Origin of the sequence: Chryseobacterium arachidis (genome assembly GCF_900129245.1) — a bacterium.
In the GTDB taxonomy this organism is placed as follows: Bacteria; Bacteroidota; Bacteroidia; order Flavobacteriales; family Weeksellaceae; genus Chryseobacterium; species Chryseobacterium arachidis.
This window is the reverse complement of record NZ_FQUT01000014.1, coordinates 1-57,671: the sequence shown is the minus strand read 5'-3', so window position 1 is coordinate 57,671 and position 57,671 is coordinate 1. Positions and strand designations below refer to the sequence as shown.

At 34.9% G+C, this 57,671-nt stretch carries 53 protein-coding genes and 2 pseudogenes (1 of these 55 running past the window's edge); 27 read left to right on the top strand and 28 right to left on the bottom strand.

The genetic code is table 11. The annotated features are described in order from the left end of the window. The 4 genes from BUA89_RS18865 to BUA89_RS18850 all read left to right on the top strand — a co-directional run. Positions 1-282: the 3' portion of a DUF4840 domain-containing protein gene (locus BUA89_RS18865; protein WP_072962242.1), read on the top strand. Its footprint begins 294 nt before the window's first position; the window shows 282 of its 576 coding nt (coding positions 295-576); the start codon falls outside the window, past its left edge; the stop codon is at positions 280-282. A 99-nt stretch (positions 283-381) separates the two neighbouring features. Beyond that, positions 382-948, top strand: a complete 567-nt coding sequence (locus BUA89_RS18860; RefSeq protein WP_072962238.1) for an RNA polymerase sigma factor — start codon at positions 382-384, stop codon at positions 946-948. Then, positions 941-2,353, top strand: coding sequence for an outer membrane beta-barrel protein (locus BUA89_RS18855; protein WP_072962234.1), 1,413 nt, complete (start codon positions 941-943; stop codon positions 2,351-2,353). The genes BUA89_RS18860 and BUA89_RS18855 overlap by 8 nt, the downstream gene beginning before the upstream one ends. A gap of 32 nt (positions 2,354-2,385) precedes the next feature. Next, positions 2,386-3,354: a T9SS type A sorting domain-containing protein gene (locus BUA89_RS18850; protein ID WP_072962231.1), complete on the top strand. Its 969-nt coding sequence runs from the start codon at positions 2,386-2,388 to the stop codon at positions 3,352-3,354. A gap of 437 nt (positions 3,355-3,791) precedes the next feature. On the opposite strand, the gene BUA89_RS18845 is transcribed toward BUA89_RS18850, so the two are convergent. Then, entirely contained in the window at positions 3,792-4,721 is a 930-nt protein-coding gene (locus BUA89_RS18845; protein ID WP_072962228.1) for a DUF3078 domain-containing protein, read from the bottom strand. A gap of 267 nt (positions 4,722-4,988) precedes the next feature. On the opposite strand from BUA89_RS18845, the gene BUA89_RS18840 reads away from it, so the two are divergent. The 4 genes from BUA89_RS18840 to BUA89_RS18825 all read left to right on the top strand — a co-directional run bounded on the left by BUA89_RS18840 (position 4,989) and on the right by BUA89_RS18825 (position 9,198). Continuing rightward, positions 4,989-5,759 carry a rhomboid family intramembrane serine protease gene (locus tag BUA89_RS18840; protein WP_072962225.1) on the top strand — a complete coding sequence of 257 codons (771 nt, stop codon included), beginning with the start codon at positions 4,989-4,991 and terminating at the stop codon, positions 5,757-5,759. A 67-nt stretch (positions 5,760-5,826) separates the two neighbouring features. Then, on the top strand, positions 5,827-6,936 hold the full coding sequence (dprA, locus tag BUA89_RS18835; RefSeq protein WP_072962222.1) for a DNA-processing protein DprA: 1,110 nt from the start codon (positions 5,827-5,829) through the stop codon (positions 6,934-6,936). Between the two features lie 190 nt (positions 6,937-7,126). After that, on the top strand, positions 7,127-8,485 hold the full coding sequence (gdhA, locus tag BUA89_RS18830) for an NADP-specific glutamate dehydrogenase (protein WP_072962218.1): 1,359 nt from the start codon (positions 7,127-7,129) through the stop codon (positions 8,483-8,485). 347 nt (positions 8,486-8,832) lie between these two features. Further along, on the top strand, positions 8,833-9,198 hold the full coding sequence (locus BUA89_RS18825) for an iron chaperone (RefSeq protein ID WP_178362476.1): 366 nt from the start codon (positions 8,833-8,835) through the stop codon (positions 9,196-9,198). Positions 9,199-9,228: 30 nt separating this feature from the next. Here the strand turns inward: BUA89_RS18825 and BUA89_RS18820 are convergent, their stop codons facing one another. The 4 genes from BUA89_RS18820 to BUA89_RS18805 form a co-directional block, all read right to left on the bottom strand. Next, a complete protein-coding gene (locus tag BUA89_RS18820; RefSeq protein ID WP_072962210.1) occupies positions 9,229-9,471 on the bottom strand; it encodes a hypothetical protein in 243 nt (80 codons plus the stop codon). Between the two features lie 177 nt (positions 9,472-9,648). After that, a complete protein-coding gene (locus tag BUA89_RS18815; protein WP_072962206.1) occupies positions 9,649-9,978 on the bottom strand; it encodes a hypothetical protein in 330 nt (109 codons plus the stop codon). 116 nt (positions 9,979-10,094) lie between these two features. Beyond that, positions 10,095-10,583, bottom strand: a complete 489-nt coding sequence (locus BUA89_RS18810) for a YkgJ family cysteine cluster protein (protein WP_072962203.1) — start codon at positions 10,581-10,583, stop codon at positions 10,095-10,097. A 3-nt stretch (positions 10,584-10,586) separates the two neighbouring features. Beyond that, positions 10,587-11,555 (bottom strand): ion channel, encoded by a 969-nt coding sequence (locus tag BUA89_RS18805; RefSeq protein ID WP_072962200.1) that lies wholly within the window; start codon positions 11,553-11,555, stop codon positions 10,587-10,589. 952 nt (positions 11,556-12,507) lie between these two features. Here BUA89_RS18805 and BUA89_RS18800 point away from each other — a divergent pair. After that, a complete protein-coding gene (locus tag BUA89_RS18800; RefSeq protein WP_072962197.1) occupies positions 12,508-12,888 on the top strand; it encodes a group III truncated hemoglobin in 381 nt (126 codons plus the stop codon). A gap of 18 nt (positions 12,889-12,906) precedes the next feature. Here the strand turns inward: BUA89_RS18800 and BUA89_RS18795 are convergent, their stop codons facing one another. The 9 genes from BUA89_RS18795 to hflX form a co-directional block, all read right to left on the bottom strand. Beyond that, on the bottom strand, positions 12,907-13,977 hold the full coding sequence (locus BUA89_RS18795) for a calcium:cation antiporter (protein WP_072962194.1): 1,071 nt from the start codon (positions 13,975-13,977) through the stop codon (positions 12,907-12,909). A gap of 65 nt (positions 13,978-14,042) precedes the next feature. After that, positions 14,043-14,381, bottom strand: a complete 339-nt coding sequence (locus BUA89_RS18790; protein WP_178362475.1) for a DUF6122 family protein — start codon at positions 14,379-14,381, stop codon at positions 14,043-14,045. 25 nt (positions 14,382-14,406) lie between these two features. Then, positions 14,407-15,624: a hypothetical protein gene (locus BUA89_RS18785; RefSeq protein WP_072962191.1), complete on the bottom strand. Its 1,218-nt coding sequence runs from the start codon at positions 15,622-15,624 to the stop codon at positions 14,407-14,409. Between the two features lies 1 nt (position 15,625). Further along, on the bottom strand, positions 15,626-17,650 hold the full coding sequence (locus BUA89_RS18780) for a hypothetical protein (protein WP_072962188.1): 2,025 nt from the start codon (positions 17,648-17,650) through the stop codon (positions 15,626-15,628). Positions 17,651-17,662: 12 nt separating this feature from the next. Further along, positions 17,663-18,331, bottom strand: a complete 669-nt coding sequence (locus BUA89_RS18775; RefSeq protein WP_072962185.1) for a hypothetical protein — start codon at positions 18,329-18,331, stop codon at positions 17,663-17,665. Positions 18,332-18,343: 12 nt separating this feature from the next. Beyond that, positions 18,344-19,063: a DNA alkylation repair protein gene (locus BUA89_RS18770; RefSeq protein WP_072962182.1), complete on the bottom strand. Its 720-nt coding sequence runs from the start codon at positions 19,061-19,063 to the stop codon at positions 18,344-18,346. A gap of 15 nt (positions 19,064-19,078) precedes the next feature. Continuing rightward, positions 19,079-20,365, bottom strand: a complete 1,287-nt coding sequence (locus BUA89_RS18765) for a cation:proton antiporter (RefSeq protein ID WP_072962178.1) — start codon at positions 20,363-20,365, stop codon at positions 19,079-19,081. A 27-nt stretch (positions 20,366-20,392) separates the two neighbouring features. Next, positions 20,393-21,022 carry a DUF4919 domain-containing protein gene (locus tag BUA89_RS18760; RefSeq protein ID WP_072962174.1) on the bottom strand — a complete coding sequence of 210 codons (630 nt, stop codon included), beginning with the start codon at positions 21,020-21,022 and terminating at the stop codon, positions 20,393-20,395. Beyond that, a complete protein-coding gene (hflX, locus tag BUA89_RS18755; protein ID WP_072962171.1) occupies positions 21,022-22,251 on the bottom strand; it encodes a GTPase HflX in 1,230 nt (409 codons plus the stop codon). Before hflX ends, BUA89_RS18760 begins: the two co-directional genes overlap by 1 nt. 228 nt (positions 22,252-22,479) lie before the next feature. Here hflX and BUA89_RS18750 point away from each other — a divergent pair, with 228 nt between their 5' ends. Further along, complete coding sequence (locus tag BUA89_RS18750) at positions 22,480-23,166, top strand: LytR/AlgR family response regulator transcription factor (RefSeq protein WP_228420629.1); 687 nt, start codon at positions 22,480-22,482, stop codon at positions 23,164-23,166. Here BUA89_RS18750 and BUA89_RS18745 read toward each other — a convergent pair. Next, positions 23,146-25,152 (bottom strand): tetratricopeptide repeat-containing sensor histidine kinase, encoded by a 2,007-nt coding sequence (locus BUA89_RS18745; RefSeq protein WP_083531740.1) that lies wholly within the window; start codon positions 25,150-25,152, stop codon positions 23,146-23,148. The two genes, BUA89_RS18750 and BUA89_RS18745, sit on opposite strands and share 21 nt — an antisense overlap. A gap of 169 nt (positions 25,153-25,321) precedes the next feature. Between BUA89_RS18745 and BUA89_RS18740 the strand changes: the two genes are divergently transcribed. Genes BUA89_RS18740 through BUA89_RS18730 form a run of 3 tightly spaced genes read left to right on the top strand, consistent with a single transcriptional unit; the run spans position 25,322 to position 28,791 of the window. After that, the gene (locus tag BUA89_RS18740; RefSeq protein ID WP_072962161.1) at positions 25,322-25,807 is read left to right on the top strand and encodes a T9SS type A sorting domain-containing protein; all 486 of its coding nucleotides are present in this window, start codon (positions 25,322-25,324) and stop codon (positions 25,805-25,807) included. 5 nt (positions 25,808-25,812) lie between these two features. Then, the gene (locus BUA89_RS18735; protein WP_072962157.1) at positions 25,813-28,368 is read left to right on the top strand and encodes a beta strand repeat-containing protein; all 2,556 of its coding nucleotides are present in this window, start codon (positions 25,813-25,815) and stop codon (positions 28,366-28,368) included. Positions 28,369-28,374: 6 nt separating this feature from the next. Next, positions 28,375-28,791, top strand: coding sequence for a hypothetical protein (locus BUA89_RS18730; protein ID WP_072962154.1), 417 nt, complete (start codon positions 28,375-28,377; stop codon positions 28,789-28,791). A gap of 75 nt (positions 28,792-28,866) precedes the next feature. Here the strand turns inward: BUA89_RS18730 and BUA89_RS18725 are convergent, their stop codons facing one another. Beyond that, positions 28,867-29,301, bottom strand: a complete 435-nt coding sequence (locus BUA89_RS18725; RefSeq protein ID WP_072962150.1) for an META domain-containing protein — start codon at positions 29,299-29,301, stop codon at positions 28,867-28,869. 87 nt (positions 29,302-29,388) lie between these two features. Here BUA89_RS18725 and BUA89_RS18720 point away from each other — a divergent pair, with 87 nt between their 5' ends. From BUA89_RS18720 to BUA89_RS18710, 3 genes are all read left to right on the top strand, one after another. Continuing rightward, positions 29,389-31,590: a S46 family peptidase gene (locus BUA89_RS18720; protein WP_072962147.1), complete on the top strand. Its 2,202-nt coding sequence runs from the start codon at positions 29,389-29,391 to the stop codon at positions 31,588-31,590. Between the two features lie 102 nt (positions 31,591-31,692). Then, on the top strand, positions 31,693-32,364 hold the full coding sequence (locus BUA89_RS18715) for a hypothetical protein (protein WP_143152400.1): 672 nt from the start codon (positions 31,693-31,695) through the stop codon (positions 32,362-32,364). 9 nt (positions 32,365-32,373) lie between these two features. Then, positions 32,374-32,850 carry a YdeI/OmpD-associated family protein gene (locus BUA89_RS18710; protein WP_072962141.1) on the top strand — a complete coding sequence of 159 codons (477 nt, stop codon included), beginning with the start codon at positions 32,374-32,376 and terminating at the stop codon, positions 32,848-32,850. Positions 32,851-32,854: 4 nt separating this feature from the next. Here the strand turns inward: BUA89_RS18710 and BUA89_RS18705 are convergent, their stop codons facing one another. The 3 genes and pseudogenes from BUA89_RS18705 to BUA89_RS18695 form a co-directional block, all read right to left on the bottom strand. Further along, a complete protein-coding gene (locus tag BUA89_RS18705; protein WP_072962138.1) occupies positions 32,855-33,193 on the bottom strand; it encodes a hypothetical protein in 339 nt (112 codons plus the stop codon). A 123-nt stretch (positions 33,194-33,316) separates the two neighbouring features. Beyond that, positions 33,317-36,421, bottom strand: coding sequence for a non-ribosomal peptide synthetase family protein (locus BUA89_RS18700; protein ID WP_083531739.1), 3,105 nt, complete (start codon positions 36,419-36,421; stop codon positions 33,317-33,319). Positions 36,422-36,847: 426 nt separating this feature from the next. Next, positions 36,848-37,525, bottom strand: a pseudogene (locus BUA89_RS18695) (ATP-binding protein); the annotation flags it as partial. 112 nt (positions 37,526-37,637) lie between these two features. Between BUA89_RS18695 and BUA89_RS18690 the strand changes: the two are divergent. The 4 genes from BUA89_RS18690 to BUA89_RS18675 are packed head-to-tail and all read left to right on the top strand — an operon-like array spanning position 37,638 to position 41,937. Beyond that, positions 37,638-38,270 carry a PDDEXK family nuclease gene (locus BUA89_RS18690; RefSeq protein ID WP_178362474.1) on the top strand — a complete coding sequence of 211 codons (633 nt, stop codon included), beginning with the start codon at positions 37,638-37,640 and terminating at the stop codon, positions 38,268-38,270. 1 nt (position 38,271) lies between these two features. Then, a complete protein-coding gene (locus BUA89_RS18685; protein WP_072962132.1) occupies positions 38,272-40,098 on the top strand; it encodes a Mu transposase C-terminal domain-containing protein in 1,827 nt (608 codons plus the stop codon). Then, positions 40,070-40,957 carry a TniB family NTP-binding protein gene (locus tag BUA89_RS18680; protein ID WP_143152398.1) on the top strand — a complete coding sequence of 296 codons (888 nt, stop codon included), beginning with the start codon at positions 40,070-40,072 and terminating at the stop codon, positions 40,955-40,957. The genes BUA89_RS18685 and BUA89_RS18680 overlap by 29 nt, the downstream gene beginning before the upstream one ends. Beyond that, positions 40,957-41,937 (top strand): TniQ family protein, encoded by a 981-nt coding sequence (locus BUA89_RS18675; RefSeq protein WP_072962125.1) that lies wholly within the window; start codon positions 40,957-40,959, stop codon positions 41,935-41,937. The genes BUA89_RS18680 and BUA89_RS18675 overlap by 1 nt, the downstream gene beginning before the upstream one ends. Here the strand turns inward: BUA89_RS18675 and BUA89_RS18670 are convergent. Continuing rightward, on the bottom strand, positions 41,915-43,633 hold the full coding sequence (locus tag BUA89_RS18670; protein WP_072962121.1) for a hypothetical protein: 1,719 nt from the start codon (positions 43,631-43,633) through the stop codon (positions 41,915-41,917). The two genes, BUA89_RS18675 and BUA89_RS18670, sit on opposite strands and share 23 nt — an antisense overlap. Positions 43,634-43,835: 202 nt before the next feature. Between BUA89_RS18670 and BUA89_RS18665 the strand changes: the two genes are divergently transcribed. The 5 genes from BUA89_RS18665 to BUA89_RS18645 all read left to right on the top strand — a co-directional run bounded on the left by BUA89_RS18665 (position 43,836) and on the right by BUA89_RS18645 (position 48,058). Continuing rightward, complete coding sequence (locus BUA89_RS18665; protein ID WP_072962118.1) at positions 43,836-44,399, top strand: recombinase family protein; 564 nt, start codon at positions 43,836-43,838, stop codon at positions 44,397-44,399. A 73-nt stretch (positions 44,400-44,472) separates the two neighbouring features. Next, positions 44,473-44,601, top strand: coding sequence for a transposase (locus BUA89_RS23530; RefSeq protein WP_143152397.1), 129 nt, complete (start codon positions 44,473-44,475; stop codon positions 44,599-44,601). Positions 44,602-45,746: 1,145 nt separating this feature from the next. Beyond that, positions 45,747-46,499 carry a hypothetical protein gene (locus tag BUA89_RS18655; RefSeq protein WP_072962115.1) on the top strand — a complete coding sequence of 251 codons (753 nt, stop codon included), beginning with the start codon at positions 45,747-45,749 and terminating at the stop codon, positions 46,497-46,499. A 4-nt stretch (positions 46,500-46,503) separates the two neighbouring features. After that, positions 46,504-47,262, top strand: a complete 759-nt coding sequence (locus tag BUA89_RS18650) for a hypothetical protein (RefSeq protein ID WP_143152396.1) — start codon at positions 46,504-46,506, stop codon at positions 47,260-47,262. 1 nt (position 47,263) lies between these two features. Then, a complete protein-coding gene (locus BUA89_RS18645; protein ID WP_072962108.1) occupies positions 47,264-48,058 on the top strand; it encodes a hypothetical protein in 795 nt (264 codons plus the stop codon). 107 nt (positions 48,059-48,165) lie between these two features. Here the strand turns inward: BUA89_RS18645 and BUA89_RS23525 are convergent, their stop codons facing one another. The 7 genes and pseudogenes from BUA89_RS23525 to BUA89_RS18610 form a co-directional block, all read right to left on the bottom strand. Beyond that, on the bottom strand, positions 48,166-48,315 hold the full coding sequence (locus BUA89_RS23525; RefSeq protein WP_394363796.1) for a helix-turn-helix transcriptional regulator: 150 nt from the start codon (positions 48,313-48,315) through the stop codon (positions 48,166-48,168). A gap of 466 nt (positions 48,316-48,781) precedes the next feature. Beyond that, positions 48,782-49,645: pseudogene (locus BUA89_RS18635) on the bottom strand (YifB family Mg chelatase-like AAA ATPase); the annotation flags it as partial. 222 nt (positions 49,646-49,867) lie between these two features. After that, complete coding sequence (gene sufD, locus BUA89_RS18630) at positions 49,868-51,175, bottom strand: Fe-S cluster assembly protein SufD (protein WP_072962431.1); 1,308 nt, start codon at positions 51,173-51,175, stop codon at positions 49,868-49,870. A gap of 103 nt (positions 51,176-51,278) precedes the next feature. Then, positions 51,279-52,025: a Fe-S cluster assembly ATPase SufC gene (gene sufC / locus BUA89_RS18625; protein ID WP_072962101.1), complete on the bottom strand. Its 747-nt coding sequence runs from the start codon at positions 52,023-52,025 to the stop codon at positions 51,279-51,281. Between the two features lie 116 nt (positions 52,026-52,141). Next, positions 52,142-52,522, bottom strand: a complete 381-nt coding sequence (locus BUA89_RS18620) for a GxxExxY protein (RefSeq protein ID WP_072962097.1) — start codon at positions 52,520-52,522, stop codon at positions 52,142-52,144. Positions 52,523-52,672: 150 nt separating this feature from the next. Then, entirely contained in the window at positions 52,673-54,121 is a 1,449-nt protein-coding gene (gene sufB / locus BUA89_RS18615) for a Fe-S cluster assembly protein SufB (protein ID WP_072962093.1), read from the bottom strand. An 85-nt stretch (positions 54,122-54,206) separates the two neighbouring features. Then, on the bottom strand, positions 54,207-54,536 hold the full coding sequence (locus BUA89_RS18610; RefSeq protein WP_072962090.1) for a HesB/IscA family protein: 330 nt from the start codon (positions 54,534-54,536) through the stop codon (positions 54,207-54,209). A 308-nt stretch (positions 54,537-54,844) separates the two neighbouring features. On the opposite strand from BUA89_RS18610, the gene BUA89_RS18605 reads away from it, so the two are divergent. Beyond that, positions 54,845-55,684: a GLPGLI family protein gene (locus BUA89_RS18605; protein WP_072962086.1), complete on the top strand. Its 840-nt coding sequence runs from the start codon at positions 54,845-54,847 to the stop codon at positions 55,682-55,684. Between the two features lie 89 nt (positions 55,685-55,773). Here the strand turns inward: BUA89_RS18605 and BUA89_RS18600 are convergent, their stop codons facing one another. After that, positions 55,774-57,348: a right-handed parallel beta-helix repeat-containing protein gene (locus tag BUA89_RS18600; RefSeq protein ID WP_072962082.1), complete on the bottom strand. Its 1,575-nt coding sequence runs from the start codon at positions 57,346-57,348 to the stop codon at positions 55,774-55,776. Between the two features lie 183 nt (positions 57,349-57,531). Here BUA89_RS18600 and BUA89_RS23575 point away from each other — a divergent pair. Next, positions 57,532-57,671: IS1/IS1595 family N-terminal zinc-binding domain-containing protein (locus BUA89_RS23575; protein WP_455423254.1), on the top strand; the 140-nt coding region annotated here is incomplete at its 3' end.

Below are 57,671 nucleotides of genomic sequence, written 5' to 3'. Positions count from 1 at the left end.
GGAAAAGTTGAATATAAATTGAATTTCAAATCTAAAATAAACGCAGAGCAGAACGTAGTAGAATTGACTTTTGAACCTAAAGTTTTGGCATTTCAGATTCCTGTAGACGGAGTGATGAAAAATACAGTGGTAAAGTTGGCAGCTAAGCAAAAAGGTTTTTTTGTAGGATACGACTGGTCGATGAGATTTGGGTTGGAAGCAGAAAAAATAACCATTGATGGAGTGGATGTGACTCCTTTTCAGACCATTAAATATGATATACCGATCAGTCTTAAGAATTAAAGTAATGGTTATTTGTCAGATAGGATAAGCCTCTTACGGGAGGCTGCCTATCTTTGCATGTACCGGCAAGTGGCAGTAGGACAATCTTGCGAGCAGTGAATGAAAATAGATAAGGAACAGATTTTGGCAGACCGCCTCCTGAAAAAGGAGGAAGCGGCTTGGAAAGAGCTTTTTGAGGCTTATTCAGGCAGTCTTACTTATGTATGCTCACGATATATTATCAATGGTGACGACGTTCATGATGTTCTGCAGAACAGTTTTATCCAGATGTTTCGTTCCGTTGATTCGTTTGAATTCAGAGGAAATGGTTCTTTAAGGGCATGGATGACGAGAATTGTGGTGAATGAATCTTTAAAACATATTAAAAAGAATTCTGACTTTAAAACAACAGCAGAAGATCTGGAAATTGCAGATACAGAAACGGATGAAGAACCTGATTTTGAAGAAATTTCTCAAGCAGAGATCATGGAGATGATTCGTTCCCTGCCGGAAGGGTATAGGGCGGTTTTCAATCTCTATGTATTTGAAGAGAAAAGTCATAAAGAAATTGCGGAAATACTGGGGATTGCAGAAAACTCTTCGGCTTCACAGTTTCACAGAGCAAAATCAATGCTTGCCCGGAAAATAAAAGAATATAAAATGTCTAAAACAGCGCAATATGAGTAATGATTGGTTGAATGATCTGCGCAAAAAGATGGAAGATCACACAGAAGACGTTCCTGACGGATTGTGGAAAAATATCAGGGACGAGATTTTTACGGAGGAAGAAGACAAAAAAATAATTCCTATCGTAAATACGGATCTTAAAGCACAGTCTAAAAATTCTTCAAAGACGAATTATAAACCACTTCTTTACCGTATTGGAAGTGTTGCGGCAGCTATTGTCATATTTTTTATGCTGGGCAGGCTGATTGATTTTGATTTTAAAAAAGAATTCTCTGAAACAGAAAATTCGCAGCAGGGCAAAACAAAATCTGATGATTTGTCTTTTAAGGATCAAATCGTATCAAATATAATCAGAGAAAAGAATGAAGATTTGCAGAATTCTATTCAGAAAGAAAATGATTTAAACTTTGATAATCAAACAAATACAAATCATGTTTTTGCAAACAATGTTTTTATAAATCCTCTGGATAAGATCATAAACTCTGCGTCTGATATTTTAAAAGATAACCAATCACAGAATTTTAGTAATAATAAAACTGAAAGTTTATCTGAAAATAATTTAGCACAAGAAGAAATCAAGAATGCCGTCGAAGGACAACAAAAGATAGATGAAACGTCGGAAACTCACGAGCTTCTGACGAAACAGGAAAGAGAATGGAAGGAAAAGTTTGAGGAAGATAAAAAAGCGAAGTTAGCTGGAAGCAAAATAAAAAAATCCTGGACGGTAGGGGTACTTACAGGAAATGCTTCTTCAAACTCTACCGACCAGTTCCCGGGATATGCTACTTTAAACGGAACAATGCCAATCCTTCCTGAAATCTGGACTGCCGAATTGGGCGAAGATCCTTTGATGGCCATTCTTTTAGCGAATCAGGATAAAAAAGTAGATGCCACAATCAAGCATAAAACTCCCATTACATTTGGGGCTTCCGTGTATTATAATATAGGAAAGCGTTGGGGAATAGGAACGGGGATCAATTATACAAAGCTTTCGGCACAACTTACTTCTGGAAACGGAAACAATTTCATCAGCAGTGAACAGAATATTCATTATATCGGAATTCCGGTGCAGGTAAATTATAATGTCATTCAAAAGGGAGCTTTTACCGGATATGTAACCGGGGGCGGGATGATTGAAAAAGCGGTTTCAGGAGATGTTAAAACAAAATACAATGTTGAGGGTGTTACCAAAGATCAGACAGAAGAGAAAATCAGCGAAAAACCTGTTCAGGTATCTGTAAATACGGCTGTGGGATTACAATTAAAAATAATCAAGAATATCGGGATCTATGCAGAACCGGGGGTTGGATATCATTTTAAAGACAACAGCTCCTTAAATACTATTTATAAAGAAAAACCTCTGAATTTCAATCTGAAATTCGGAATCAGGCTCATGCTTGACTAATATTTAATATCAAATCACAAAATATTTTTCATATGAAAACAAAACTAATTTTTTTAAGTATCCTTTTTTTAGGAATCATCAATCTGAAGGCACAGCAATGTGATCCTGTCGTTACAAGTCCAAGGCTGGGAGCTATGTTTCCCGATAAAGTAGTTTTCTGTAATACAGAATCAGAAACATTATCTACCACACAAACGTATGGTTCTTATCAATGGTATAAGCAAGAATGGGACTGGCAGACTCCTAATCCAAACCCATGGGTGCCTGTTTCGGGAGCAACTTCTCAGTCGTTAACGATTAACGGGACTGCGGATATGCTGTATTATTTTAAAGTTGAAGTTACGGAAGGAGACTGTGTGGCAGAAAGCACGCCGATCCTTGCAGACGGATATGCGTACGGGTTACCGTTTATGATGGCAGATTTTACTCCGGGAACTTTCGAAGAGGTAAACGGTGAGTATAATGTGTGTAACGGCGCTTCGGTACAACTGAGCAACGGTTATCCGCAAGTGTATGGCGTTCATACCTGGTTCAGATGTGTTCCTTCCAACATTCCGGCTTCGCCGTCAGACCCTTGCATCATTGCTGGAGAAACAGGAGATTCTTATACGGCTACGGATTCAGGACATTACGGATTTTATGCATGTACAGAATATTGTCCGGATCAATGCGAATTTCTAGGAGACTTTGCATTCATTAAATTGAACTTCGGGAATTGGAATTTCTGCGAAACTTTAGGGACAGGAGAAGTAAAGCCCAAAGAAAACAGCTTAAGTATTTATCCTAATCCTGCTTCACAATTCTTATATATCGGACGGGAAGCAGACAAAAAATATGCTGAGGTTTCCATTATTGATATGTCCGGAAAGCTGATCCAGCAGAAAAAAGATCATCAGTATAATGAACCGATTAATGTAAGCTCTCTTATTCCTGGAACTTACTTAGTGGTTTCAAAAACAAAAGACGGAAAATTGTACAGAAATAAATTTATTAAGAAATAATACAATAGATCCCAGTAGTTTTAGTTTTTTCAATAATTATCTTGAGGCTGTTTTTTTAAACAGTCTCTTTTTTGTTTAAATACATAAGACTTAGAGTCTGTTTAAATTTATAATTTGCTTTTAACATTAAGAAATTAAGAGTATTTAGCTTAAAAAAACTTAATAAAAATCAATTTATTGATTTCTTAATCAAAAAACACCTTAATTGACTGAATTGCTTAATGTTAATAAAGAATAAAGTTTATTTTAATTTAGAAAATTAAGAAAGAGCTATAAAAATTTATTAATTAAAATTTAAACAGGCTCTTAGATATTTTGTTTAAAGTAAATTAAGAAGAAAAAAGAACACATTTAGTTTAAACAAATATTACATATAAAGACGATACAAAATAAAAAACTACCTCTGTTATGAGGTAGTTTTATCATTATGAAATTTCTTATTTTTTAATCCACCACTGGCTGTCTTTTCTGTCGGAACGTTTTACACCGTTATTTAATGTATATGCCAAGCCAACTCCCAGCGTCTGTTTTAGCTGGGTTCTCTTAATCTGATTATGATCGTAAAGAACATCTACAGTAATATTAGAGGAAATAAATTTATTAACTTTTAAATTCAAAACCATTCCATAGGCCAAAACCAGCCTTTCCGGATGATCAAGATAATTCGAGAATACAGAAGCCGTGTTGGTAATGTTCACATTTTCCATTAGCTTTACTTTATAATAAGCAGTCCCCAGAAAACCGAACTGCAGCAAAGAAGTGTCTCCGTCGGCCTTCAAACCGTAATTTCCTGCTAATTGAAGTTCTTTATCCAAAACAAAAGCCCATCTGGCGTTGGTAGGGCGCAACGTTACATTTACATTATCGTTGGGCCTGTATGTGATACCCATACCGACGTTCAGATATCCCGGAGCCATAAAATTAGAGATTTTCTTTGCCTCGGGATTGTTTCCGTCTTCATACCCGGCAGAAAACTGCGATTGTAATCCTGCACCTACAGAAAGGTACCAGCTTTTGAAGAATTTTCTTCCATAATTGGTCGATATATTAATAACGTCCTGGGTTTTCCTTACGCCAACCCCTTTCGTATCATTTTGTCCGTAATTTAGAAGGATGATGTTCTCCCAAAGATCATTGTCTTTTTCGTAGGTAATATTATAATCCACACTGGCAAGCCAGCCCACGTTGTTGGCACCACCGCCAACCCAATTGGAAAAGGCTGCCTGATTAAACATTAAAGCTTGTTTTCCCAGAACAGACCAGTGTTTTATGGTATCTACGGGTACAGCAGCAGTGTCTATGATAACTACCTGCGCATGGCTGAAAAAACCTAAATAAAATAAAAGAATGAATAAAAACTTCTTCATGATTCCAAAATTTTCAACCGCTAAAATATTAAATATAAATTTGAATAAAAAAAATTAAACCTTACAAATGGTGTTTTTAGAGCGATTTTAATACCTCAATTATTAAAAAATAAGCTGTTATATGTGTTTCAATGACAAAAGAGTCGTATTTCGGGATGTAACCGCTGCGAATCATTACTTTTTGTCTGAAATAAAATGTAAATCAATTGATTCATCGACATTTTTTCCGAAATTTATCATTGGCTTTTCATTTGACGTTGAAAGACTATGTTTAAAAATAATGTAATTTCCAAGAAAGCTATGATCTATCCTTCGCTAATGCTTGCAGCGATGTGGTTGGGCTTTTTCTTACAGATGCACGGCTTTTTTCAAAGCTGTTTCGGGGCGATCATTCCATTGTTGCCGGAAGGCCTGTTGGGAATTATTACTTCACCTCTCTTACATGGAAACATGGATCATATTATCGGAAACTCTATCCCGATTGCGGTGCTGATGTTTTTACTTTATCAATTTTACCCCTTGGTGGCGAATAAGGTCTTTATCATCGGCTGGCTGGCAACAGGATTTCTGGTGTGGCTTCTTCCGCCGATTGATATTATGACGGGAGATTATTTATATACCTGTACCATCGGAGCGAGTGGGGTGGTGTATGTATTGGCGTTTTTTCTTTTTTTCAGCGGGGTTTTTAAATGGAATATGAAGCTGCTGACCATCTCTTTATTAGTAGTTTTATATTACGGAAGTCTGGTTTGGGGGATGTTGCCGGAAGAATTGTTCTCTAATCTTGAAGAACCGAGTAAAATATCCTGGCAGGCGCATTTAGCAGGTGGAGTCGTAGGTATTATTCTGGCTTTTATGTTTAAGAAAATAGGAGATAAAAAGAAGAAATTTATCTGGGAATTTCCTAATTATTACAGTGAAAAAGATGATAAACTTTGGCAGGAATACAAAGAAAACCATCCGGATGACTTCCTGGAGCTGCCTTATAAAAAGAAAGATGATATCTGGGATCGTCTGGATGAATTGAGGGGGAAATAGTATTTAAAACATTATTTTACAGTGAATTAATATTCATAAAATTGTTACATTTGTGAAAACAACACAAATGTATTCTGAAGAACATCTTTACTCGATCGCTTTGCGCGAATGTAATCTAATAGGCGATATCAATTTCCATAAGCTTGTCCGCACCTTTGGAAATGCAAAAAATGCATGGGAAAACGTCCCAAAAGAATATAAAAAACTCGACGGCTTCGGAAAGAAAATGGTTTCCGATATCGGAAATCCTGAGCATTTGAAATTTGCAGAAAAAGAGCTGAAATTCTGCGAAAACCATAATGTTGAAATTAATCTCAGACACCTTCAGCAACTTCCAAAATTGCTGCACGAATGCGATGATGCTCCGGCCATTCTTTATCAAAAAGGACATTTTGATCATTCTAAACAGAAAGTAAGTATTGTCGGAACAAGGAATATGACTTCCTACGGCAAGCAGTTTATCCACGATTTTTTTGAAGAGACAAAATCCTGTCAGTACATTTCCGTAAGCGGTCTGGCATTGGGTGTGGATAAAGAAGTTCACGAGCAGTCAATTCGTCATCAGATCCCAACTGCTGCTGTATTGGCGCACGGATTTCATATTTTATATCCTGCCAAAAACAGAAAATTATCAGAAAAAATTCTTGAAGAAGGCGGTGCATTGTTTACGGAATTTAATTCATCAAGAAAGCCCGACCGGGAAAATTTTATACAGCGAAATCGTGTCGTGGCCGGCATTTCTCCTTCCACAATCGTTGTGGAAACGGCATTTGGCGGCGGATCTATCAGTACCGCTACTTTTGCCAATATGTACAATCGGGAGGTGTTTGCCTTGCCAGGAAAAATTACCGATAAGCAAAGCCAGGGCTGTAATCATCTTATTTTTCAGAATAAAGCAGCAGCAATTTCTACGATTAAAGATCTTATAGACAATCTCTCTCTTGATAAACCCCGTACAACAATAGAAGAATTATTTCCCCGCAGTGAAGTGGCTATTCAACTTACGGACGGTCAGGAGTTAATCTTTAAGATTATTACAGAAAATCCTCAGATCAGCTTAGATGATATTATTGAAAAAACGGATCTTTCTTCACACAAAATTTTACCGGTAATTCTCGAATTGGAACTTTTAGGGAAAGTAAAATCATTTTCAGGGAGACAATTTTTAGCAATATGATATTTAATGATTTCTTAATATTGCATTGTTTTAAACATAACATTTAATTTTTAATAAAATTAATGCTTTAATTATTAATTTAATAATATTAAGTCATTATATTATTAAATTTTCAACAATCATTCATTCAGCTATTGTGAATCTTGAAAAAAAAATTAAATTTGTTGAGATAATATTCAACCCTAATTATATGGAACAATATAATATTGACCAGAAAATACAAGAATTTATAGCAAAAATTGAGGCAAAAAACCCTAACGAGCCAGAATTTTTACAAGCAGTAAAAGAAGTTGCTGTTACCGTGATTCCGTTTATTATGACGAAGAAGGAATACACAGGAATGAAACTTCTGGAAAGAATGGCGGAAGCTGAAAGAATTATCATCTTCAGAGTTCCATGGGTTGACGATAAAGGAGAAATCCAGGTAAACAGAGGTTTCAGAATCCAGATGAACTCTGCGATCGGGCCATACAAAGGGGGAATTCGTTTCCATCCTACCGTAAACCTTTCGGTTCTTAAATTTTTAGCTTTTGAGCAGGTATTTAAAAACTCATTGACTACACTTCCGATGGGAGGTGGTAAAGGTGGTTCAGACTTCGATCCGCAAGGAAAATCTGATATGGAAGTAATGCGTTTCTGCCAGGCTTTCATGACGGAAATGTGCAAGCATATCGGGCCTGAAACAGACGTTCCTGCAGGAGATATCGGTGTTGGAGCCAGAGAAATCGGATATTTATTCGGACAATATAAGAAAATCAGAAACGAATTTACTGGTGTATTGACTGGTAAAGGACTTGCGTACGGTGGTTCATTAATCCGTCCTGAAGCTACAGGATACGGTGTGGTGTATTTCGCAGAGCAGATGCTTAAAACAATCGGACAGACTTTTAAAGATAAAATTGTATCGGTTTCAGGTTTCGGAAACGTGGCTTGGGGAGTTATCAAAAAAGTAAATGAACTGGGCGGAAAAGTAGTAACTATTTCCGGACCGGACGGATACATCTACGATAAAGATGGAATCGACGGAGAAAAAATCGATTATCTATTAGAGTTAAGATCGTCAGGAAACAACAGGGCTGAAGATTATGCTAAAAAATATCCTTCTGCAGAATTCTTTGCCGGGAAACGTCCTTGGGAAGTGAAGTGTGATGTTGCCATTCCTTCTGCAACCCAAAACGAACTGGATCTTGAAGATGCTAAGGTATTGGTAGAAAATGGTTGTGTTTGTGTGACTGAAGCTGCAAATATGCCTTCAACATTAGATGCCATCAACTATTTCTTAGACAATAAAGTATTATTCTCTCCGGGGAAAGCTTCTAACGCCGGAGGTGTTGCCACTTCAGGTCTTGAAATGACTCAAAACTCAATCCGTCTGAACTGGACTTCTGAAGAGGTAGACGCAAGATTGAAAGAGATTATGATCGGGATTCACAAAGCTTGTAGAGACTACGGAAAAGAGGAAGACGGCTATGTAAACTACGTAAAAGGTGCAAATATTGCCGGCTTCGTAAAAGTAGCAGAGGCAATGTTGGCTCAGGGAGTAGTATAAATATAAAGGTTGGGAAGATTTCCCGACCTTTTTTCATATAACCTGTTCCCGGGACTATAAATGGGATAAAAGTAAAAAAGTGAAAGGAGAAAGCGTTGATTTATTCAGCGCTTTTTATTTTAACGCTACGTTCGCTAGGATATTTTTTTAATTAGTCTGCATGTTTTTCGGTCGCAAAGGCGTTTCACTCAGCTAATGATAATTATGAAGTTTAACCTAACCCCAATGTTTATCATTCCGTAGGAATCTGGGCTTAGTATTATAGTATTTCTTTAAAATTATTGCTGGGGTTCCTACGAACGGCAAACATAATGCTGAAAGGTGTTAGAAAATAATTAATTTTAAATATGAAAAACACGTTTAAAAATATCGATGAATACATTCTCTTATTTCCTGAAGTACAGGAGAAGCTGAAAGAATTAAGAAAAATTATCCTTGCCCAAAATTCTGATATTGAAGAATATATTGGCTATCAGATGCCGGCTTTCAGGTACAAAAAGAAACCGCTGATTTATTTTGCAGGTTATAAAAAACATATAGGTTTGTATCCCGGAGCGGAAGGTATTAAGACTTTTGAAAAATATTTTATGGAGAAAGGCTATAAATTTTCAAAAGGAGCAGTACAGTTTCCGCTGGATAAAGATCTTCCTTTGGATCTGATTAAGAGTATTGTAGAATTCAGACTGACAGAAATCGATCAGAAAAAATCCTGAAAAAAACTTTCAGGATTGTGATTATTTTGCTTATCGATTATTTTTCTTTTTCATTTTTCTGTCACTCTTTGCAGCGTCCCTGTTTTTCCAATTGGCCGTATCTGTTTTAGTCTTGTCCCAGGTGTTATCATTCATATTGTTATTCTTTATATCTCTGTTATTCCGGGTTGTGTCGGATCTAACAGTGTCTGTTCTTTTCTGTGGTGTCGTCTGCGCAGATAAAGTGACGGTTCCTAGTACTGCAAAAGCTGCAGCTAAAATTAAATTTTTCATATTATAATAATTTTGGATGGTGTTATTATGTTAAATGCAATTATCATACAAAATGTAAAGTGTTTGATATGTTTTAACTTGATTTATAACTAATTATGATAAATTACATTATAGATACCACAATAAAAATCCTGAAACATACATTTCAGGATTCCATTTCTACTTTTAAATTAAATACTACTTCTGCTTTTTCTTTTTAGACTTCTTTTCTTCTTTGGTTGCTTCTGTTGGTTTAGTAGCATCAATGGTGGTATCTGCATTTACACTTGCTGTAACTTCGGCTACAGATGTTGTGGCCGGAGTAGCTTCTACAGTGGCTGTCGCAGCCGTATTTTGATTTTGTACACCTGTTCCTGAGTTGATTCCCAAGTTTGAGGTAGCCTGTGTGCCTTGCTGAGGCTGAGTTGTGGATGGATTATTAGAATTTTGAGATGGTGTTCCTGTCTGTGCGGATGCGGCGATTACTCCGATAAATGTAAATGCTGCTGTTAAAACTAACTTCTTCATAATATTAATATTTTAAATGGTTGTTTAAATAAAACGCCCCACTTTTGTCAAATATTATATCTAAAGTATTTATTTAACGTAGTTTATAACTTTTTAAGATGAATTCTGATTTTAGGTTATTTTCCTAAATTTTTCATAATCCGCTCCACAAATTCATAGGCTGCCGGGCAGATCACGGTGTTTTTTATCATTAAATTATTGATCTGATAAATCTTTTTCCGGTCTGTATGCGGATACTCCCTGCATGCTTTCGGTCTAACATCGTAGATGGAGCAGGTGTTGTCATCATTTAAAAAGTAGCAAGGAAGATTTTGCAGCACTTTATCATTGTCTTCATCCACACGTAGAAATTTTGCTTCGAAATCGGCAGGTTTCATACGGAGATGTTTAGAAATCCTTTCAATATCTTTTTCTGTATACAGCGGTCCGGTGGTTTTACAGCAATTGGCACACTGCAGGCAGTCTATTTTTTCGAAAACTTCATCGTGAGTCTCCTGCACTACATAATCGAGGTTTTTGGGCGGCTTCTTTTTCAGTCCGTCCAGAAATTTTTTATGTTCTTTTTGCTTTTGTAAAGCCTGTTTTTTGTAAAAATCTAAATTCATTTATTATTTTTCTTCCATCATCATGGGGAGATCTGCTTTTTGATAATCATTAATTTTATCCAGGTCTAAGACGGTAGAAAGATTTTCCTTATCCGGATAATACATCGGCGTAAATTTGGCTCCGTAAATAATCTCCTTAGAAATATAAGAACACCGCTGCACCACTGTATTGGAAAATACTTCATCAAATGCCCGGAGATGAACAATAATCTCGATATCCGTATTCTTGAAATCTTCTTCAGAAAAACCGTAAAAAGGGGATTCTTCGTCAATTTTATGTACAACGGTCCAGTTCAGGGCTAGGGTATTAATTTTATTTAATTGAGTTTTTAATGTATAAAAATTACTTTTCGGAACGCTGTTCTCAATCACTTCAATAGCTGCTGAGACGATAACATCAGCATCCGTTAATGCATTATTTTTAAAAGGTGCCAGTCTAAACATCAGTGCAGAACCTCCTTTAAAAGGCGAAATTACCGCAATATCAGAAAACTTCAGATAGGCTCTCGGTCTGGAAAATCTTCCGTAAAAAAGTCCTGTTGCGATGGCAAAGGTAAGCAATCCCAAAAAAGCTTCAAAAGTAGCGACTAAACTTGCCATAAAGCCTACCGGAGCAATTCTTCCATAGCCTACCGTTGTAAAAGTCTGCGAGCTGAAGAAAAAAACATCGATAAACTCATTTACAGGATCGCTTTTATCAATTCCAGTTAAATGCTCTACACCGATCAGATAATAGATGAAGGCAAAAAAGAGATTCACCAGAACATAAGCAATCACCAGATACGAAAGAAATTGAAACGTCGACAGATCCAGCATCGTATGATACCAGCTAAACCGATTAAAAATATTCACCCCTTTTCTGGTCACATTAGGAAGACCGTCTTTATTGATAAACCTTCCGGATGCATTGTCTCCAAAACCACTGTTTTCGGTGTTTTTCTGGCGAATTTTTTGTCTGAATCCTTTTGCCATCTTTTAATTGCTTGCTTGTAGATTATCGGCTTTTTATTTAATTAATCCTGTCTTTTGAATTAGTAATTTTTTCAATCCAATCTGCAAAGATAAAATATTGTTTTTAGGAAATTTATAAAAAGCGTTTTTACCTAAGTTTGAATACGGAAAATGTTCCGCGGGGAACAATTATTTTGCTATAAAAATGAAAAAATACTATATCTGGTATTTACTTTGAAAATTAAAAACTAAATAAAATATAAAAATTATAACCTGTTTGATTATTTTATATCTTATCTGTAAAATTATTTAAAACTATTAGAGAAGATTAAGCAAAAAATGCGAATAAATGTCTCTGTCTTATATCAAATTTACTTAGCTTTTTAATTGGTAAATAATGGTTCATAATTAATATAAAAATTTAAAGAAATTAGCTTTAAAATTAATCTCAGATATGAATTACAAAAAGAAAATCGATTATATAAGTGTTTTTTAAAAAGTTTATACTAAAAAACTTTGCCTGCTTTGATGTTTTTTTTTATTTAGTTGTAATAAGAAAAATGTTGAAACAAGTAATTCCATTCAAAAACAAGATTCAATTAATTTTATTGTGGATTCTATTCATGTATCAGATTCATGTAAAATCGCTTTAAAAAGGATAAAAAATCAATGGATAGGGCAGAGAAAAGAAAGGCTAAAATTCAATATATATAAAGTGACTTAAATAAAGTACTGTCTCAAAAAGTAAACTTAATACTCTGAAAATCTCCTAAAACGATAAGAAATGGGATTTAGACAATTTCTTCATTTTTTCCTCTATATAATAGTGTCCTTTAGCTTTGTCAGAGACCATTTTTATACTTTAACTTTTGTAAATAAACTTTAAAAACATAATTATCATAAATAACCAAACCCTGAAATTTATCAACCTCACAATTAAACTTTCCAGCCGATTTTAAGCTAACTTTGAAGTATGAAAAAATTAGAAACAAGAGAAGATATAGAACAACTTGTCAATGCTTTTTATGCGAAAGTTGTTAAGGATGAGACGATTGGTTTTTTCTTTAATGATATTGCCAAAGTAGATTGGGATAAGCATTTGCCGAAAATGTATTCTTTCTGGGAAACCATTCTTTTCGGGCAGATGTCTTACAAAGGAAATCCGATGGGAGTTCATTTTCCGATCAATGAGATTGAGGCGATGGAACAAAAACACTTCGACCGATGGCTGGAGCTTTGGAGAACAACTGTTGAAGAAAATTTTGTGGGAGAAAATGCCGATATGGCGATTTATAAGTCTGAAAATATTGCCAAATTGATGGCTTTTAAAATGGACTTGGCAAGAAGACTTTAGCTGTTAAAAGTTCTCAGATTAAGGAACGATTACCGTGAAAATGTAAGCGGCGAGGTTGACCAATAAAACGGTTCCGTAAAGAATATTTGTTTTTCCACGGCTTAAGGAAAGCATAACGATGAAAACCGATAATGAAAGAAGAATAATGTCTTTTTTATCCAGCCCCAAAACCAGTGGAATATCATACATAATGCAAACCACGGAAACTGCAGGAATAGTAAGTCCGATACTTGCCAGAGCCGATCCCAGTGCAAGATTCAGGCTCGACTGAATCTGATTTCCGCGCGCTGCCCTGATCGCGGCAAGCCCTTCGGGAAGTAGAACAACAGCTGCAATAATTACGCCCACCAAAGATTTCGGTGCACCCATACTCTGAACCATATTCTCGATGGTTGTGGACAGTCCTTTGGCCATCATCACAACAATTGCCAGACAGATGACCAGAAATATAAAGCTGATGAGTGTTTTATTAAAAGAAGGAATATAATGTTCTTCAGGATGCTCTTCGGGAACAATAAAATAATTTCGGTGTCTGATCGTCTGAACCATCAGAAATATCCCGTAAATAACGAGGCAGGCAATCGAAACAAATATCAGCTGCGCCTGATTATAAAACGGTCCGTTCACACTTGAGGTAAAATTAGGAAGAACCAGTGTTAAAACTAAAATGGATACAATGCTTACCAGATAAGTGGTGGCTGAGGTTCTGGCAAAAAACTGTTCGTAATATTTAACGCCTCCTACCAAAATACAGATGCCTAAAATACCGTTCAGAATAAGCATGACGGCGGCAAAAACCGTATCTCTTGCCAAGGTGATGGCCTGTTCACCACCGGCAACCATTAACGAAATAATTAAAGCCACTTCAATGATGGTGATGCACAATGCTAAAATAATCGTTCCGAAAGGTTCGCCGACTTTATGGGCTACAACTTCCGCATGATGCACTGCCGATAAAACGCTTCCGGTAAGCAAAAGACCCGCAACTACATCAAATACCACGCCCGTTCCCATTAATCCGGAGAAATAATATCCCACCGCCAAAACAGGAAAAATATAGGTATAATGTAACAGTTCTTTTATTTTCATAAGTGTCTACAAAATACAAAAAATCTATGAAATTTAAGATATCAAAAGAAAATATTAATAATATTTTAATGACTCCAGAAATAAAAATCCTGAAAATCGGTCAGCATATGAAATAATAGTCCAATGCCAATAATACGGATATTTCCTTTAAAAAATAGCATCAAAAAATACACCGCAATCGCATAGTAAGAATGCAAAAAATGAAAGCCGATGCTTCCGCGGTTGGGATCAAAAATGGGGTTTGCAAAAAGATGATCCAGATCCACAAGCATTGTTGCCAATAGAATGAGATACACTTTTTTCCAGTGATCACGATAAAAAATTAAAGCGATAAACACCGGAAAGACAAAATGCAGAAAGTAATGTGTAAATGTTTTTAACAATAAAATTTGCGAATGATCCATTAATGTGTAATTAAATATCCTTTTGCTACCTTAAAATCAGCGGCAGATCTTCTTTTCTGAATTTCAGTTTTACATAATAATCATAACCTTTATTTCCATAAAAGAGGTATTCTAAATTTGAAATCAGTTTCTTTTCAGTGGGGGTTAAAGATGTAAGCGAAGAATATAGTAAGGCCTTATTTCTTATAAAAATATAATTTTCTTTCAATATAGGGGAGAGGGAGATGGCTTTTCTCGTTGATTTGATTTCAAATCCTACTTTGTTTTTCTCAATCACATTCGGCTGGAATGGGATGGCTGTAAATTGGTTCTGAGCATTCATCCATTTTTTATGCTGAAAATATTGCTCTGTTTTTTCAGGATTTAAACTTTGCAATGCCATCACATAATTGAGCTGTGTAATTTTCCGGAAAGACTTTTTCTCAATCTCATTAAAGTTATCGTCATAGCCATAAGTAATGATGGTATCGCTTACCTGTTCCGGATCTGCAGTTGCTGTAAAATGATTGAGATGTAAAGAATCTGCAAGGGTTTTATCAAAAAAAGAAGCTAAGTTTTGGATATTTTTAGAATCTAATTCGGTTTCTAAAAAAGTGTTTTTTTGTTGAAGCTGAGCGATAATAGAATTAAAAGCTTCTCCGTTGACTGCACTTTTTATTTCAATATCGTCGTTATTTAAGTTGATAGAGAAATTGCGGGTTCGCGGTCCGGAAATGAATGAGATGCTTCCCAAACTGCCATTAATAAAAGAATCGGCTCTAAAATCGTTTTTTCCGGATGCAATGAATTGACGGATGTTTTTCAATGCTCTATCAGATGTTCCGATGATGCATTTTTCGTGATCAATCGTTAGAATAATCTGTTCTTTTTGAAATACATTTTTACCTTTATCGATGAATTTTTGCTGTTTCAGATATTTTATAAACTGTTGCTCATTTTTAATTTCAACAACGCTGTACCATTCAGAAAATTGGGTATTACTGACATGAAAAATTTGCAAAAAATCGGGAATTTGCACTCCCGATTCCTGTATTGAAATTGTATTTTTAGCCTTGTTCCCCAACCATTTTGAAGGATGGATGGCAAGGTTGGAAATATATTGTCTTTCCAGTTTTTTTACATCGATTAAAACTACAATATCCGCATTTTTAGGAATGAATTTTAATTCTTTATTCTGATGATAAAATGTGAAATAAACGATGGCAATCAGCAGAAAAACGGCCAAGACAATAATTTTCTTCATCTTATAAAATAGGCTGTTTTTTCTCAGATTCCTTTATTTTACGGATCTCATCAATTAAATCGAAGAAATACATCAGGCTGTTTTCCGAAGAATTTTTAATGCTGTAGTCTATTTCTGTTTCCAGGGCATCGCCTTTCGCTTCAGATTTAAAATAGACTTCACCAACATTTTTCTTTACAAAATCTAAGGTTTTTCTTTCGGAAGGACTCTTGAATTCTTTCTCTAAGCCGGTAAGAAGTCTCTCGATATCAAACCTTCCGGATGCAGGATATTTTGCGGAATCTTTCGCCCAGTTTTTAGAAATATCCGACTGGTTTTTCACGGTAATATTATCTGTAGAAGTTGTTACATAAACGGTTCCGTTTTTTACACTGAAGAATAACTGATCGAAATATCCGGTGCTTTTTTCTTCTTTAAACGCATAAAAATCCCCGTTCTTCGAGAATTTTTTTGCGGTGTTCTTGTTGGTTGTCAAAAGGTTGAAAATGCGGTTCCAATATCCCTCGTTTTCCGTAGCGAATGCAAACGTGAAATTCGGCATTGCCACTTCTTTTGTTTTCTTTACCTCTTTTTCGTTGTAGTCGTCGTCATAATCGTAGTCGGTATATTCTACGGTTTTTGTTTTTAGTTCGTTTAAGACAAAAATACCGTTTCCGGGAGCAATTTTGGCGATGGCTTCTTCGTCCAGAACAATCTTCATGGTTTCCATCATCAGTTCCATTTCCTTATGGTATTCAGATTCTCCTGAATTTTTCAAAAGGCTGTACATCAGGTCGAAATATTTGCTTCCGTCTATATTAATGGCATAATAACCAATGCTTTTATCGTTGATCAGCGACATCAGGTTTTTGTTTTTCTTCCCTTTGTAAATTGCTGAAAAATGACTCTGCACTTCAGGATTTTTGTGCTGATAGCTGCTCACCAGCCTTACTTTTTCCTTATCGAAATAAAGATTGTAAGAAGAATTGGAATTATAGATATTGTTAAAAATCTCTCCGAATTCGTAGCGTTTCATCATTTTGCCATAAATGCCTTCGTTTACAATTCTTCCGTAGTCGGTGTATACAAAAACATCAGCATTTGCATCTCTGAATTTCAGGATGTCTTTCGATACATCAAGTTCGAGACTAGAATTAAAATAGGTATTAAAGGAATCTTCGGCTATTTTCTTAACCAGCTTAAATTCCTGTATGCGAATAGAATCCAGCTCTTTTTGATAGGCCAAATCTTCTTTTTCTTCAATCTCCTGTTTTAGCGGAGGAAGCGTGAACTCGCTTTCTTTATCACCATAATTTTTATCGGTTGAGCCTTTCTTTTCCTCAGGATACTGATGGTGCTTTTCAAGATATTTGATGTCTTTTTCCTTTTTTGCAATTTCGGCTTTATTTTCCTTGATGCTTTCCTTTAAATATTTAATATCATCTTTCAGATAATCAATTTCTTCTCTATAGTCGAAGGGCTTTTCCGGAAGATCTGCGTAAGCAGAATCAACCGCCGCCGCAGCACTGTCTGCTACAGCTACAGCGCTGTCAGTTATTGCTTCATCAGACCAGTCGTACGGCTTGGTGTAACTGATCATTTTCAATACGGCACGATCTCCGTTCCAGGCAACAAACATATCATCTTCCAGACTTACGTAAGAATATTTGTCTTTTTTGGAAATTTCCAGTCCTTTTTTCTTTGTAGAATTAATGAATTCCAGAAATTTATCTTTATTGTCTAAAATAAAGTGAGCGGTGTAAACTTTTAAAGAATCATTGAAGCTCGCATAATGATACTGTGTAGCATCATATTTAATTCCGGTTTTGGAATAATCTGTCCACGTTGGTTTTTCTTTTTCTTCTTTCGTTACATCCAATAAAAAAGGATTCAGCTTCTGCCAATTCACTTTCTTATTGAGCTGTTTCCCGTTGATTTCCATATAAAATGAAGCATCCGCAGGAATTTTCATTTTCTGTTGGGAGAATGCGAGCGTAAACCCGAAAAATAAGAAGATAATCTGTGTTTTTAGTAAAATAGATTTCATGGTATGGGAAATTTATTGAAAGAGGATCGTATTTTGTAATTGTTTTTTCTGAAGAATAAAATCCAGAACATTGGCTTCCAGCTTCAGCGCTTTTTTGTTGGGTGAAAGCAAGTAAGAACTGTTTGTCTGAGATTTGATGCTGTTTTCAAACTGCATAATAGAAGTGTACTTGGCATCAGTAAAGATTTCTTTATCTGCCTTACTCATCTTGTCGTAATCACTTCTAAAGCTATTGATTTTATTTCGGGTAAAAGTTTTATTTGCCAGATTCTGACTGTAGATCTGTGTCGGAACCATTTTTCCTAAAATATTCTTAGCTTTTAACTGCTTTAATCCTGAATTGATATTTTCAATATTTTTGAAATTACAGCTTAATTTGATGATATAATTATCAAAATCCATCGAAGTTTTCACATTGGAAATTCCAGATGTTGCTTTGAGAATTTTTGCCGCTTCGTTAATTTTAGCTTCAATTTCAGATTTTTTCGGGACTTTTTTACCGTTAATGGTTTCCATTTTCGAGATCGATGCCAATCGGGTTTTGCTTTTGCTGGCGTTGAGAATGATAGTATATTCTCCGCTACCGTCGGCTTTTACATTTACTTTATCTAAAATATCGAAACAACTCGTTAAAAGTAATAGCGGTATTAACAGAAAAAGTTGTTTAAGAAAAGTTTTCATACTTGGGTTTATTTAAATTCTGCCTTTTAAATAATCCTGTCGAAGGTCTTCGTCCAGCTTTTCGATGGCGTATCTCAGGCAGGTTCTTGGCATTTCTTTGTAGTGTTTATTCAGGTAGTCAATAAGTTCTTTTTCATTTTTATTGCCCATTTCCCGAAGCAGCCAGCCGTTTGCTTTATGCATCAGATCATGGGTGTGCTTTAAATTTTGTGTGACAAACTCTTTCGTAAGATCAAAATAACCTTTTTTTATATAATGCATGGTTCCGACCACTGCGATTCTCTTGTGCCACATGTCTTCGGAATCCGAAAGTTTTTTTAGTAAGCTTTCTTTCTGATTTTCAAATGCATACCGGCCCAATATTTTATAACAGCTTGAATCCACAAGATCCCAATTGTTAACATGCTGTAAATGATTGAGATAAAACTCAACAAGCTCGTCCTTTACAGCTTTATCTTTTGTTTTTTCGAATTTTGAGATCAGCATGAATAAAGCCGTTAATCTGTGCTCATGATATTTTGAAGACAATAATTGGCTTAAATCTTCCCATGAAATTTTAGCATAGTATTCTTTTGCTACAGACCGCTGATCAGGAACTTTTACTCCAAGAAAAAGATCGCCTTCACCATATTCGCCTTTTCCGGTTTTGAAAAACTTAGGAAAAAACTCAGCCTTTTCGGGAATAGACAGAACAGCTAAAGCTTCTTCGATTTCTTTAAGGATTTTACTCATATGACTGGCAGATAGTTAATCAATATTATTTAAAGCTACATTTTCCTGCTCTTCCTCTTCCTTGGCAATCTTCTTAGGGTTAGCCACTTTAGCAATGGTAAGTCCCTGAACAATAATGGAAAATACAACCACACAATAAGTAATACTTAAAACAATATTACTGTTTTCACCTTTGGGAATGGATAATGCTAAGGCAATAGAAACTCCGCCCCGGATACCTCCCCATACCAAAACTTTTACCGTTTGCGGGCTGAATCTTGTTTTAAAAGACATAAATTTTGTAGGTCCCCAAATGGATATGAATCTCGCAAATAAAACCACAACGATGGCAATAAGCCCGGGAATCATAAAATGGCTTAAATCTTTGATGATTAATAATTCAAATCCGATAAAAAGGAATAAAACAGCATTTAAAATTTCATCGATCAGTTCCCAGAATTTAATCAGGTAATCCTGGGTAACAGATTTCATCTTGAATTTCACATTGAAATTACCCATGAATAATCCTGCGGCTACCATCGTCAACGGTCCGGAAATATGCATCTGTCTGGCAATAAGATATCCTCCCATAACCACAGAAAGCGTTACCAGTACTGAAATTATATAATCATCCACTTCACGCATTAATCTGGAAGTTACCCAACCTAAAATAACCCCCAATAAAAGCCCTCCACCGGCTTCTTTTAGCAATAGAATTCCGATACTTTCTACACCAAGATCTACTTCATTCCCGATCGCCAGCTGAAGAACCACTGTGAAGACCACAACCGCCATACCGTCGTTGAACAAAGATTCCCCGGCCACTTTTGTTTCCAGTGCTTTAGAAACATTAGCCTGCTTTAAAATACTTAAAACAGCAACAGGGTCGGTAGGAGAGATCAGGGCTCCAAAAAGCAGACAGTAAATGAACGGCAGCTGAAGACCCACCAAAGGAAGCAAATAATATACTCCAAAACCAACCACAAACGTAGAAATAACTACACCTGCAGTGGAAAATATGACCACAGGCCAGAATTGTTCCTTAAGATCATCTATGTTAATATGAATTCCTCCTGCAAACAGCAGAAAATTAAGCATGGCGCCCATCAGAACTTCTGTAAAGTCGATGCTGCTCATTAGATTATGGAGGTGTCCGAAGGTTCTTGGTAAAACAGTTTCTCCGAAAGAAACCAGAAATATGGAAACTACGATGGCGATTACCATGATCCCGATGGTACTCGGAAGTTTAAGGAATCTGTAGTTGAGATATGAAAATATGGATGCTAAAACTATTAAAGCTGAAAATGAATAATATAATTCCACTAAGCTGTTTTTTTAATTTATTTAATATTAATAATCGATATAAAGTACTTTAATGTAAATTTTGCTGTTGTCTTTTTCCCAGATGTCAAGTATTCCGTCTTTTGTAGATTTCGAACCGCGTGTATAATCCTGCCCGATATTCAGAATGTTCAGCAGAATATACTCATCACCGACGGAGTTTACCTGAAAAGGGGTCTTTTCAGCTTTTCCGTTACCGGAAGATCTTATGGCTCCGGTTAATGCCCTGAACTGTCCCAAATGATGAATAACGTTATTAGAATCCTGCTTAGAGTCGTACGCTTTAAGCAAAATCAACAGAATGTCGAGATTCGTAGGGTCTTTTTCATACAGAATTTTCCCCAGTTTTATGCACTCGTCGAAGTTGGCGGTTTTAAAAGCTTCTGCCAAAGTTTTGAAGTCATCATCGTTGGTAGAAACCACATCTTTACGGAAATTTCTTCCATAGTAAAGATGTTGTGTTTCTATGGTGTCCAGAGATTTCGGATAGCCTTTATACTTAAAAATCAGTTTTTCGTAATTGTACGGAGATTTCTCGTTTTTAAGATTTTTCTCAATCGCTTTAAAATCAATTGCAGATTTCTGGGCAAAGCCAAAAACCGAAACAAAAAGGAATAAAAGGAAAAAGGGATATTTCATTAATCGTTGTTGTTTTCTTCTTCCTCGTCGTTGTCGAAATATTCGAAAAGGAAATCGTTGTAAGGAAATCTTGAGATATGAATCTTCATCACCTCATCGTAGATCATTTTTTTCATTTCCGGGAAGTTTTCTTTCGTTAAAGCTGAAATGAAAACCGTTGGATATTTAGATTTTGCCATCCACGTTTTTTTCCATTCATCCAGAGAAATATTTTTCTTTGTTGAAGGTGTTAAATCGTCTTCGTCCTTTTTTTCATAGCTGAAATCATCAATTTTATTGAAAACCATCACCATCGGCTTCTGATGGGCATTGATTTCCATTAAAATCTGATTTACAGAATCTATATGATCTTCAAAACTTTCATGAGAAATGTCCACCACATGAATCAAAAGATCCGCTTCACGAACCTCATCCAGCGTAGATTTGAATGATTCTACCAACTGAGTAGGTAATTTTCTGATAAATCCTACCGTATCCGTCAAAAGAAATGGTAAATTTCCGATTACCACTTTTCTTACGGTCGTGTCAAGCGTTGCGAATAATTTATTTTCAGCAAAAACCTCAGATTTTGACAAGGCATTCATCAATGTTGATTTTCCAACGTTGGTATACCCGACCAAAGCGGCACGAACTACTTTTCCACGGTTGTTTCTTTGCGTGGCCATCTGTTTGTCGATCGTTTTCAGTTTGTCTTTCAACAAAGAGATTCTGTCACGGATGATACGTCTGTCGGTTTCAATTTCCGTTTCCCCGGGACCTCTCATCCCGATTCCCCCTTTCTGACGCTCCAGGTGAGTCCACATTCTTGTTAATCGAGGTAAAAGATATTGATACTGAGCTAATTCTACCTGTGTTCTTGCATAAGAAGTCGTTGCTCTCTGTGCAAAAATATCAAGGATTAGGTTGGTTCTGTCCAGAATTTTAACTTCCATTTCTCTTTCCAGGTTTTTAAGCTGGGAAGGAGATAATTCGTCATCGAAAATGACCGTTCCTATATTGTTTTCCTTTACGTATTCTTTAATTTCCTGGGCTTTACCGCTTCCGATAAACGTTTTGGAGTCAGGCTGCGTTAATTTTTGAGTAAATCTTTTGTCTACCGAGGCTCCGGCTGTATAGGCCAAAAACTCCAGCTCATCCATATATTCCTGAAGTTTATCCTCATCCTGATGTTGTGTGATAACACCTACCAAAACTACCTTCTCGTAATTATGTTCTTTCTTTTCTAACATTAAGTTCTATCTGTATTTGTGAGATTTACAAGATAGCATTTTTCAGGAAAAAATACAAGTGGAATTTCTGTGGTATTTATTTTTAATGATAATTTAAACTTATAATATTACGGATTTGTAGAAAATCAATACCTTTGAAGAACCAAATTTTAAGTTTTTTTTAATAAATTTTAAGTTATTATAAAGAACTGACATTCAAAGTTTATTATGATTGGCAATATTAAATGTATGATTATCGAAGACGATGAACTGGACAGGCTCGTACTTCATCAACATATCAAGCAATTTGAGAATATTGCTGTGGTGGGCTCTTTTGATTCTGCCGAGAAAGCAATTCCGTACCTTAATACGCCCATCGATCTTATTATTCTGGATATCGATCTGCCCGGAATGAACGGCATTGAATTCAGGAAAATGACAAAAAAAATCCCTGCGTGCATATTTGTCAGCTCTCATCCTGAATATGCTATTGATACTTTTGAGGTAGATACCTTTGATTTTATTACAAAGCCTCTGAAATCCGAACGTTTTAATAATTCTATTCATAAGCTTTTTGACTTCCTTGAAATGAAGGCAAAATCTGAAAATTTTGATGCGCTTGTAGGAGAAAATAACATCCGTGTAAAAGAGGGCAACAACATCGCTCAGATTAAAATGAGTGATATTCTTTATCTGGAAGCATTGAAAGACTACACCAGAATTGTGACTTCTGAAAAAAAATACTGTATCCTGGATTCTATCGGAAGCATTCTGCACAAAAATTATTTTGACTCGTTTATCAGAATTCATCGCAGCTATGCTGTTCCCAAGCATTTAATCAGAAGCAAAAATACTCATGAGGTAGAGTTGGTTCATCAGATTAAACTGCCGATTGGCAGAACATATAAAAGTAATTTAGACTTTTTTGGAGCTTAAAATAATCGTGCTTCCTTTATCTTTTTCAGTATTTACTTCGATTTGCATATCGATTGCTTTAGATAGATCTCTTATCAGATGGAGTCCCAATCCTTTCTTGGTTCCGATGGTCAGGCTGTCGTCAAACAGAGCCTTGAATTTTTTTATGGAAGCACCTTCGCCGTTATCGCTGATGCTGATGTAATTTGTATTTCCATCGGAAAAAGCTTTCCAAAGAATGATTTTTCCACCTTCTTTTTGTTCTAAAACTTTTATGGCATTATTGGTTAAGTTCCGGGTAATCGTTTTCAGGTATTCTTTGTCCGTTGAAATAGTCATGTTTTCAGGAAAATCAAAATCAAATTGAATATTCTCCACCCAGGAAAAGTCTTCTTTAATGTCTTTAAAAATATCTTTCACAAAGACGGTTGTAATGTCGGGAGAGAAATTGTTCATCTGACCCTTGCTCCAGAGAAGAAGATCCTCCATTTGCTGTAATAAATTTTCTGATGCGCTGATTACTTTATTTTCCAGTCGTTGCTTGGTTTCATCATCCATCAGTTCGGGGGCTTCTTTCTGCAGATGAAGAAAGTGAATTAACCCTGCAACCGGACTTCGGAGATCGTGATTCAGTATGCCGAAAAACTGCATATTGGTTTTGTTTGCTTTGTCCAGCTTTATATTTAATTTTTGAAAACGGTCGCTGTTTCTTTGGGATTGTCTATAGAGAAAAAATAATAAAGCTCCGATAATCAGTAGCGCAGCGAGACCTAAAATATAGTAGACTTTTTCTTTTTCTTTGTTTTTGATTATTAATTTATTAAGTGAGATCTCTTTATTCTTTTGTTCAACCACTTTCTGGCTTTCAAGCTTGGCGATTTCATTTTTCCGGCTCTGGGAGTAGATGGAGTCCCGCGTGGTGTAATATTCCTGAATATTTTGAGCATAACCGTTGAGATCCTTTTTCAGCATACTCAGTTCCGACATGCCGAGATAATTGAACATCACCCATTGTTTATTGTTGTTATGCTCTGCAATATTTTTACTGATATCAAATTCTTCCTGAGCTTTTTGCAAAAGTTGGCTCTTCCTCCATTGAAGCTGGTTTCTGTATTTTCCGTATTGCTTATAAAAATCTAGATAGGTATATGCCATATTGTAATGGTTGGCAACCGACATGTAATGATGGGGAGAAATTCGGTTCCAGATTTCCTGTGCCTTCATCTGAATATGATAACTTTCCATTAATTTGCCGACATCTAAAAGTGACCAGTTGGTAAAAAGCCATGCCTGCCCAAAGTCATTTTCTGTATTTTTAAAATATTGATAGGATTTTTCGAAATTCACCTGCGCTTCTTTTGTATTTCCCAGGCTTCTTTCAATTTCTGCAAAAACACCGTAACAAAAGCCTAATGCGTCCGGTGATTTTGAGGCCTTAGCGACCTGTAATGCCTTATTGATGTTTTCATATGCCTTTTCTTTGTTGGATTCATCTAGATAAAGAAATGCTAAACTTCTGTAAGCTGAATTAATAATCCACAGGTTTTTACTTTTGGTGCCAGAATCAATGGCTTTTAAATAATTTTCTACGGCTTTTGCGTGTTCCCCTTTCTGATGAAAGAGCCTGGCAAACATGTAGTAATTGTCTGCCATCCTGAAATTGTCTTTATTTTTTGCGTTGATATGGAAAGATTGCTGATTGTATTTAATTGCTTCATTGATATTGTTTTTCTCAGTATAATAACTTACCAAGCCTAAAAGTGTTTTGCCCTGTTGAGAGTTCCATCTGTTTTTTTTGATGAGAATAAGGTTGTTTTTTGTGTATAAAAGGCAGCTGTCGGGATTATAAATTCTGTAGATATCAATTAAATTTTGCTGAAGTTCGAAACGTTTTTGCTCCGAATGATTTTTCTTCAGTTCTTTTTTGAAATATTCAAGCTTTGAAAACTCCTGCGGATACAATGATAACGGCAAGAATATGAGGAAAAATATAAATCTTGCAATCATAAAGTGTTAGTTTTTACTAAGATACTATTTTATAATGTCATTCGTCGATTTTTTTGGTCGTTTATCTATTTTCAAAATATATGCTTTACATATATGGTAATTTAGCAATTCAAAATTCACTTAAAAATTTTTGACAAAAAACCAATTAATAACCACAAAACCATTTTATATGAAAAGAAAATCTATTCAATGCTTCTTTCTCATGTTAATGCTCGTCCCCGTCACTTTACTGAAAGCACAATCGGCTGTTTTGGCAACAGGGGCAAACGCAACAGGAAGCAATGGCTCGGTATCTTACAGTGTAGGGCAAGCTGCCTACCTGTCAAAGGGAGGTAACCGGGAAGTTTCTGAAGGGGTACAGCATGCTTACGAAATTATTACGCTGGCAACTGATGAAACCTCACAAGTAACTGAAGAAGGGATTGTTTTGTATCCTAATCCTTTTAAAGACTATCTCTATCTGGATTTTACAACCAACAGTTTTAAGGGCTCCAGCTATCAGCTTTTTGATGCCCAGGGGAAACTCATTAAAACGGATAAGATTGATCAATCAAAATCTGAATTCAATTTTTCTGATCTGCCGTCGGCAATGTATATCATCAGAATCAATCAGGAAGGTAAAAACATCAAAACATTTAAAATTATTAAAAAATAACAACCATGAAAAAAATATTACTTGCAGCGGGAATTGTGCTGGGTACACATTTAGCCTTTGCACAAGCTCCCGAAAAAATGAGCTATCAGGCAATCGTCCGCAATGCGGGAGGACAGATTTTAGCTAACCAGAGTGTTGGGGTAAGAGTAAGTGTTCTGCAGGGTTCTCCGGCAGGAGCTGTTGTGTACTCTGAAAGGTTAACAGGAAGCACCAATGCGAACGGCTTGCTTACTATGGAAATCGGTTCCGGAACAGTGCTTTCTGGGGTATTTAATACAATAAACTGGCCTTCGGGAAGCTATTATTTAAAAACGGAAACCGACCCTACTGGCGGAACAACATATACAATTACAGGAACAAGCCAGCTACTAAGCGTACCGTATGCAATGTTTGCTAAAACGGCAGGCGGGGTAAGCGGCGGTGGAGCTTTTTCTATTCCCTATGTAAATTCATTTACCAACGCCGGAAATTTATTTTCAATTACCAATAACGGTGACGGAACTTCTTTAGAAGGGATCAACAGCACAACAACATCAAGTATTGCCGCAGTAAGAGGTATTGCCAATAACACAGCTCCAGGAGGATTTTCATCGGGACTTCGAGGGATCAACAATGGTACAGGAGGGTTAGGAATTGGAGCATGGGGAAGCCAGGACGGATCTGGTTGGGGTGTTTATGGGGTTACTCCTGCCGGACTTGGGGTTTATGGAAATTCATCTGCTGCCGGATATGGAGTTTATGCCAACAGTAATACAGGAACAGGTTTAAACGCAACCAGTAATAATGGTATTGCTGCCAGTGTTTCTATTTTTAATAATGCTAATAATAATAATGTTCTGAATGCCAATACGGTAGGAAACGGGACAGTAGTGAATGTATCGACTACGGGAACTGGTAAAGGGGTACTTAGTTCTACAGGTTCAGGATTTGCGGTACATGGTATTGCGTCTGCTCAATCATCGGCAGGTATTATCGGAGATAATAATGGAGCGGGAGAAGCTGTGGTAGGAAGAACAACCAGCGATATTGCAGCAGCAGTTGTTGGTAGAAATGATGGTGGAGGTTATGGAGTGCGAGGTTTTGTGGCAACCAATACTACAGGAACAGCAATTGGTGTATTGGGGCAGGTAGGTTTAAACAGCAGTAAAGGCCGTGCAGGACGTTTTGAAAACTTTAATGCATCTAATGATATCAACAACGTATTCGAAGTAGAAACCAATGGAAATGGTAATATTCCGGATAATACACAGGGTAACGCTTCTTCTTTCCTGGTAGATAATACAAACAGTGTAGGAGCAGCCGTAAGAGCTGAGGTGAATACCATCTTTGGAAACTTTGGTGCAGCAGCAGTCTTTGGTGTTTCTTCAGGAACGGGAGGCCGTGCAGGATTATTTTACGCATCAAATCCGGCAGGAAACGGAGCTTCATTAATCGCTTTGACAGACGGAAATGGAAACGCCATCACTGCCAATGCAGGTAAAGACGGAAACGGTATCGAAACCAATATCGACGGGGCCGGTAATGCTCTTTACGCTTGGGTTCCTTCGTTTGCAACAGGCCGTGCAGGAAGGTTTAATATTTTCAATACGTCTAATACAAGCGATGTAATCACTGTAACGACGGTAGGAAATGGTGTTGCCGGGAATTTCAAAGTAGATAGGGTAACTGGTACATCTGCTGCGGTAAAAGGGGAAGTAAATTCTCAATTCGCAAACTTCGGAACGGCTGGTATTTATGGTATTTCATCAGGAACAGGAGGTTATGCAGGACTTTTCCATGCAAGTAATCCTGCAGGAAACGGACCTGCTTTAATTGCTCTGGCAGATGGAAACGGAAATGGTATCACTGCCAATGCGGGTGGTACGGGTGATGGGGTAGAAGCTACGGTAGACGGAAATGGTTCGGCTATTTTTGGATGGGTTCCCAACTTCGGGACCGGTAGAGCAGGATATTTCAGAAATTTTAATACATCAAACGCGACGGCGGTATTAAGTGTAACCAATGCAGGAACAGGGTCTGCTTTCTTTGTGAATCATACAGGATCTTCCGGAAGCTTGGCAACTCTTCAGAGCGCAGGAGCCAATGTAGCCCGTATTGATAAAACAGGGAAAGGTTTCTTCAACGGAGGAACTCAAAGCAGTGGAGCCGACGTTGCAGAAGCATTTGATGTGGAAGGAAATACTTCAGAATACGAACCGGGAGATATCTTAGTGATTTCAACAGATTCCGACAGAACCGTGGAGAAATCATCGAAGCCTTACTCTAATTTGGTTGCAGGAGTATATGCTACAAAACCGGGTGTATTGCTCACGGAAGAAAATATTGATTCTGAATTAATCGGTAAAGTTCCGATGGGAGTAATTGGTGTAATTCCTACCAAAGTTTGCCTGGAAGGAGGAGCTATCAAAAGAGGGGATCTTTTGGTAACATCTTCTAAAACGGGAGTTGCAATGAAAGCCAACCTTAAAAAGGTAAAAATCGGACAGGTACTTGGAAAAGCGCTTCAGGATTATGATCAAAACGGAATCGGAAAAATAAACGTATTAGTTAACATTAAATAAACGACCATGAAATCACTATATATCATTGCTTTTTTAGCATTAAGTGTAAATATTTATGCCCAGCAGGATAAAAAAGTATCGGAAGTACAAGAAGCCGACAATTATAAAGAATCGAAGGAATTTGAAGCTAAAATGATAAAGGAAGCCCAGGAAAGATCTGCTCAAAAGCCCTCTGCTGTAACGTTGGCATCTGAACAGGGCTTGGAAATAAAGAAACAATCTCCAGAACAGGAAGTTTCAAACAGCAACTCGGGAAAACTGCTTCCGAATACGGCAAGTTTCGAAGAATTTTTAGCCACAATTCCGGGGAGAAAAGCGCGTAAAGCTGCAGCGCCAAATAGTCCTGCGAACAATACACAAGGTTTGATGAGCACACCGGATCTAACGATTCAGGATATCAAGAAAACAATCCCTAAAAACTAATAACCAAAATAGATTTTTCAACTAAAGAGAAAGTCCGCCGAAAGCGGACTTTTTTATTTCAAAATGAAAGTCTGCTTAGTCCCAATCGGCAGCTACAAATTTCATTGCATTTCCTCTATCGTATGTCAATGTTAAAAAGTGACCTTCCACTTTATAATTTGTCACATTTTTCAGACTTTTAGAAAAATCATCTTCCAGTTTTATGTTCGGACACGTCATTTCTGTAGCTCCGATTCCTGAAATTTTTACTTTGCCGTCTTTTTTAAATTCAGAAGCGAAGAATATTCTGTTGCATCCCATAAATGCGCCTGCTTTTATTTTCCCGTTTTCAATGGTGGAGGTAAGATCGATTTTAGCATTGTTTCTAATTAAATCTTCTTTACTGTAATCTTCAAAAGAAACCAGCATCCATTCTCTCTGTATCTGATGATTTTTTACGGGAACAGAGGAGCAATTTAAGCTCAATCCGAACCATAAAATGCTAAAAACGGTAAGCAATATTTTTTTCATAAGTCTCTCTGATCCATTTTCATACCATCTCAGATAGAAGACAGTAAAAAAATTAGTAAATTAGCGACACAAAAATTATTTTATAAAATGAAAAGAATATTACTACTATTCACTTTCCTTTTAAGTTTTGCTCAGATGAGGGCAGACGAGGGGATGTGGCTGTTAATGCTCGTGAAAAGATTGAATGGGGTGGATATGCAAAAAGAAGGATTGCATCTTACACCTGAAGAAATCTATTCTGTGAACAACTCTAGCTTAAAAGATGCGATCGTAAGCTTTGGCGGGTTCTGTACAGGAGAGATTGTTTCTAACCAAGGTCTTATTTTTACCAACCACCACTGTGGATATGGTGCTGTAGCAGCGGCTTCTACACCGGAAAAAGATTATCTGAAAAACGGATTCTGGGCAATGAAGCAGAAAGACGAATTCAATGCAAAAGATCTTTATGTAAGATTTTTGGTAAGAATGGATGATGCTACCCAAAGAATCAATTCAAAATTAAATAACAATATGTCCGCTGCAGAGAGAAAAGCTGTGATCGACGCTGAAACTAAAGCGATCCAGTCTGAAAACTCTGAGAACGGAAAATATACGGTCGTTGTAAGAGATTTCTTCAACGGAAATGAATTCTATTATTTTGTTTATCAGGATTATAAAGACATCAGATTGGTTGGAGCTCCGCCTTCAGCATTAGGAAAATTTGGTGGCGATACAGACAACTGGGAGTGGCCAAGACACACGGCAGACTTTACCGTTTTCAGAGTGTATGCTGATGCCGCAGGAAACCCTGCGGAATTTTCTCCAAGCAACGTCCCATTAAAACCTAAGCATTTCTTACCGGTTTCTCTTAAAGGGGTGAAGCCTGGTGATTTCTCAATGATTTTAGGATACCCTGGAAGAACAAACCGTTACCTGACTTCTTACGGAATTCAGCAGATGGTAAACAAAGATTATCCGGCTTGGGTTGAGGCTTCTAAATTGGCAATGGATGTGATGAAGAAGTATATGGATAAAGATAAAGGAACTCAGCTTAACTACGCTTCTCAGTATGCTTCTGTAGCTAACTACTGGAAAAACAGACAGGGAACCATTGACGCCGTTATCAAAAACGGAACGATTACAGATAAGCAAAAAATCGAAGAAAGATTCAAAACATGGGCTGTACAACCTGCAAATATTACTGAGTACGAAACGGTTTTAGAAGATATCGGAATCTATTACAAGCAGACTTCAGACAGAAATGTTGAGAGAATGTACATGACTCAGCTTTCAAGAAACTCTAAATATTTCTCGCTTGCTTTACAGGTAGGAAGTGTTCTTCAGGCTTATGCAAAACAAGATATGGCAGGAAGACTGGCGATGAAACCAAAAGTAGATGCTGCTTTGAAATCAGCTTATGAAAACATCAACATCAAGCTTGAAGGTGAAATGATGAACTCTATGGTAAACCTTTACCAGACAAAAGTAAACAAAGAAGTTGCTTCTGAAACCATTATGGGATTAGATGCTAAAAACCTTTCTAACGTTGCTTATTCTTCAATTTTTGCTAACAAAACTTCTGCAACAAACTTCGTATTGAACCCGGATGCTCTGAAATTAGATGCAGATCCGCTTTGGAAAATTGCAAACGGAATCATTGCTGATCAAAGACTTTCAGCAGAGAGATTCGTAAAAATTGATGATAATTTTGCTAAAAACAACAGATTATTCTTAGCAGGATTAATGAAGGCTATGCCTGAGAAAAAATTCTATCCGGATGCTAACTCTACCATGAGATTAACGTACGGAACAGTGGATAAATTGCCAATCAGACAAGACAGAAACTACTTCGGTGTTACAGATAACTACTATACAGATATGGCAGGTCTTGTAGGAAAATATAAGAAAGGTGACGAAGAATTCGATCTTCCACAAAGAGTTATTGATCTTTATAACCTTAAAGATTTCGGACAGTATGCGGATGCTAAAGGGTACATGCCGGTAAACTTCTTATCAAATAACGATATTACAGGAGGTAATTCTGGTTCTCCGGTAATTGATGCAGATGGAAACCTTATCGGTATCGCATTCGACGGAAACAGTGAAGCATTAAGCGGTGACATCGTTTTCGAAGACGAATGGCAGAAAACAATCAACGTAGACGTTCGTTTCGTTCTTTGGACAATCGACAAATACGCCGGAGCAAGAAGATTGATCGACGAATTACAATTGGTAAGAGACGAAAATACTCCTGCAGATACAAAAACAAAAATGCCTAAAGCAGCTCCTGCAAAAGGAAAGAAAAAATAATCTTTTTTGATATATTTTAAGAACCGTGAAAGTTTTCTTTCACGGTTTTTTTATGCCTTATTTTTTACTATTTTAACAGCTTTAAAATAGCTTACAAACACAATGAAAACTAAAATATTCCTGAGTTTCCTGACACTCTTATTCCTTTTCAATTGTAAGAAGGAAACAGATAAGAATGTAAAGATGAAAAGCAATTCTTCGGTACAAATCAGTTCAGAAAAAGACAGTTTGAACACCAATCATATCTCAAAGAAAATATCTCCAAGTCCTTTTACGGATGATCATTTGGCATTAGAAAACGTTTTGGTTAATGGAAATGATATCATTCTTTCCAAAGCAAAATTCGGAAAAATCTATCCGAAACACGATTCCGTAAAAACCGAATTATGGGAATGCGGAAGCGCCTTTGATTGGCTTGACAAAGAATGGATGGAAAAAACGTATGGAAAAGATCTGGTGAATTTTGATGGAAAAATAACCACTTTCTATGTGAATCATGCTGAATTCAATTCGGATAATCATATTATTCTTTTCAGCCAGGCTCAGGCGGATAAAAATGATTTTGAGATCAAGTCGCATCATATTACGCTTAATAAAAATACAACAATCAATAAATTTCAAAAGCTTTTTCCAAAACTGAAAAAAGATGAAACCGATCAAAAGAATGTCGTAAGCTTCAGAATTCCTGTTGCGAAAGACGGGGAGGATTCTTTTATATTTTATTTTAAAGACGGAAAATTAGAAAGCTTTTATTTATGGTGGTTACTTTGTTAATTTAAACTCATGAAAAAAGAATCAATAGAATTTAAAGCTGTCATTCAGCAAAACGGGGAAATAAATGCTGCTTTTGTCGAATTTCCTTTTTCTACGGAAGAACTATTTAATAAAAAAGGTCAGGTAAAAATCAAGGCGACTTTCGATGATAAAGTTGAATATCGTGGGAGCTTGGCTAAAATGAAATCCGACTGTCATATTTTAGGTCTGACTCAGGAAATCCGAAAACAACTAGGAAAAACTTTTGGCGATGAAGTTTTTGTTTCTTTAATTGAAGATAAAGAGGAGAGAACTGTTGAAATCGAGGATGATATTGTTCTGATTTTTAATGAAAATAAGGAAGCGAAAACATTGTTTGACAAAATGAGCTATACCCATAAAAAAGAATATATTCGCTGGATTGAAGAAGCCAAAAAGCCCGAAACAAGGGAAAACAGAAAGATAAAAATGATACGGATGATTTTGGATGGGAAGAAAGGAGTTTAGATTTTTACATTTCCAGATTCACCACAAGAAATTGTTTCACGCCACCATTAATCACGGTAATCGAATTTTCATTATAATGAACAACGATTCCTAAATCATTCCTAATTTCTTTAAAATAACCCGTTTCAGTATTGGATGAAAGTACATTTTTCTGCCAAGAAAATTCTGCCGACTGCCCATTGCTGTTTTGGATAATCAATGTTCCAAAAGTGTTGTTTAGTTTAGATATATTGATTTCTGCCACTGAACTTTCGTTAGGTGCAAATTCTTTAGACAATAAATTAATTGAAGTTAAATTCTTTTCTTTTGAATTGATTTCCAGAATTTCGTCAGCTGTTTTCATGAAGTTATTCTTAATTGATAATGGTAAATTTGGGATTATATGGCGACAAAACTTGACGTATTTTCCATGAATAGAATAATAAAAAAGTTTCGGGGCAACTTTGTTGCCCCGAAACCTATACAATTAATTAACACTAATTCCTAAATAATTCAAATAAGAATCCAGCAGTGCTTTATCAAAAACAGGTTCTTTAATTCCAGAACCTTCGAGAAACTTGATGACATTCGAGCAATCCCAGATATAAGTGTGCTGATACAGTTCCACGGTGGAAAGACCTTCATGCATATTATCTTTAAACAGGCTTGTTAACGGATACAGTCGGTTTTTACTGTCATTTTCCCACTGTTTTCGCCAGTCTTTATAAGAAAGCCCTTTCAGATCGAAAGGATAATATTGTTTAAACAAATCGAAAAACTGTTCTAAGGTAAGATTGGTTTCAGGACTTGCAATCAGATTGAATTTTTTTCCGATAGCATCTTTGTTCTTGGTAATATGAGCCATTGACTGAGTCATATAATCAACAGTAATCAAGCCTTCTCTCAGTTCCGTAAGCATAGGGTAAGACTTGAACTCGATACAGTTTTTAACCAGGCCAGACCACCACTGGTAAGGCGCACTGGCTCCCGATTTACTGTGGCACATTGCATAGCCGAGACGGTAGGTTATTAACGGTAATCCTTCTTTAGCAGCAAGATCGGCAATTGCTTCCATCACATATTTGCTTCTTACATAGCCGATGTCTTTACTTACAGAAATAATATTTTGTTCAATATCATCAGATTCCATCATCACAGTTTTTCCGGTAAAAATATGTCCCCAGCTGTAAACCGAAATGGTAGATAGTAAAGCCAGGCATTTTGTTTTTTCGGCTCCCGCAAGACGGATGATTTCTCTTAAACCTTCTACGTTCGGAGCTTTCATATAAGAATAAGGCTCAATAAAGTTAACAGAGCTTCCGGAATGGTAAATGAGATCTAAATTTCCTGCAAGTTCCTTAAATTTCTGATCAGACAGACCTAATGAAGGCAAAGCCAAGTCTCCGACGATCGGAATAATTCTTGATGTTTGACCAGTTTTTCTCGGAATATGAAACTGCTTAAAACATTTGTCGATTTTTTCCATTGCATGAAATTCGTCCTGAGCTCTTACCAGACAATGGATGTCTGCTTCTGTTGTATCCAAAAGCTCCTGTAAAAGATGAATTCCTACAAATCCTGTAACTCCTGTCAGGAATATTGCTTTCGGGTTTTTCAATTGTTTCGGATCAAAGGTTCCTTCGAAAACGGTTCCCTGATTAAGATAAACATCGTTCTGAAGTTCTACATAAGGTTCCACATCTTCTACCGGGAGTGCTTCTCTTTCTTCTTTTGCTCTTGCTATTAAAGCATTTGAAAAATCCCGAAGAACAGGGTACTGATATACATCCCGGATATAAACCTTCACATTCAGCTTTTCCTGTAAAGAAACAGCTGCAATGGCTACAAGAAGTGAATTTCCTCCGATATCGAAAAAGTTGTCGGTGATATTGATAACAGGTCTTTCCAGTTCTTCAGCCCAGATTTCAGCGATAATTCTTTCGGTATCGTTTGTTGGCGGTTCATGGGAAATAAGCTCTTTCGCTTCCTCGTCTGCTCGTGTTTTTAAAAGGTTTGTATCAGTCTTTCCATTAGGCGTAAGCGGGATTTTATCAATAAAAATAATCTGTGCGGGAATCATATAACCAGGTAATTCTTCTTTCAGCTGGTTTCTGATGATTGAAATATCTTTTTCTAAGTTATCTTTAGGCACGACAAAAGCAACGAGATATTTATTGTCTCCATTATTATCTTTTGTAATAACAGATGCTTCTTCTACACCATTGATTTGGGCGATTGCTCTTTCCACTTCACCAAGCTCCACACGAAAACCTCTGATCTTTACCTGATTGTCAATTCTTCCCAAAAACTCTATGTCTCCATTGGCGGTCCATCTGGCAAGATCTCCTGTTCTGTACAGTTTTTCGTTTTCTTTGAAAGGACTTTTAATGAATTTCGTCTCGGTTAATTGCTGGTTATTTAAATATCCTTTTGCCAGCAAATTTCCTCCGATAAATAACTCTCCTGTGGCACCTACCGGTAATAACTCCAACTGATCATTTAAAATATATGCATTAGCATTGGCGATGGGCTTTCCTATTGAAGATACGTATTGCCCGTTTGCATCTTTTACTTTTCTGAAGGTGGCATATACGGTACACTCCGTAGGTCCATAATAATCAATAAGTTCATAATTCAGTTCTGACGTTAGTACAGGTTTAAGCTTTTCTCCTGCGGTAAAAAGATATTTCAGAGCCAAATCATTTTGGCTTTTCGTTTTTTCTATAACAGAAGGAGCAAGGACTGTAGGTACAAAACCGTGAGTAATTCTGTTTTTTCGGAAATAATTAACCAAAGCAGAAGCTTCTGTACGTTCCTCATTATCTGCAATATAAATCGTTGCGCCAGAAGTGAGCGCAGACCAGGTTTCCCAAACCGAAATATCGAAGGCGAGCCCCGCAACAAGGCTCAATTTGGATGTATGATCTACATGGAAATATTCATTATGCCACGTAACAAGATGCTGAATACTATGATGGGAAACCATCACGCCTTTCGGATTTCCTGTTGATCCTGAAGTATATATTGTATAGGCTAAAGACTCCTGTCCGATTTTTATATGCGCAGGTTCTGCATTAAAGCCTTGAAGGTCTTCTGTTGTATTGAAAATAAAAAGTTCTGTATCGGTTTCTGCTAAAGAAGAAGACAACAAGCTATTGGTAATTAATACAATTGCAGAGGTGTCAGCAAGAATAAATTCTACTCTCTTGGCAGGATAAGAATGATCGATTGGGACATAAGCCGCACCCGTTTTTAGAATACCTAAAATAGAGACAATCCATTCCAGAGAACGGTCTAACCAGACAGGAACATACCTTCCTTCTTTAATCCCTTTTTTTATAAGCAGATTGGCTATTTGGTTGCTCAGTTTATCCAGTTCCCGATAGGTAATCTCTTTATTCCGGAATACGGCTGCAGGTTTTTCAGGAAAAAGAGTTGCTTGTTTTTGAAAAAGGGAAAGTAAAGTTTCATCTATTTTATAATCCCAACCTGTGCTATTGAATTCATGTAAAATTTTTTCTTTGTCTTGTGATGATAGTGGAATGGCCACTCCTGCAGTGAGCGCTTGCTCTGTTGATGTTGTGTTTGACATGTTAATAGAGTTTTTTAAGTTAAAATGTTATTTTGATTTTTTATGATTGATTATTAATGATTTGTATAAAATTTTTTCGAAAAAAGACAATAAAAATTTTGCACGATCAACAAGAAACGTGTTTTTTACTTTTTTGAAAATTTGATTTGGTAATGACAGAACTAAAAATACAGAGGTAATATTTGTAAAAATTAACTTTATATTTTCAGATTAAAGGAAAGCTAGCAGGTGTTTGATAAATCTGTTTTCATATTGCTGTAATATTTAAAAAATGGTATTTAAATTTAACATAATAATTGTAATAAACAGCAAAATCTTTGTTTTTTTTCTCTTAAATGGGAATTATATTGATGAATAGACGTTTTTTGATTTTAAAAACTTATTCCAAACACCAATATTTTTCAGAATTCATGTGATGAAACACTGTTAGGCATTCCAGAATTCCCTGTCAAGGCTTCTGTATTGTATCGCTTCAGATACATGATTTGATAAAATGCTTTCAGACTCATCAAGATCGGCAATGGTTCTTGCAACTTTTAGAATTCTGTCATAAGCTCTGGCGGAAAGATTGAGTTTTTCCATTGCCATTTTGATCAGAGTAAAAGAAGATTCATCCAATTCACAAAACTTTTCAATTTCCTTGGGACCAATTTGAGCATTATAGCTGATTTTTAAATCTTTATATCGTTCCCTTTGTATTTCACGTGCAATTAAAACACGCTTTCTGATATCTTCACTTTTTTCACCTTTTCTTCTTTCTGCCAGCTGTTCAAACTCCACTTTCTGCACTTCGATATGGATATCGATTCTATCCAGAAGCGGCCCTGAAAGCTTGCTCATGTATCTTTGCATTTCATAAGCAGACGATGTATTGTTAGGATCATCCGGAAAAAAACCGCTCGGACTTGGGTTCATGGATGCTACCAGCATAAAACTTGCAGGATAATTAACCGTAAATCGGGCTCGGGAAATAGTCACTTCACGGTCTTCCAAAGGCTGCCGCATCACTTCCAGAACTGTTCTTTTGAATTCGGGCATTTCATCTAAAAATAAAACGCCGTTATGAGCCAGAGAAATTTCTCCAGGTTGTGGATAACCGCCACCTGTAAATTTGTAAAGTACATGAGAAAATTTGGCAAAAAATCTATTATTTTCACAAAAGAAGATGATAATCATTTGCAATTTATAAATCATGTACTTTAAAAATTTACAGAACATGGTGATAATAAGTTACAAAAAGACTCACGAGATAGATTTCAAAAACGTTCTCTTAAACACAGATTCGCTCATTATTCAGAAGCATCCTGAAAAGAAAGTCCCCCACTATTGGACAAGAAACTATATGCATATATTAGAGAACGATAATAGTATAGTTAGTTATTGTGAGCAGCCTTTCAAGATTAACTACTTTTACAAAAAATCAATTAGGGAATTTATTCCTGACTTTTACGTTAAGTATGAAAATGATCGAGAAAAACTGATCATTTTAAATAAACATTTAATTGATGATCAAGAACTTCAAGAAATTGAAAAGCTCTTGCAAACAAATAAAATTAATTATCAAATCTTGAGAGAACATGAAATAAATACAAATTTATTGTACAATTATATGTTCTTAAGCACCTATCATAATAAGGGGAAATTTATAAATGACGTGGATATTCATATGATTTGTGAAACTGTAAATAAATTTAAAAGATTAACCATAAAGCAACTTTTGGAAGAATTAGGAAAAACATTTGAACGAAAAGCAGAAATTTTATATGTTACCTGGTATTTAGTTTATGGTAAATTACTTAATTTTAATCGAGAGGAAAAACTATCTCTCAATACAATAATATGGTCCTAATATGAATAGAACATATATTTCTAAAGGAGAAAAAGTTATTTATGATAATAAAGAATGTATTATTGTTAAAATAATAAGTACATCTATTGTTTCTATCTCAGAAATTCTATCAAATATTATACATACAGTTTCTGTAAAAGATATTACTCCTTTTACTGATTCAGCGAGTACACCATTAGAAATTCTGACTGATAAAGATTGGGAGAAGGCCAAAGATCGATTTAACATTATTAAGCCTTTACTTTCAGCTCGCGGAGACTTATCATTTATAAATAAAGTTGCTTCTGATAACAATGTAAGTGTTCCAACTATCTACAGATGGCTGAAGCTTTATGATACAGGACAGACTGTATCATCGTTAGCAGGAAAAAAGAAAACAGGAGGAGAAGGGAAAAGTAGACTTACAGATCAGCAAGAAGCTATTATTTCTGATAAGATAAATTCTGTTTATTTGAACCAAAATAGAAAATCTATTACAAAGGTTATTAGAGAAATAAAAATTGCATGCCACGATTTGGGTATAACTTCGCCCCACGATAACACAATCAGAAATAGAATTAAATGCGTTTCCGATGAAGAAAAAATAAAAAAGAGATTTGGAATTAAGGAAGCTAGATATAAATATGAACCAATAAAATCACATTATGAGGAAGCTACCTATCCATTATCAATTGTTCAAATAGACCACACTCTGTTAGACATAATTTTAGTTGATGAATTAGAAAGAAAAGCATATAAACGGCCTTGGATTACCGTCGCAATAGATGTATATAGCAGAATGGTTGTTGGTATTTATCTATCTTTTGATCCTCCAGGTGCAATAGGTACAGGAATGTGCATTTCAAATTCAATCTTACCTAAAGAATTGTGGATGGAACGCATTGGAGTGTCAGCACATTGGCCGTGTTGGGGTGTAATGGATTGCTTACATCTCGATAATGCAAAGGAATTTCATGGCAAAATGTTAAAAGATGCTTGTGATAATTATGGAATTTCGTTGAAATACCGTCCAGTTGCTACACCACATTACGGAGGTCATATAGAAAGATTGCTTGGAACCTTCTCAAAAGAAATCCATAATCTCCCCGGTACAACTTTTTCTAATGAACAAGAAAGAAAAAATTATAAGAGTGAAGAAAAATCCTCTTTTACTTTAGCCGAATTTGAGCGGTGGCTACTTACCTATATAACAAAAATCTATCATACGAGAATTCATTCCTCCTTAGGTGTGTCCCCACTAAAAAAATACGAAGACGGAATTATAGGGAATGAAAATATTTCTGGTAGAGGCATTCTTCCAAGAATAAACGACATTAGAAGAACAAGATTAGACTTTATGCCTTATGTTGAAAGATCAGTCCAAGAATATGGAGTGGTTATTGATCATCTTTATTATTATGATGATGTATTAAGACCTCATATTCATAGAAAAGATAAGGGTGGTTATATTTTTAAAAGAGATCCCCGGGATATAAGTATAATTTATTTTCTTGATCCTCAGACTGAACAATATTATGATATTCCATTTAGGAATGCTACCCATCCGGCTATCTCCATATGGGAGTATAGAGATGCACTAAAAAAAGTAAAAGACAGAAACAAAGAGATTAGCGAAGAAAATATTTTCGAAGCATTTAAAGAATTAAGCACTATTGAAAGAAATTCGATTTCAAAAACAAAAAAAGAAAGAAGACAAACTCAGATTTTTGATTATAAAAATAAAGAGCCTGAGTTTATATTAAACAAATTAAAATCGGACGTTCAGGAAATTGAAGTTATTATACCTTTTGAAGATTTAGATGATGAAACATTTAACAAAAAATACTAAAGAATTTGTAGAAAGTTCTACCGAATCCCAAAGGATATCTTCATGCAGGTATCCTAAGTGGATAGGTTACAGTCAGGCAACAAAAATTGTTAATAGGATGGAAGAGTTAATGACCTACCCTAAAAGTACCAGAATGACAAATCTTTTGTTAGTAGGCGAATCAAATAATGGTAAAACGGCAATTTTGAATAAGTTTAATCAAAAATATGAAGCTTCATTTGATTCAAAGACAGGAAGTGTCATTAATCCCGTTATTATGGTGCAAGCCCCACCTGAACCAGATGAAAGGAGATTTTATAACGCAATTCTTGAGCATATATTCGCTCCTTATAAAACATCTGAGAAGTTAGATTTAAGATATTTGCGAGTAAAGAAAATGCTTATTGAATTACAAACTAAAATATTGATAATAGACGAAATACATCATGTTTTAGCAGGAACACCTACAAAACAAAGAAAATTTCTAAATGTAATAAAGCATTTGTCAAATGACTTACAAATCCCTATTATCTGTGCAGGAACAATGTTAGCCTTCAATGTTATTCAGAGTGACCAACAACTCGCTAATCGCTTTGAGCCACGTGTTCTTCCCAAATGGTCAAATGATCTTGAATTTAAACGTCTTTTAGTTAGCTTTGAAGCATTAATCCCTCTTAGAAAAGAATCAATGCTTGCAGAAAATTCAATGGTAATTAAACTTTTAGCAATGAGTGACGGTTTAATTGGTGAAGTAGCTAGAATATTAGAATTATGTAGTATTCAAGCTATAAAAAGCGGAGAAGAAAAAATAACAAAAGAAATTCTTTTAAATATTGATTACATATCTCCCCAAGATAGAAAAAAAAGGTATTTTGCTTAGTGGTCTATATTAAAAAGTATAGAAAAAATATATTCCCGGCATATATAAGTCCTGAGAATAACGAACTTTTTAGTTCTTGGTATTGTAGACTTGCAATCAACCACTATGTGAAACCATTGACATTTATTAAAAATAATTTTGGATATAATGCTCCCATTTTTGGCAGGGATATAGATTATCTAAAACCAACATATCTTACGGATTTTCTTTATGAACACACACCATTATCTAGAAAAAGGATAGAAAATTTATTTTTAACATCGTATTACGAAAACTTCACTGATCAATCAAAGAGAAAAAGTCGTATTTTAAGTCTTGGTCTTAATCATAGAAACAGAAAAAGATTTGGCACAATGTGCTGTCCAAAATGTTTAGCTTCTTTTCCTTATTATAAAAAAGAGTGGAGATTATTTACCACTATTGCTTGCTGTAAATGTAAGTCTCAACTTATTGACAGATGCCCAAAATGCCAACAGCCTATTTCATATCATAAAATATACAATAGCGGAAATCAATCAGTACCAAATGTACATATCCCATTTTCAAAATGCTGGAACTGTGAAATTGACTTGGCAAAAATTGAGTTGGCAAATCCTTCAAATGCTGAACTCCAATATCAGAAATTTATGGATATAACATTAAAAATGGGATATAATCAATTCACTAATTATTCATTTTCCTTTGTAAATGGACTTATTTTATTGTGTAGATCTGCAAGAGGGTCACAAGCAAATAAGTTTAATAGGAATTTAAATGATCTTTTAACTAATAAGTATAATATAAAGCTGTCACAATTAAATAATGAAGTGGGTTTTTGGTCATTGGAAGAAAGACAGGAAACACTTCCTGTTATCTATAAGTTCCTAACAGATATTGGAAATATTCAAGAGGAATTAGGCTATTTCAAGTTATCAAAATCTTATCTTTCAACTTATAGTCATGATATTGATTATTGGCTTATTTCTCTACTGAATCTTTAATCCCTTTTAGGATTCTTTTGTGCAAATTTTCAACAGTTTCTTCTAAAGTATCTCTTTCTTTATTATTAAGAGCATCAACAACTATAAAATCGTGAATTTTCAACTTTGATGTTTTTAGTTTAGACCAATTATAATGATAATCCCGACTAATCTTTATTAATCCTAACTTCAGCTTCTCATCATTTTCTTCATCGAAAACACCAGTTATTAATCGTTTAATAATACCTATTCTATTTGATTTATTATTTCTTACGATAATACAAAAACAGCTATCATTAAATTCAATCATAAAAAGCAAAATCGAGCCATTATCTTGAAAATTAAATGGATCATAAGAAAATTTGCTTGTCTCCTGTCTCTTCAAGTAAATATACTTACACTTAAATTCTGCTGATTTTTCCAATAATTCAAATACTGAAAGTATCGCAAGCATATAATCTTTGCCTTTCGACAGTCCATAAATTAAATTTATGGCTCCTGTTTCGCTATTACTATTATGACTGGAAATAAATTCATCATACATATTAATATGTCTGACAAAGCTATTTTCAAAACTAACACTATTTTTAATTTTCGTAGGTAAGGCATCAGAAATACTCGGTGATTCATAAAACTTAGGGCCTTCATCATTTTCCTTAACATTTAAGATAGCGTCATTATTCGTAAAAGGTGTGTTAGAAACTTCTTGCCCATTGTAATGATGTTGAATTCCCAATGTTGTTCCTTCACTAACAATATCTTCATTATCTATGAATAAAACTTTATCATCGTCTCTTAAAATGTAATTATCTGATTCAAATAATGACCCATATGCAGGTAACAATATATTACTGATAGCATAAACCATATTAATGTTTTCTTCCAAATCAACAGGATGGTAATGCAGGGACATTTCAACCTGAACATTTTTTTTAAATGGTAGTGTATAATCTATATAGGCTTTTTCTTCCTGATTATTTTTTCTATTATTTAATAAATTTTTTAAAAAAGTACGACGAATTTGGTATAACTTTTTAATCTCTACACCATTTAAGAAATAAAACTTACTTAATATTCTCGCTTCTAATGTACTTATCAGAGAAGATCTAAACGCAACAACTGCATATTCTTCAAATTTATATGGCTTAACGATGCCTGGTACGAAAACGCCATATATCAAATTATAAAGTGTCATTGATGACAGTGTATAAAAATATGACTGGATTACATTCATAGGTATAATATACTTACTATTATCAATATCTACCAGATAACATGCAACATCTCCATAAATCTCTGTACTATTCAGAGGATAATAAGTTCTCCCCTTCCCGAGTAAATTGTCAATATTTATAATAGCCCCATTATTTTCTCTACTTATCAGAACATTATTTTTAATTCTAATATTTTCGTGATTATATACCGAGCTTAAAAATTTGCCTAAATAGTCATAATAATTTCCCTGTTTGAGTCTAATTGTATATTCTTCCCGAAATTGAACACAAAATGTTTTAGAATTTTTCTGAAATTTAAAGTGCGTATTATTACAGAGTGTAATATACACATCTCTATAAATAGTGTCATTTATATAATAACTTTTGCCTAACCATGATATAAACCAGAACTTATTCTTGAATTCTATTTTATTTGCTTCTTCATATACCCATGGACGAAGTTTCAGTGCCCGGGGTAAATTTTGTGTTTTTTTTGGTAACATATCGTGATTTACAATAGATAATGATAAAAATATTAAAAATATTGTAATGACGTGTTTCTTTATCAAAAAAATAATTAAGTAGTCTTAAAAAACACTTTTTAACAAAACAATTAAATGAGACGGAAAATAATACTATTTTTGTTTCATAAAACTAAATTTTTATTTAGTATCATAAAACGATCATTTTTTAAAACGAAAAATTATGACTGTAGGTTATGCCAGAGTTTCAACTTCCGAGCAGAATATTTCTACGCAAATAGAAATGCTTAAAGAAAATGGATGTGAAAAAATTTTTACAGATATAGCTAGTGGTGTTCGCGAGGATAGAACTGGTCTTAATGAAATGCTTTCCTATTTAAGAAAGGATGATATAATTATGGTTTACAAAACAGATCGTATTTTTCGCTCATTAAAAAACATGATTGATCTAATTGAGAAGTTTAATGAGAAAGGAGTTTTTTTTAAAAGTATAACAGAACCAGCGTTCGATACAACTTCAGCTAATGGTAAATTTATTATTCAAATTTTCGGAGCCGTTGCTGAGTTTGAAAGAAATTTAATCAGTGAGAGAACAAAGTTTGGATTAGAAGGAGCACGGAAAAGAAAAAAGCTATTGGGAAGACCAACGGGATCAAGTCCCACAAATATAGAAAAATATCAATATGCAAAACATCTATATGATAATAAAAATATTCCAATAGATAAAGCATGTAAACAGGCAGGTATTAGTAAGGCTACTTTTTATCGTATTGATAAAAGTCACTAGTTATAATATAAGTATATTCTGGAGTTGCTAACTTTGTTAGGACACAATTCTTATACTCTTTATCTTTAAGAGTATGAAAAAGATCAGAAAAAATTACAGTTTAGAGTTTAAGATCCAAGCAGTATCTTTAAGTGAGCAGCGAGGCGATGTATCCTCGGTAGCTGAAGAATTGGGGATCTGTAAAGAAAGTCTAGTTAATTGACGAAAACTTCACAAAGAAGTAAGCATACGAAAGAAAAACAAATTTCCTCTGATCCGATAAGGAACCGATAATCTCAACAAGAATAAGACTAAAATTTCAAATATATTATTTTTGCATCTTCTTTGCAATTTTTTGCATTTACTTTGCTAATTCGCATTTGCTTTGCAAAATAATGATAATCAAAAGTCGAAATACCAAGTTGTCGAGTTAAATAATGTGTATTTTTGACTTTTGATTATGTTTAACTTTTGATAACTGACTTTATCAGAAGCTTTTGATAATGAAATTTTGATAAGACGTGATTGCTCATTTGACAAATATCCACTGTAGCTTGTTTAAATGTGATCTTAAAAATATTTATTCGTGTATTTTAAACTTAATCACATATAATAATTAACAATAAATGTTCAATTGTTGTTAATTATTATATGTGTAAAAATGTTGCTGACATATTTCAGAATAAGATACATGAAAATACCATTAATCTTAGTATTTCTCATAAAACTTTTGGGACAGTAGATATTTATCGACAATTTATACGACAAATATCGATACCTTTTTATCGTGGTTAAAGAAAATAATACATTATTTTTGCAATAATATATTAATAATTTTATTTTTTTTTGTAATTAATGATAATATAGGTATCTTTAATGAATAAAAACTGTGAAATAAATAATTACACACAATGATTCTAAAAACAACAACAACATGAAAAAACATTTATTTTATTATAATTATCTATGCTTGTAATTCTTTAGCTCAAGTTGGTATAGCTACTATGGTGCTACAAAGCTTTGCGTATAAATGGTTCAATTAGATTATCTAATCTAATGAATTAGGAAACCATTCTAGATGGTTAGTTTAAATAAACTTTTTATTCAGAAAACTGTATGAAATTTTATTGATAGATAATATTTTCATTTATTATTATCGAATGCTAATTTTAGTTTAGTATCTGCAAATAATTAAAAAGATACAATAAAAAGTTTACAATCTACTTTCTTTTCAATATAATCTATATTATTCATTTAAAACTAAGACAATAATAAGCTATTGTATTAAAAAGGTACTTTCCTCTTACACTAATTTATTTTAGTGATAACACTCGACTACACATTTTATAACCTTAACAAAATTAGCAAATGAAAAAAGCAATTGTTCTATTTCTTTGGTTTTCTGTAACTAAAGCGCAAACCGGAAGTGTTGGGATTGGAACATCAACTCCAGATCCTTCAACCATTTTAGAAGTAAAAGCATCCAATAAAGGAATGCAATTACCAATTGTTTCACTTACTTCCACCATTGACATTACAACAATTCCTAACCCTAAGACCAGCTTCATTATTTACAATAACTCCAACGCCAGTTCAGGAAATACCGCTGTTACAAAGGGGCTCTACGCTTACAATGGAACGATGTGGGAAAAAATGTGGTCTAAACAAGAAGTAAAAACTGAAGTAGAAAAAATTCCATTTATCACTCCCGTATTTGCAGCGAGCAATATGGCGGCTTCAGGAAGTATACCAGCAGGAACTATTTCTAATTTGACATTTAATACGTTATACCAAGATTCCCCTCCCGGAGCACTTGGTGGACCAACTACTTATACTGGATATACCATTCAACAAGCTGGTGGCTATGTTATCTCATACAATGTCGACCTAAGAAACGTATCGGGAGATACATTAGGAGGCGCTATGGTATATGTATTAAAAAATGGAACTGCAATTTGCACCTATGGTACTTCAAAAGTTTACCAATACGGAGGTGTTTCAGGCACTTGTACCGTTAATCTTGCCGCTAATGATTTGATTACTTTTAGAGCTCAATCATCCAATGCGGCTTATCAGATTACAAATCCAAATGTCTCTATTTCTAAAATCTCAAATAATTAACATAATGATGTGCAAAATATTTATTTTTTTATGTGGGTTCATTGTTATTCTGACAAATGCTCAAGTTGTGATTGGCTCAAGTTCTGCTTCCCAATCTGCCATGTTAAAACTTGATTCCGGTAACAAAGCTTTAAGAATTCCAAGCTTGTCTGTAACGAACAAAACGGATATAACAAATCCTATTTCTAATCCAGCGGTTGGAGTAATGCTTTATAACACAAATTCTGATATAGGCAATGATATTGCAAAAGGAATAACATATTGGAGCAGCGATAATACTTATCGCTCTCAAGCAACTCCCACTTCCACTGAAGAGATTATTGCCTCCTCACAAATTCCTCTTCTTATTTTTAGTGCTGCCATAGGCCAAAAACCAATCATTGCGGCTGGCTCTGCAGCTGGTGGCAGTTTCACAAATTTAACTTTAACAACTGCTGAAATATTATTTGATAAATATTCAGGATGGAATATTTCAACTAATAAATATCTTACCCCAAGTAACGGATTGTATATGATCGAATTTATTACAGAAATGTCCAATACCGGAAATAATGGGGGCACTACTGTACATACATTGTTAAGAGGAGCATCAGGCTTGGCAACATCATATGGTAGAGATAACACCATTAATAATAGAATGTATACCACAACAATATTAACTACCAATTTGACCCTAAATGATTTGTTGACTTTCCAATACATCTATACCGCCAACAATTATAGAATACAAACAGGAACACTTAACATTTATAAATATCAGTAATATGAAAACACAAATAACATATACTTTTCTTTTATTTGTACTTTTACAGATAAACGTATACGCCCAAGTGGGTATAGGAACAAGTAATCCTGATCCGAGCACTATTTTAGATTTATATAGCACAAATAAAGGATTACTTATTCCTCGTGTCCAGTTGTTGAATATTAACGACATCACCACAGTTCCCGTAACCGTATCTTCAAATTCCCCTGAACAAGGCACCCTGATTTACAATTTATCGGATGCTGGCTCATCGCCAAATAACGTCATTAAAGACACTTATTATATTTGGGATGGCACCCAGTGGACAAATATTGGTGAGGTATCAGATGTTCGAGCAGAAATCAATAACAAGAATAAAACACAGATCTTATTTGCTGGAAGTCCGGCTGTTGTCAACGCCAGTTATGTAACTCCTAATTATTCAGCTTGGACAACAATGAATTTTACAACTGAAAAATTAGATGTGGGAAATATCCATGCAACGGGAACCTTAACAATTCCCACAACAGGATTGTATTCATTTTTTGGAAATGTTTCGCTAAGATTATCAACGACAAATGGTAATAGTAAGGCATTAGGGGCAAGGCTATTTAATGCATCAAATTCTACAGTACTTGCTATTTCATATTATGGAACTGGTGCAGGAGGAGCTCAAGGAGATATGCCTTTATATTGGATGGGGGTGCTGACTGCAGGGACTCAAATTCAAATACAATACAGAATGAGAGCCGATGTGTCAAGCACACTGTCAACCGATACAAATTCAAATATTACAGTGAGAAAGCATTTTTAAATTTATTACAGCCTCCATTATCTTAACTCATTATGACTTTACCCTCAAACAGTCCTAAAGATGAAAAAAAGCAGGCTTTTTTAATGACACTGAGATTTAAAACTTTATTAATACATATTTGTAAAATAAGATAATATTAAACTTATTGCCATACTGAGAGTGATTACGCTTTTACCATTGACGATGTTGGACATGGTAGTTCGTGTAATACCCAAAAGTTTAGCAGTTCTATCAACTGTTAAATTATTTGGTTTAATAATCTGGATAGAAATAATTTTACCAAAATACGTATTGTGCTTATGTGCGAACTAGAGGTTTCATGTGATATAAAATTTGATACAGATTGAACTATATTGTAGAAATGGAGATTAGAACTCTATGACAATATTGAATCTCAAAAAACAATACTTTATACCATAGATGAATAAATTATAGAATCTATACTTGTTTGTAATCATGAGAATAGCAAATGCATCTTTTTTTGCTTGTGTCGAAATTGCTGAAATTTTTTGGAAATATGTGGGCAACAATTACTAAAAATTTCTAATATTTTAAATGGCTTTTGAGAAGTTTTAGCCTGTCTAAATTATAATTTAAAAACTGTATACTCACCATTTCATTTTTAAAAAGCAGATTTCTTGATGGAGAATATTTTCAGCCATTTCTTCTATTTGTTATTTTATCATTTTGTATTGTAAATTATCATTTTCTTTTGTAATTGACACCACCGCCGACAAGTGCAACATCTGAAATCGTGTGATGAGGTGCCCGGAAAGGCCTTACTGTCATCAATGAAGTCTCTGTCCCCATCTTTCCGGCTACAGAATGGATCTTGGTGGTTTCTAAAGCTTCTTTTAAAGTAAGGGGCGGTAAAATACTTGGAACTCTCTTAGCAAGCATTGTTTTTCCGCTTCCGGGAGGTCCAATGAGAATAATATTATGGCCGCCTGCGGCAGCAACTTCCATTGCCCTTTTAGCTGTTTCCTGTCCCTTGACTTCTGAAAAATCGAACGGAAACTCATTGATCTTTTCCTGAAACTCTTTTCGGGTGTCCAAAACTATTTTTTGGAGTGGCTTTCCTTCATTAAAAAAATCGATCACTTCTTTAATATTTTCTACTGCAAATACATCAAGATTATTAACGATCGCGGCTTCCCGAGTATTTTGTTTGGGTAAAATAATGCCTTTAAAACCTTCTTCCCGAGCTTGAATGGCAATAGGTAAAACTCCCCGGATGGGCTGTAAACTTCCGTCCAAAGAAAGCTCCCCCATAATAATATAATCCTGAATATTTTCGGCAAGAATCTGATCCGAAGCCGCAAGAATCCCAATGGCTATGCTTAAATCGTAGGCGGCTCCTTCTTTCCTGAGGTCTGCGGGAGCCATATTGATGGTAATTTTCTTACCCGGAATTTTATAGCCCACATTTTTAAGGGCTGCAGATATTCTGTAGCTGCTTTCTTTAATGGCATTGTCAGGAAGACCTACCAAATGATAGCCAACTCCGCCTGTATCTACATTTACTTCGATTGTAATGGTCTGTGCCGCAACTCCATGAATGGCACTTCCGTAAACTTTAATCAGCATTTTGCTTGTGTTTTACCGTAAATGTAAAAATTTTTTATTAAATGTTTTTCTCTTAAAATTCGTTCGGAGACTGGATCAATAAAATATTATTCACATTTTTTAATGCTATAGATATTCATATACATTAAATATGAATAATTGGTTTAAAAATTACTAAAACTAAAGAAACAAAAAAGCCGCTTCATTTCTGAAACAGCTTTACTTATTATCAATTATATATTGTTAGAACTCTATATCAACTTCTAGTTTCTCTGCCAAAAGCTTTGAAATTTTCTCTTTTAAAGGCTCAATATCGATATTCTGCATCGCATCGTTGGCAAATGCGTATAAAAGCAATGCCTGAGCTTCTTTTTTAGAAATACCTCTTGCTCTTAAATAGAACAACGCATCTTCATTCAATTGCCCAACCGTACAACCGTGAGAACACTTCACATCGTCTGCAAAGATCTCTAATTGTGGTTTTGTATCAATTGTTGCGCCTTCACTTAATAAAACGTTGTTGTTTTGCTGATAAGCATTCGTTTTCTGAGCAATTTTATCTACAAATACTTTCCCGTTGAAAACGCCATGAGATTTTCCGCTGAAAATACCTTTGTAGTTTTGATAACTTTCACAATTTGGCTGATTGTGGTGAACCGCCGTGTGGTGATCTACCAACTGATCTTTTCCGATAATGGTGATCCCGTTCATGAATGAATTAATATTCGATCCGTTTTGAATGAAATCTAAGTTATTTCTTACCAGTTTACCTCCGAAAGAGAACGTATTAACAGTCGTTAAACTGTCTTTTTCCTGCTTTGCAAAAGTATTGTCAATTAAGTAAGAAGTATCATTATCGTTTTGTAATTTATGCCAGTCTGCTTTTGCATTCGGATATGTGAAAATCTCTGTTACAGAATTTGTCAGTACATAAGTGCTGTCGAAATTGTGGTGACTTTCAATGATTTCCACCTTTGCACCTTCTTCTACAATTAATAAATTTCTCGTATTATAGAAAGTATTTTCTTCCTGATTCTGGGAAATATAGAAAACGTGAATTGGTTTTTCAATCACAACATTTTTAGGAACTTTCAAAAAGAAACCATACTTGCAATAAGCCTGATTCAAATTTGTGAAAGCTGATTTGTCTGCCGCAATTGTATTGAAATATTTTTCGAAAACATCTCTGTGTTTCTCGTCATTTAAAGCATAATTAAATGAAAGAAACTCAACATTTTCAATTGAAACTTTTGATAATTCTTTGCGAAGTTTACCGTTTACGAAAGTAATCCAGTCAAAATTTTCTTCACCCAAATGCAGTTCGTCCAACTGCTCTTTGGTGATATTGTGGCTTTCCTTCGGGAAAAAGTTATATCCTTTTTCAGTAATCTCCTTTAGGTTGGTATATTTATATTCTTCGTCTTTTTTCGTCGGAAAACCAACTTTTTCGAATCTTTGAAGAGCTGCTTTACGATCTTCATCCAGAAATCTGTGACGAAGACTCTCCAAAAATTCATTGTGGTTTTCTATAATCTGTTCTTTTAATGCCATTACTGGTATATCTGTGGTTTGCACCATTTTTTCTTTTTTTGTTTGGCTAAAATTGTTAAACCGAGAGATTCAATCTAAATCTCTGAATTCCTTAATCTTTTAATTAATTTAAAAGCCAGTCGTAACCTTTTTCTTCCAGTTCAAGAGCAAGAGATTTATCACCCGTTTTGATGATTTTTCCGTTTGCCAGAACGTGAACGAAGTCAGGTTGGATATAATTAAGCAATCTTTGATAGTGTGTAATCAAAAGAACTGCATTCCCTTCATTTTTAAATGCATTGACACCGTCTGCAACGATTCTCAATGCGTCAATGTCTAACCCTGAATCCGTTTCATCAAGAATCGCCAATTTCGGATCAAGCATCATCATCTGGAAGATCTCATTTCTTTTCTTTTCTCCTCCCGAAAAACCTTCGTTCAGTGATCTTGAAAGGAAATCTTTTTTGATACCTAATTGCTCAGATTTCTCACGGATTAACGCCAACATTTCTTTTGCAGGCATTTCTCCCAATCCGTTTGCTTTTCTGTTTTCATTCATTGCAGCTTTAATGAAGTTGGTTACAGAAACTCCCGGAATTTCCACCGGATATTGGAAAGATAAGAAAATACCTTTGTGAGCTCTGTCTTCAGGCGCATCTTCGATGATATTTTCACCTCCGAAAATGATTTCTCCGTCTGTCACTTCATAATCTTCTTTCCCTGCGATAACAGAAGAAAGAGTAGATTTTCCCGCTCCGTTTGGTCCCATAATCGCGTGAACTTCACCCGGCTTTATTTCAAGATTGATTCCCTTTAAAATTTCTTTGTCGCCGTCTTCAATTTTGGCGTGCAAGTTTTTTATCTCTAACATATAATTGAGTTTATCGCAAGGTTAGACTAAGATTTTCTATAATCTCCTTTGCTTTTTTAAGATAAACAAAGGCGCTAACGCTTATCAATGAAATACTATTTCTTTTTATATCTAAATTAATCGAGACCGTTTGCGATTCTCATGACACCATTTTTAAATAGTTGAGAATTGAAATTAATAAGCATACCTAACTTATAATCTCCCAGTCTTAAATAATTTTTTAATTGTGCAGCATGAAAATTGGTTAAATTTTCAATAGATTTAATTTCCAAAACTACTTTGCTTTCAATCAATAAATCCATTTTAAAAGCATTTTCAAGTAACAATTCTTCGTATTGAATAGAAAGAGATTTTTGCCTTTCCACTTTAATCCCCGTTTTTTTCAATTCATAGAATAAACATTCCTCGTAAATGCTTTCATATAATCCTATTCCTAATTTTCTGTGAATTTTTAACCCACTTTCAAAGACAATTTTTGAAATTTCATTTTCAGTCATTTGTGTAAATTTCCGCAAAGATACATAAGTTAATTGTAGGAATTCAATTTAAAATTTGTATTGCTTTTCTAAGCTTTAGCGCCTTTGTTTATCTTAAAAATAAATAATAAGCGACTAAAAATCTTAGTCTAACCTTGCGATAAAATGAATCTATCCGACAGAACCTTCCAAAGAAATCTCCAATAATTTCTGAGCTTCAATAGCAAATTCCATCGGTAATTTATTTAAAACTTCTTTACTGAAACCGTTTACGATCAATGCGATGGCTCTTTCCGTATCGATACCTCTTTGGTTGCAGTAGAAAATCTGGTCTTCCCCGATTTTCGAAGTCGTTGCTTCGTGCTCCAATTGAGCAGTCGGATCTTTGATTTCGATGTAAGGGAAAGTGTGTGCTCCACATTCATTACCCATCAACAAAGAATCGCACTGAGAGAAGTTTCTCGCTCCTTTTGCAGTCGGCATTACTTTTACCAAACCTCTGTATGAATTTTGAGATTTTCCGGCAGAAATACCTTTAGAAATAATTGTTGATTTCGTATTCTTTCCGATGTGGATCATTTTTGTTCCTGTATCTGCATACTGGTGATTGTTCGTCACAGCAATAGAGTAGAACTCACCGATTGAATTATCTCCTTTCAAGATGCAAGAAGGATATTTCCATGTTACCGCAGAACCTGTTTCAACCTGTGTCCATGAGATTTTTGCATTTCTTTCGCAAAGTCCTCTTTTCGTTACGAAATTGAAAACTCCACCTTTTCCTTCTTCATTTCCTGGATACCAGTTTTGAACGGTTGAATATTTAATTTCAGCATTATCCATTGCGATTAGCTCAACAACGGCAGCATGAAGCTGGTTTTCGTCTCTTGATGGTGCTGTACAACCTTCCAAGTAAGATACATAACTTCCTTCATCCGCAATCACAAGCGTTCTTTCAAACTGACCTGTTCCTGCCTGATTGATACGGAAATACGTAGATAATTCCATAGGACATCTTACGCCTTTTGGAATATAGCAGAAACTTCCGTCAGAAAATACTGCGGAATTCAATGCTGCATAGAAGTTATCTCCTCTCGGAACTACTTTTCCAAGGTATTTTCTTACCAGATCAGGGTGGTTTTTAATTGCTTCTGAGATAGAGCAGAAAATAATTCCTTTTTCCATCAAAGTTTCCTGGAAAGTTGTTTTCACAGAAACTGAATCTATTACAATATCCACAGCAACTCCTGAAAGTCTTTTTTGTTCCTCGATATTGATTCCTAATTTCTCAAAAGTCTTCAATAATTCAGGATCTACTTCGTCTAAGCTTTCCAGTTCTGGTTTTGCCTTTGGAGCAGCATAATATTTAATTGCCTGAAAATCCGGTTTTTCATATTTAATATTTGCCCATTCCGGCTCCACCATTTTCAACCAGATTCTGAAAGATTCCAAACGCCATTCTGTCATCCATTCAGGTTCCTCTTTTTTAGCGGAAATTGCACGGACGATGTCTTCATTTAAACCCGTCGGGAAATCTTCGTAATCGATTTTTGTTTCCCAGCCGAATTCATATTTTTTATTTTCTAGATCGACTCTTAGATCGTCTTCAGTATATTTACTCATTATTTTTTTTTAAGATTTTAGAAAACAGATTTCAAATTTGAACTGCACTGCCCGAAATCTGAAACCTGCATCCAATGTCTTTTTCTTACAAAGAAAAACTTTCACCACATCCGCAAGTTCTGGATGCGTTAGGATTGTTAAAAACAAATCCTTTTCCGTTTAAACCTCCTGAATATTCAAGAGTGGTTCCTGCTAAATAGAGGATTGATTTTTTATCTACAACAATTTTGATATCATTGTCTTCAAAAATTTGATCAGAGTCTGTCTTTTCGTTGTCAAACTTCAAAACATATTCTAAACCAGAGCATCCTCCGCTTTTCACCCCAACTCTTATATAGTCTTCAAAAGGCTTAAAACCATCTTCTGTCATCAGCTGGATGGCTTTTGCTTTTGCTTGATCTGATACTTTTATCATTGTATTTATTTAGAATGATTTAATGATGCAAAAATACGAACTAATTTCCGCAATCTCAAATCGAAGATATCTATTTTAATGATTCTGTTCTTAATAGGTGTATTTTTTTCATTGATCTCATGTTAAAAACATATAAATTTTTAGTCTTGAACCCTGCCATTGTGTTTTTGATTTAACTTTAAACCTTATTTTCTATCTATAAAATAAAATTAACGATGAGACAACAATTATCTGGTTTTTTTGTGTTGTTTTAAATCGAAACCTCATGATAGGATTAATTTAGATGTTTAAAATAAAAATATTATATAATGAAAAAATTGGGATTTATTGCTTTAGCTTTATTCATGCAGACGGCCTTTGCACAGACGAACAGATTTGTGTATCAGGTTACTATGAAGCCGGATGCATCTGATAAAAATGATGTTAAAACGGAAAATGCCTATTTGGATATTTCTCCTGAAAAATCTGTTTTTTATTCTGAAAACAGAATCAAAAGAGATTCTGTAATGCAGGCTAATTTCCAAAGTGGAGGGGCCAGAGGTTTTAACAGGGATCAAATGCAGAGCTTAAGATCGATCATCAATTATTCTATCGAAAAGGATAAGAAAAATCAAAAAACGATTTTTAAGGATCGTATTGGAAGAGATATTTATACTTACGAGGAAGACAGACCGATTAATTGGAAAATTTCTTCTGAAACCACTAAAATCGGGGAATATAAAGTTCAGAAAGCAGAGGCGGATTTTGCGGGAAGAAAATGGACGGCTTGGTTTACCACAGATTTGCCTTATCAGGATGGACCATACAAATTCAGCGGGCTTCCGGGGCTTATTGTGAAGGCGGAGGATGCTCAAGGCGAATATTCTTTTGATTTAATGAAAAATTATAAAATTGCTGATTTCCCGACTTTAAACCAATTCGGAAATACCATTAAGGTAAAAAGAGGAGATTATGTGAAACAGCAGAAAAAATTTCAGGAAGATCCGATGGCGTTCATGAACCAAGGTGGTGGCGGAGGAATTTCGGCTCCAGTGAGAGTAGGGCGTCCGGGTGGAGGCGGCGGAAATCCTGGTGATATGAGAAAGAGAATGGAAGAGAGAGTGAAAGAAGAAGCAAAGAAAAACAGTAATCCGATAGAACTGCAATAAATAAAACAAGCAGATAAAAAGGATGAAATATAAAAAATAATTAAAATGGGGAGCAAACTTTTTGTTCCCCATTTCTTTTATAAAATGCTTTATATTAAAATTTCAAGATCTTTATAACCGGTGGTGGTATTTTTATTCAGCTCAACTTTTATGGTACATAAAGATTTTATTATATCAAGATAGGTTGGATAATTCATATTTACAAATACATTAACAATATCATTATTGGTTTCTATTTCTACATCTGCAGTAAATAAAGTATGATAAATCTCTTTAATCTGTTTGTGAAAATTGATGGCATATCCACTCTGATATGGTAATAAAATATCTATTTCATAAGAATCACTAAATGGAAATCCTCCGTTAGTAAGAGTATAAGAATCAATTTTTATTTTTCCGCTGATCTGCTTAAAATTTACTGCTACGACATCATCACTGGGTATTTTTATACTAAATATTTTTAACTTATTGGTATTAACGGTAAGTTCTTTATCTGTGATAAGGAAGTCTGTTCTATGAGAGCTGTTTTCTAGAATTTGTGTGGAATGCTGCCCTAAAGTTCTTTTTTGAAATCCATTTTGAAGATTTCCATTTAATGTGAATTTAGATACGATACCATTTGCTTCTCCGAAGTAAGGATTTATAAAATTTATGATACCATCTGATAAAAAGTGAAAATCTGCCCATGGTCCAGTTTCTGAGCCCGTAAAATGACAATCGTCGAAAGTAACTCCATTTCGTGATTGTATTTCTTTCAATAAGTTGGCCATGGTGTTTTCAAAATAACACCCAATGAATTTAAGGTTGGTTGCATTTTCAACTTCAATAGTTGCATCTGTACTTCCCGATATACCACCTCCTTCAGATCTGCACGAATAAAATGTATTGGCTTCACTTTGGTTTTTGATAAACAGCATTTTTCTACCACTAAAATTACAATTGTAGAAAGAGTTTAAATTACTAGTTCCTCCAATTAATTCAATGGAAGAAGCAACATCATAAAAATTTACATTTTTAAAAATATTGACTAGAAAAGGAATATGGCACACAAAGCCTTTACCTTCATGAATATTATGGATATTAACATTTTCAAATTCAAAAGAAGATTGGTAACCACTAGGGTCCGAGGAATTTACATCAAACCACTGATTAACCAGTGCCCCATTGAAAGACATATTTTTTAGTTTGATATGAGAAGGATAAGAATCTGCATTTTTAAGCATTATTCCTCCCTCTACAGGAGTCCAGCCATTATTGATCCACGTTTTATCAGTGCCATCTCCTATAATTTCAATATTGTTTGGAAGCATCAATGGTTTAGACAGAGAATAGTTTCCTGAAGGTATATATAAAGGAACATGTAATTTTTGCGCCATATCTACACCTTTAGTGAGAGCTGCCCAACCATCAGTATCATTTAAAAGCCCAAACCATCGGGCATCTAATGATTCGGAAAATTGAAGTTTATAATACTTGTCTCCAAACTTTCGATAAATAATCCCATCTAATACAGTTGTTGGAAGTATTGGATTATTATCGTACCACACAGTAGTTTCTCTGTAATTTAAATCAATTCCTGATCTTAAATCAGTTCTTTTAAGAATATCTTCTACTAAAACATCATTTGTGTATAGATACTCAACTTCGCTAATTGGAATGCTCATAAGATTTTGTTTATAATATTTGATTGTTGATATTTAATTAGATCCACTTTTAATTAATTGCTTTCTAATTTCTATAACAAATCTATTTGATCATTACGTCAAAACGCGACGTATTAAATTTTTTAATAATTTATTTAAATATTTGGTATTGTTAAATTAAAATATATTTCATAAATTAGTTTTATGAAATGTTATAAATGTCAATCAGAGAATAAGGTTAAAGCTGGATTTACAAGAGGCTTACAAAGATATAAGTGCAAAGATTGTGGTTGCTATTTTAGTGTTGAAAGTAAATCTGATGTAAAAAGTCTTGAACAAAGGAG

Excerpts from the sequence above, each read along its gene's own strand:
- BUA89_RS18860 (WP_072962238.1), top strand. The coding sequence starts at position 382 with ATGAAAATAGATAAGGAACAGATTTTGGCAGACCGCCTCCTGAAAAAG.
- BUA89_RS18855 (WP_072962234.1), top strand. The coding sequence starts at position 941 with ATGAGTAATGATTGGTTGAATGATCTGCGCAAAAAGATGGAAGATCAC.
- BUA89_RS18850 (WP_072962231.1), top strand. The coding sequence starts at position 2,386 with ATGAAAACAAAACTAATTTTTTTAAGTATCCTTTTTTTAGGAATCATC.
- BUA89_RS18845 (WP_072962228.1), bottom strand. The coding sequence starts at position 4,721 with ATGAAGAAGTTTTTATTCATTCTTTTATTTTATTTAGGTTTTTTCAGC.
- BUA89_RS18840 (WP_072962225.1), top strand. The coding sequence starts at position 4,989 with ATGTTTAAAAATAATGTAATTTCCAAGAAAGCTATGATCTATCCTTCG.
- dprA (WP_072962222.1), top strand. The coding sequence starts at position 5,827 with ATGTATTCTGAAGAACATCTTTACTCGATCGCTTTGCGCGAATGTAAT.
- gdhA (WP_072962218.1), top strand. The coding sequence starts at position 7,127 with ATGGAACAATATAATATTGACCAGAAAATACAAGAATTTATAGCAAAA.
- BUA89_RS18825 (WP_178362476.1), top strand. The coding sequence starts at position 8,833 with ATGAAAAACACGTTTAAAAATATCGATGAATACATTCTCTTATTTCCT.
- BUA89_RS18820 (WP_072962210.1), bottom strand. The coding sequence starts at position 9,471 with ATGAAAAATTTAATTTTAGCTGCAGCTTTTGCAGTACTAGGAACCGTC.
- BUA89_RS18815 (WP_072962206.1), bottom strand. The coding sequence starts at position 9,978 with ATGAAGAAGTTAGTTTTAACAGCAGCATTTACATTTATCGGAGTAATC.
- BUA89_RS18810 (WP_072962203.1), bottom strand. The coding sequence starts at position 10,583 with ATGAATTTAGATTTTTACAAAAAACAGGCTTTACAAAAGCAAAAAGAA.
- BUA89_RS18805 (WP_072962200.1), bottom strand. The coding sequence starts at position 11,555 with ATGGCAAAAGGATTCAGACAAAAAATTCGCCAGAAAAACACCGAAAAC.
- BUA89_RS18800 (WP_072962197.1), top strand. The coding sequence starts at position 12,508 with ATGAAAAAATTAGAAACAAGAGAAGATATAGAACAACTTGTCAATGCT.
- BUA89_RS18795 (WP_072962194.1), bottom strand. The coding sequence starts at position 13,977 with ATGAAAATAAAAGAACTGTTACATTATACCTATATTTTTCCTGTTTTG.
- BUA89_RS18790 (WP_178362475.1), bottom strand. The coding sequence starts at position 14,381 with ATGGATCATTCGCAAATTTTATTGTTAAAAACATTTACACATTACTTT.
- BUA89_RS18785 (WP_072962191.1), bottom strand. The coding sequence starts at position 15,624 with ATGAAGAAAATTATTGTCTTGGCCGTTTTTCTGCTGATTGCCATCGTT.
- BUA89_RS18780 (WP_072962188.1), bottom strand. The coding sequence starts at position 17,650 with ATGAAATCTATTTTACTAAAAACACAGATTATCTTCTTATTTTTCGGG.
- BUA89_RS18775 (WP_072962185.1), bottom strand. The coding sequence starts at position 18,331 with ATGAAAACTTTTCTTAAACAACTTTTTCTGTTAATACCGCTATTACTT.
- BUA89_RS18770 (WP_072962182.1), bottom strand. The coding sequence starts at position 19,063 with ATGAGTAAAATCCTTAAAGAAATCGAAGAAGCTTTAGCTGTTCTGTCT.
- BUA89_RS18760 (WP_072962174.1), bottom strand. The coding sequence starts at position 21,022 with ATGAAATATCCCTTTTTCCTTTTATTCCTTTTTGTTTCGGTTTTTGGC.
- hflX (WP_072962171.1), bottom strand. The coding sequence starts at position 22,251 with ATGTTAGAAAAGAAAGAACATAATTACGAGAAGGTAGTTTTGGTAGGT.
- BUA89_RS18750 (WP_228420629.1), top strand. The coding sequence starts at position 22,480 with ATGATTATCGAAGACGATGAACTGGACAGGCTCGTACTTCATCAACAT.
- BUA89_RS18745 (WP_083531740.1), bottom strand. The coding sequence starts at position 25,152 with ATGATTGCAAGATTTATATTTTTCCTCATATTCTTGCCGTTATCATTG.
- BUA89_RS18740 (WP_072962161.1), top strand. The coding sequence starts at position 25,322 with ATGAAAAGAAAATCTATTCAATGCTTCTTTCTCATGTTAATGCTCGTC.
- BUA89_RS18735 (WP_072962157.1), top strand. The coding sequence starts at position 25,813 with ATGAAAAAAATATTACTTGCAGCGGGAATTGTGCTGGGTACACATTTA.
- BUA89_RS18730 (WP_072962154.1), top strand. The coding sequence starts at position 28,375 with ATGAAATCACTATATATCATTGCTTTTTTAGCATTAAGTGTAAATATT.
- BUA89_RS18725 (WP_072962150.1), bottom strand. The coding sequence starts at position 29,301 with ATGAAAAAAATATTGCTTACCGTTTTTAGCATTTTATGGTTCGGATTG.
- BUA89_RS18720 (WP_072962147.1), top strand. The coding sequence starts at position 29,389 with ATGAAAAGAATATTACTACTATTCACTTTCCTTTTAAGTTTTGCTCAG.
- BUA89_RS18715 (WP_143152400.1), top strand. The coding sequence starts at position 31,693 with ATGAAAACTAAAATATTCCTGAGTTTCCTGACACTCTTATTCCTTTTC.
- BUA89_RS18710 (WP_072962141.1), top strand. The coding sequence starts at position 32,374 with ATGAAAAAAGAATCAATAGAATTTAAAGCTGTCATTCAGCAAAACGGG.
- BUA89_RS18705 (WP_072962138.1), bottom strand. The coding sequence starts at position 33,193 with ATGAAAACAGCTGACGAAATTCTGGAAATCAATTCAAAAGAAAAGAAT.
- BUA89_RS18700 (WP_083531739.1), bottom strand. The coding sequence starts at position 36,421 with ATGTCAAACACAACATCAACAGAGCAAGCGCTCACTGCAGGAGTGGCC.
- BUA89_RS18690 (WP_178362474.1), top strand. The coding sequence starts at position 37,638 with ATGGTGATAATAAGTTACAAAAAGACTCACGAGATAGATTTCAAAAAC.
- BUA89_RS18685 (WP_072962132.1), top strand. The coding sequence starts at position 38,272 with ATGAATAGAACATATATTTCTAAAGGAGAAAAAGTTATTTATGATAAT.
- BUA89_RS18680 (WP_143152398.1), top strand. The coding sequence starts at position 40,070 with ATGATGAAACATTTAACAAAAAATACTAAAGAATTTGTAGAAAGTTCT.
- BUA89_RS18670 (WP_072962121.1), bottom strand. The coding sequence starts at position 43,633 with ATGTTACCAAAAAAAACACAAAATTTACCCCGGGCACTGAAACTTCGT.
- BUA89_RS18665 (WP_072962118.1), top strand. The coding sequence starts at position 43,836 with ATGACTGTAGGTTATGCCAGAGTTTCAACTTCCGAGCAGAATATTTCT.
- BUA89_RS23530 (WP_143152397.1), top strand. The coding sequence starts at position 44,473 with ATGAAAAAGATCAGAAAAAATTACAGTTTAGAGTTTAAGATCCAAGCA.
- BUA89_RS18655 (WP_072962115.1), top strand. The coding sequence starts at position 45,747 with ATGAAAAAAGCAATTGTTCTATTTCTTTGGTTTTCTGTAACTAAAGCG.
- BUA89_RS18650 (WP_143152396.1), top strand. The coding sequence starts at position 46,504 with ATGATGTGCAAAATATTTATTTTTTTATGTGGGTTCATTGTTATTCTG.
- BUA89_RS18645 (WP_072962108.1), top strand. The coding sequence starts at position 47,264 with ATGAAAACACAAATAACATATACTTTTCTTTTATTTGTACTTTTACAG.
- sufD (WP_072962431.1), bottom strand. The coding sequence starts at position 51,175 with ATGGCATTAAAAGAACAGATTATAGAAAACCACAATGAATTTTTGGAG.
- sufC (WP_072962101.1), bottom strand. The coding sequence starts at position 52,025 with ATGTTAGAGATAAAAAACTTGCACGCCAAAATTGAAGACGGCGACAAA.
- BUA89_RS18620 (WP_072962097.1), bottom strand. The coding sequence starts at position 52,522 with ATGACTGAAAATGAAATTTCAAAAATTGTCTTTGAAAGTGGGTTAAAA.
- sufB (WP_072962093.1), bottom strand. The coding sequence starts at position 54,121 with ATGAGTAAATATACTGAAGACGATCTAAGAGTCGATCTAGAAAATAAA.
- BUA89_RS18610 (WP_072962090.1), bottom strand. The coding sequence starts at position 54,536 with ATGATAAAAGTATCAGATCAAGCAAAAGCAAAAGCCATCCAGCTGATG.
- BUA89_RS18605 (WP_072962086.1), top strand. The coding sequence starts at position 54,845 with ATGAAAAAATTGGGATTTATTGCTTTAGCTTTATTCATGCAGACGGCC.
- BUA89_RS18600 (WP_072962082.1), bottom strand. The coding sequence starts at position 57,348 with ATGAGCATTCCAATTAGCGAAGTTGAGTATCTATACACAAATGATGTT.